This is a genomic window from Paraburkholderia sp. BR10954 (assembly GCF_040965775.1).
GTDB classification, from domain to species: Bacteria; Pseudomonadota; Gammaproteobacteria; order Burkholderiales; family Burkholderiaceae; genus Paraburkholderia; species Paraburkholderia youngii.
In genome coordinates this window covers 456,085-509,824 of sequence record NZ_JBFRCK010000002.1, presented here as the reverse complement: position 1 = coordinate 509,824, position 53,740 = coordinate 456,085, and the positions used below count along the sequence as shown (strand labels likewise).

Here is a 53,740-nt window from a genome sequence, read left to right as displayed (position 1 = left end):
GATGTCATGCGCAACGCCAATCCAGCCATCCGGTCCGCTCGGTCACGTTCCCGAAATAACCGGTCACGTTGCCGAAATCGCCGGTCACGATCCCGAAACGGCCGGTCACGTTCATCCGAAATACGCAGCGAGTGATTCGTCACCGGCGACTCAAGCAGGCCTGTACCTGTTGCGACTGCATCGTGCAGGCGGCTGCGCCCAGCCGGCCAATCGATCGCGGCATGCCGGGTCCCGGGTTGCTCGCGCATGTTCTGGTCGCCAAATTCTGTGACCACCTTCCCCTGTACCGTCAGTCAGTGATTTACGCGCGCGACGGCGTGCAGCTCAGCCGTTCGACACTCGCGGACTGGGTCGGACAGTGCAGTGCGTTGCTCCGGCCACTCGTAGAGGTCGTTCGCCGGTACGTGATGGCCGCCTCGAAGATCCACGCGGATGACACGCCGGTACCTGTACTCGAACCCGGGAACGGCAAGACCCGTACCGCACGGCTCTGGACGTACGTTCGGGATGACCGGCCGGCTGGCTCGAAGGACGCACCGGCGGTCTGGTTCGCGTACAGTCCCACAAGAGCTGGTGGATATCCACAGGTCCATCTGAAGGATTTCAAGGGAACATTGCAGGCCGATGCGTTCGCGGGGTACAACGCGATCTACGAGGGTGGTGATGTGCGCGAGGCTGCGTGCATGGCACACGCGCGCCGCAAATTCCACGATCTGTTCGTCGCACGCAAGAACGAGGTTAACACCGAAGCGTTGCGCCAGATCGGCGAACTGTACGCAATTGAGGCCGCGATTCGCGGCAAGCCACCGGACGAACGAAGACGTGTCAGGCAGGAGCAGGCGCGTCCGTTACTCGATGTGTTCGAGATCTGGCTGCGCTCGACATTGGGTACGGTGTCGCAGAAAGGCGAAACCGCCAAAGCTATCAACTACGCGCTGAATCAGTGGGCGGCGCTCACGCTGTACGTCGATGACGGCGCCGTGGAAATCGACAACAACGCGGCTGAACGCGCTTTACGTGCTGTCGCTCTCGGCCGAAAGAACTATCTGCACTTCGGCTCCGACAGCGGCGGCGAACGCGGGGCCGCAATCTACACTCTGGTTGGTACCGCCAAACTGAATGGCCTTGATCCCGAGGCCTACCTGCGCCACGTCATCGCTCGCATCGCCGAGCATCCTGTCAATCGCGTCGACGAACTGTTGCCATGGGTCGTCGCCGATCAGCTTCGCCACGACGCCGCCTGACTCGACACGCTGTCAAGAACGGTCGCGGTCGGACGGTTACGTGGTTACCTTGCACTCGCCAACGATCAGTCGCTTGGCAATGCCATGACGTCGCGTGGGATGTGACGTCTGACTGGCATCCAGCTCGGCTGTTGCCGTTGCGCATTGCCCTTTCGTTGCGTCCGGCGTCAACCTGACGGTGCCATCCATCGCACATCGCTATCAACCACTGCCTTAAGTTGAATGTACTAACGCTGCTGGCGGGGCCGATCACTTTGACTGGTGCGCCTGAACCCCATCCCACAGTCCCCGCAGCATGCTTTGTAATGCCTTGAACCGTTGAGGATGGAACATGACCATGAACACGAACATTTGCAGCAAACGTACCGCATCGACACGACGCCAAGCCCAACAAGGATAGTTTCGCCTCTGTAGCAGCACGCTGTTGCGGAACATGTAGTAGTATCGAAACGGCTTATGGAGGGGAATTTCCCGCCACCGGCCAAGCCACACCCGCCTACGCTCTTCTCCAAGGGAGTGGCTCATGCTTGCTTCACAGTGCCCCCACACCTGATAACCCTTTGCACGAGCGCGCAACACCCACTCAGTATCGACCTGGTCAATGAATAATTCCTCGTCCATCCCGCCAACGGCATCGAGAACATCGATTGAAATCAATGATCCTGAGGAAATAAGAAGGTCTGTCCGGACAACCGGTTGACCGGGTTTACAGGCGACAGGCGCAAAGCGGATCCTTCCGAAGCGCACATGTGGAGCAAGGTGACCTGTTTGAGGGTCTCTGAATCGTGGTCCGATCGCTGCCACGCTATTGCCGCCTGCAACCAGATCCTCATGTGCCAACTTCAGCGCAGCTACCATCCTTGGCTCCGGCACGCTGTCTTGATCCATCAGCAAGACATATTTTGCACCATGCTCTCGCGCCCAGTGGACGCCGACATTGTGGGCCGCCGCAATTCCGAGATTTTTGCCCTGGGACAAGACATGTATCCTCGAGTCGCCCAGCCCAGCCACGAAACCAGCCACGTCTTCGCCGGATCCGTTGTCCACCACAGCCACACTGTCGGTCTGCGATGCAACAGACTTGAGAAGTTCGCCAAGGCGTGCCAAATCCGGCTGATAACTGACTACGATCGCCGCGACGCCCGCAACCTGAGAGGGTAGAGACTGAAGATTCATAGCTGCGCACGCGATCAGCGCTCAAGATTGGAAGTCGGCGAATCGTCGTTCGCCTTTCACTTGGACTGCGAGACAACCGAAGCGCATTCAGTCCAAAGTGATGTACGTGAAAGGCCATTGGTCGCGAATGCGACCGCTGCGATCGAATTCAGTCGAGTTGCAGCGCGGCGAGGATCGTATCGCGTTGATTAAACCATGCATACTTCGAACGAGCATCCTCACGTGCATTTTCGAGCAATGTCGACCACCCGGAATCGCTTTCGATTGCTCTCTCGATCACAGACAACCATTCATGCGCCTGGGCAAGATAGCCGTTCTCGCCGTCGCGAATCGAATTCGCATATGTATAAGACGGTGACGCGACGCTTATCGCGCCCACGACGGCGGCCTCGAAATACTTGAGCTCTGATTTGCAGTTCGTAAAGTCGTTTGACTGCAGCGGCATCAGATTGAACTCGACAGTACTGATGAGACGCTGCAAGTTCACATAGTCTTGAAAAGGTTGGCGTTTGATCCGATCACCGAATTTACTGAGCGTCGGGCCAGCCTCGATATAACCCACGATCATCAGTTCGATTCTGGGATCTTTCGCGAGCAGCGCCTCGATAGCCGGAATGATGATCGCATAGTCGAGCTTGTGCGAAGGCGAGCCACTAAAGTAGCCTAAGTGAATCCTGTCGTCGCGTGCGAACCCCTTCTCCTGCTTATGCCGAAAGAGCGCATCGGAAAAATCGATTTGCTCCTTGTTCATAAAATTCGGCACCACGCTCACCGGCAATCCAGAAAACGCCGCGATCTTCCCGGCTAGAAAAGCATTCGTCGTGATGGCGCCATCGCACATTTTCAGCGCCGCGCCCAGCCGGCCAATATACGAGAACCAATAGTCCCAACGGCCGGAATCGCCGACGTCTTCGTCAAGCGTGTTCATGATCAGGTGCGCAAAGCTCGAATCGAAAACAAAATCGTCGATGTCAAACAATATGCGCTTGCCTCGCAACCGGAACTTCATCACGAGCTGATTGATGCGATGACAATACCGGGACCGGCAAATCACCAGTACATCTGCGAGATCTGCTATCTCGTCGATTCGTGCCCAGTCCTGAAGAAAGAAAAAACTCGCCGATACATCCCCACTCTCGTCCTCATTCAGTACCTGCACCATGTTATAGGCACGGTAACGAAACGTGCTGTTGTTCGGCTCTTCGTAGAAATAGGCAACCCGCCGCTTACCACGCGTAAGCATTCTCACGCGCTCACTCAGCGGCAAAATCCACGGGTCCGAATAAGCTAAAGGAGCAATATCGACTTTAAACATTAGAGTTCTTCGGACAACTGCTTGATGATCTTGCCGAACGCTTGCTGCCAATCGCCAGCAAGTCCGTTCCTAAGAAAATTTTGCTCTCTCAATAGCTGTTTGGATGCCAGCGTCACTGCCGACCTCAGTGCTTCAACCAATGCATCACGCTCAAGGTCCGCGCAGATCAGGTTATGCGAGTAGCCGGACAGATCGGTCTTGCTGCCAAAGCGGTTGGTTACTACGACCGCCCCGCTGGCCACCAGATCCAACGGCGGATAGCTTGGGTGCGGCGTGCTCATCAAGCTGAGGCCCACATCGATCGTCCCTGCAAGTTCTGCATACTGCGACCATGTGAGATTCTCGAATTTTTTGGGCACGTAGTCACCGTCGAAAACCACGCTTGGTATGTCCTTACCGACCAGACAGATCTCCCATTCCGAGGGGTCCAGCACCTTTTCGGCAATCGCCCGTTCGATGACTTCAATCCCAAGATAGAACAGATTACGCACATTGTTCGGCCTTGCGTAAAAGAAAAATCGCTTCTTTTGCAACGCCTGCTTTTTTCGCGGATGGAAAATGGAGGCCGGGAAAGCCGGCTCAAACCACATTCCCTTGGCGGCAATATTGCTTAGTCCATCCGAAATCAGATGGTCGAACAGCAGCTTTGTATTGATCAGAAAACGGATTTCGCTATTCCGAAGCGTGTCTGCACATTTAACACGATCATCGCCGAACGGATAGAACATCCGTTCATCTTCCTGCAGCAGATAGATAATCGACTCGCGCGGCACGCTGGGCAATGTAGCCGCAGTCGTCCACCACGACGTTGTCACGAAGAGATCGCCTTCCTTGACGTCGAGTTCGTACTTCTGATCGTAGAACGCTGCAAACTTGAATTGCAATTCGTGCTTCAGCTTGATGCCGTACAACGCGAGAATGTGATCGATGTTCTCGGGTTGAGCCCGCTGCGTTCGCGTGACTATCCGAAGCTGCGCATTGAGTTCATTCGCAAGCAGAGCTGAAAAAATCAGCGCAGTCCCCACTCCACCAAACAGGCTGCCACTGGAGACGCTGTCTGTCACGATGCTGACGCGTCGGACGCCGGATGCGGGAATCGAATATGTCAGTAAAGGTGCAAGCGACTCGAAGCGCTGACGATGAAGTTGCGCCACGCTTTTTTGGGACGAGTCGCCGCCGCCCACTAAACTGGGCGAAACATTTAATTTTTTGCCCAACTTTCGGTAGACAAGCTCCCGCAACGCCGACGTTCCATGGGTTTTCCAGTAGCAGTAGACCCTATAAGCCCGATCAATCATTCCAAGTCCTCGTTGCGTGCTGTTAAGCGACACACGTCATATTATTTGACCGACTATCATCAATGTCGACAATTCAACACGCCTGCCTTGAAGACAGGAAAGCGGGCATTGCGCCTGGTTTCGGTCTTCCGCTGCAGGCGCCATTACGCGCTCACACCGAAGCTTCATACTGCGAAAGCACTTCTTCGGTCGGCCCAAACGCTCGTACGCGCCCGCGCTCCATCCACAGCACCTTGTTGCATACTTTGCGGATTTCCGCATTTGAGTGCATTGCCAGCACCACAATCTCCGCACGGCTATGAAGATCCGCGAGGCGCTCTTCGGCCTTATGCATGAAAGACGCATCGCCAACGCCCATCACCTCGTCGAGCAGGAGAATCTCAGCATCGACCGCAGTCGATATGGCGAAGCCCAAGCGCACGCGCATGCCACTCGAATAGGTTCTGAGCGGCAGGTCGAGATAATCGCCTAGCTCACAAAACTGCGCGATCGACTGCTGCTTCTCACGAATTTCCGCATCCGACATACCCAGCAACAAACCTCGCAAGCGGATGTTTTGCATGCCGGTCGAGTTCTCGTCCATTCCGAGACTGGTATCGAGTAGCGGCACAATCTTTCCGTCGCTCTCAACCGTGCCGTACGTGGGCGAGTAGATGCCGGCCATGATTCTGAGCAGTGTCGACTTGCCGGCGCCGTTGTGGCCGACTAGGCCAAACCGGTCGCCGCTTTCCAAACGCAAGTTGACGCTGTCGAGCGCACGCACGATGACTACGCCGTCGTTACCCTCGGCGATTGAATTGCGACGACCCACGCGCATGACCTGCTTCTTGAGCGACCGTCCTTGAACGTCATAGATGGGCAGGTCGAGCGTCGTGTTCTTAAGTTCGATGTACGCCATGATTTGCTCTATCAGACCCAGTATGGAATGCGTTTCAAGTACCGGCCCGTAAGGCCAAGCGCCAAAAGCCAACCGGCCACGGCAAGCCCCACGGAGACTCCCCACGTGGTCGCGCTCGGCCACTCCCCGATCAGCGGCGCGCGAACCAGTTCGATCAGATGCGCGAGAGGATTGAAATCGACGATGAATGAAAAGCGGGTCAACGAATTCGGGTGATAAATGATTGGAGTAACATAAAACGCGATCTGCATTAGCGCGGCGACGATCTGCGGCAAATCGCGAAAACGCGCGGATAGCAGACCCGTGACCATTGCCATCCACATCGCATTGGCCATATACAGCACCAAAGCCGGAATAAAGACAGGGAGCGTCTCCCAGCTCTTGATGCCATAAATTGCCAGCAGCACAACCACAATCACGGAGTTGTGCGCGAGGATGATGAGATTGCGCCAGGCAACCTGCAACATGAAGATCAGCTTCGGCGTCGCCGCCTGCCGGATGTAGTGGCCGCTGTTTATGTAAGCGGTGCTGCCCTCCAGGACAGTGGCCGAAAATGCCGTCCATAGGACAAGGCTGACAGCGAGATATGGAAGATAATCACTCATCTTCATCCCGAAAAGCGTGCCGTACACCGCGCCGATCGAACCGACCATCACACCGGTGCTGATCGTTAGCCAGAACGGTCCTACGCGCGAACGCGCGTAGCGTTGCCGAACCTCTAGCCAGCCGAGAAGTGTCCAAAGCCGCCAGGAAGCGATGCTTCGCTTCAAATCATAAAGTGCCAGGTTGTACATTACAGAGTCTGCTACTTTCGCGTTAAAAATGGACGCGCCGTCGTGTATCGACGCGTACCTTGTCATGGTCGATCGAGCCGGCCCATGCGGCCGGTCAACCCGTGCCAGATTCCCATCAGCGCCATTCGCAAATGGCCCAGACGTGGCTGAAGAAACAACCCATAAATCGCCAATCGAAACGGGAACTTGACGAGTTCCGTAGACTTCCAGGTCCACGGAATATAGCTCCGTTTGATTAGAGCAACTGCATTCCTGAAGAGGTAATAATGACGTAGCGGGCTATGGCTCGGATATTGCCGGCCGAGCACTCGAACCGGTTCGCCGCCCAGTTCATGCGCGAGCCGCAACCCCGGCGCCCCCAGTACTGCGTAACCTCTCGACCTCGCTCTCGCGCACCATTCAAGATCGACGAAGTCAATGAACAACGCGTCATCCATCGGACCAATTTCCTGCCAGATGGCCAGATTGATGCAAGAGCCCGAGCTGATCAGAAAATCGATCTCGAGCGGCTGTGTGCCAACGACCGGAATCCGCTGCAGCTTCAGGTATCCAAAGCGAACGAAGGGCGCAACACCGCCGAGGCGGGCATCCTCGTATGCCGGACCGATCAATGCAACTCGGCCACGCTGGCGCTCTTCGTCGTCGAGCAAACGCGGCAACTCGTCCAGTAGCTGGCTTGACGGCTCGCTATCCTGGTCGAAGATCAGCGCGCAGGTGCATCCTGCCTTCAGGAGCACCTCGACGCCTTGATTGATGCCCGTCGCGATTCCCCGGTTGGCGCCGTTCGCGACGTAGACGATTCGCTTGTCGAGACCAATCTGCGCGGCACTCTGCGTCTGCTCGGTATTGTCGACGACAACGCAAAGGCCCGCGTCTGCATAGCGATTCGCCCGACGGACGCAAGCAGCATCCGGTCGATAAAACACAACGACGATCCCGGAAGATACATTACCGGACAAGACGCCACGATCAGCTGGAGTCATGGAAGGCAATTACCTTTCAACAATGGATCGGCAGCTACCGCGCCACTGGTGGCCACGGCTATGCACATTGACCGGCCATGCAGAGTCGCAACGCATCCCGCCAGTCCGGCATCGAAAGCCCGAAGGTCTCGGTAAGCTTGCGATGCGACATTCGTGAATTTGCCGGACGTTTCGCGGGAACGGGATAATCGATCGTGCCGATCGGTACGACGCGCGGCCCTTCCTCTCCCATTGCAGCATCAAAGATTGCTTGTGCGAAACCGTGCCATGATGTCTCGCCCGCTGCAGTCAGGTGATAGACGCCCGAACGCTCGCGCCACCAGTCAGCATTATTCGCAGCGAGGCCTTGCGCGATGATGTGCGATGTCGATGTCGCAATGGTATTGGACCAGGTAGGCGCTCCGATCTGATCGGCAACCACGCGCAATTCAGGCCGCTCCTTACCCAGCTTCAACATGGTCAGAAAAAAGTTCTTTCCACGCGCTCCATACACCCAGCTAGTACGCAAGATCAGATGCTCGCAGCCGGACGCAGCAATGACCTGCTCTCCCGCGAGCTTGCTCTTGCCGTATACGTTTTGCGGATTGGTCGAATCGTCCTCGACGTAGGGTGCGTTCTTCGTTCCGTCGAAGACATAGTCGGTCGAATAGTGGATCAGCGCGGCGCCGAGCTTTTTTGCTTCCTCGGCGAGCACGCCCGGTGCTTCGCCGTTGATACGCATCGCCAGATCGCGCTCTTCTTCGGCCTTATCGACCGCGGTATAAGCGGCCGGATTGACGATCAGCGCGGGACGCAAGTCGCGCACCACCGCGCGAATCTGATCGAGGTTCGACAGATCGAGCCGCGAGCGGTCGACCGCGACCACGTTGCCGAGCCCTTGCAGCGTGCGCGCGAGCTCATAGCCGACCTGGCCATTTACGCCGGTGACGAGAATCGTCCGTGTCGCGTCGTGTGCGCTCATGCGTTTCCCCTATGCGTAGACTTCGGCGTCGGCGAGACGCTTGCCCGCCGCATCCTTGGCCGCGAGCAGCGGCTCGAAGTCGATCGGCCATTCGATGCCGATCGACGGATCGTTCCATACGATGCTGCGCTCGTGCTCGGGAAACCAGTAATCCGTGGTCTTGTAGAGGAACTGCGCGGACTCCGACAGCACGACGAAGCCGTGTGCGAAACCGGGCGGCACCCACAGCTGCCGGTGGTTTTCGACCGACAGCGTCACGCCGACCCACTTGCCGAAGTTCGGCGAACTCTTGCGGATGTCGACGGCCACGTCGAATACCTCGCCCTCGACCACGCGCACGAGCTTGCCCTGCGCATGCTGGATCTGATAGTGCAGACCGCGCAGCACGCCGCGCGCCGAGCGCGAGTGATTGTCCTGCACGAACTCGACGCCCGGCTCGACCTTCTCAGCGAATTCGAGCGCATTGAAGCTTTCGAAGAAGAAGCCACGCGCATCGCCGAACACCTTCGGCTCGATGATCTTGACTTCGGGCAGCGCGGTAGCGGTTACCTGGATGGCCATGCGACTTGATCCGTGAGAATGTTTTGCAGGTAGTGCCCGTAGGCATTTTTCGCGAGCGGCTTGGCGAGTGCGAGCAGTTGCTCGCCGTCGATCCACTGACGCCGGTACGCGATCTCTTCCGGACACGCGACCACCAGACCCTGGCGCTTCTGCAGCGTCGCGATGAACGTGGCGGCTTCGATCAGCGAATCGTGCGTGCCGGTGTCGAGCCACGCATAACCGCGCCCCATGATCTCGACGTTCAGCGACGCGTTCGCGAGATAGCGCGAGTTGACATCGGTGATTTCGAGCTCGCCGCGCGGCGACGGACGGATGTCGGCGGCGATGTCGCAGACCTGCTTGTCGTAGAAGTAAAGACCGGTGACCGCGTAGTTCGAACGCGGCTTCGCGGGCTTTTCCTCGATCGACAACGCGCGGAACTGCTGGTCGAATTCGACCACGCCGTAGCGCTCCGGGTCCTGCACGTGATACGCGAACACGGTCGCGCCTTCGGTTTGATCGTCGGCGCGCTCGAGTTGCTTCGCGAGATCGTGGCCGTAAAAAATGTTGTCGCCGAGAATCAACGCCGACGGATCGTTGTTCACGAACTCGCGGCCGATGATGAACGCCTGCGCGAGCCCATCCGGCGACGGCTGCACCGCGTACTGGATGTTCATGCCCCACTGGCTGCCGTCACGGAGCATCGCCTCGAAGCGCGGCGTGTCCTGCGGCGTGGAGATGATCAGCACGTCGCGAATCCCCGCCACCATCAGCGTGGACAGCGGGTAGTAGATCATCGGCTTGTCGTACACCGGCAGCAGTTGCTTGGAGACGACGTGCGTGATCGGATACAGGCGAGTGCCCGAACCGCCTGCGAGAATAATGCCTTTGCGCGCCATTGCCGTGCCTTTACGCGCGCTGCGCGTAGTTGGTCTCGACCCACTTCCGGTACTCGCCCGAAGCGACTTCGTCGACCCATTGCTGGTTGTCGAGATACCACTGGACCGTTTTGGCGAGTCCCGTTTCGAACGTTTCCGCCGGCTTCCAGCCGAGTTCGCGCTCGAGCTTGCGGGCGTCGATCGCGTAACGGCGGTCGTGGCCCGGACGATCAGTCACATAGGTGATCTGGTCGCGATAGGAGCCCGCCGCCTTCGGACGCTGCTTGTCGAGCAGGTCGCAAAGTGTGTGCACGACCTCGAGATTCTTCTTCTCGTTCCAGCCGCCGACGTTGTACGTTTCGCCCGGCGTGCCGCGTGCGAGCACTTCACGAATCGCGCTGCAATGGTCGCCGACGTACAGCCAGTCGCGCACGTTCTGCCCGTCGCCATACACCGGCAGCGGCTTGCCGCCGAGCGCGTTGGCGATCATCAGCGGAATCAGCTTCTCGGGGAACTGGTACGGGCCGTAGTTGTTCGAGCAATTGGTGGTCAGCACCGGCAGGCCGTACGTGTGATGGTAGGCGCGCACGAGATGATCCGAGCCGGCCTTGGTTGCCGAATAGGGGCTATTCGGCGCGTACGGCGTGGTTTCGGAGAATTGCGGATCGGTTGCGGACAGCGAGCCGAACACTTCGTCGGTCGATACATGCAGGAAGCGGAACGCGGCGCGCTCCGCCTCACCCCGCGTGTTCCAGTAGCTGCGTGTCGCTTCGAGCAACGTGAAGGTGCCGACCACGTTGGTCTGCACGAAATCGGCCGGACCGTGAATCGAGCGATCCACATGGCTCTCGGCCGCGAAATGCAGCACGGCGCGCGGCTTGTGTTCCGCCAATAGCGCGTCGAGCGCGGCGCGATCGCAGATGTCGACGCGCGCGAAAATGTGTTTGGAATTGCCCTGTAGCGACTTCAGCGTGCCCAGATTACCGGCGTAGGTCAGTTTGTCTACGTTGAGCACCGCTTCGTCCGACGCATTCAGCCAGTCGAGCACGAAATTGGCGCCGATGAAGCCGGCACCGCCCGTTACCAGGATCATTTAATTCCCTTGTCGATGTTAGTGACAGGCAGCGAAGAACTTGCGACCCGTTCACCCCGTGTGGTGTCTGTTTCTCTGGCCGACCGACGCGTCCCGCGGAGAGCGGACACTCAGACGCCAATTTTATGAAGCCCCAATTATAAAGCTGCCCAGTGCAAAAACTAGAACCCTAACAACTTGAAACAGCTTGACAGAATTCGTTGCCGCTGGCACGCAAAATGGAGTCTTTCGGTGCGATTACGCGCATTTTGACGCTTGTAATGATCTGCACGACATACTATGCGGTCCGGCGCGCAAAGACTGGGAAACGAACAGGAAGACGGGCAAAAACGCCGCGAAAGGCCGCGAATGCAGACCATCAGGAGATTGCTCGCGTGAACGCGCTCAGGCCGCGAGCATCCAGCGCAGCGTATCGATGAACGGGATCGACTCGACCGCCGGCACCAGCGAGTGCAATTTGGCGGGCGATCCGGCAAGCATCTTGACGTCCGTTTGCCGGACAAAGGCGGGATTGACCTGGACTTCGATGTCGTGACCGGTGAGTTCGCTCGCGGTCGTCAGGATCTCACGCAACGAATACGGCGTGCCGGTGCAGACGTTGACGATCTCGGCGGCGACATCGGAGTCGAGCAGCGCGTCATACGCGCTCGCCACATAACGCACGTCGGAGAAGTCGCGCGCGATGTCGATATTGCCGAGTTCGATCGAGGCCGCGCGCCGCGCGAAGTGGCTGACGATCTTCGGCACGAGGAAGTTCACCGCCTGGCCGCGGCCGGTGTAGTTGAACGGCCGCACGATCAGGATCGGCAGACGGTCGAACCATGTGCGCACCAGCGCTTCCATCGCGGCCTTGCTGGCCGCGTAATGATTGACCGGCGTCAGCGCAAAGCTCTCGTCGATCGCGGCGCTGCTGACGTTGCCGTACACGTTCGCGCTGCTTGCGATCAGCAGCTTGCGCGGCACGTGGCCGATCGCGGCGCAGGCTTCCAGCAGGTTCAGCGTGCCGATCACGTTGACGCGATAAAAGTCGAGCGGATCGTTGTGTCCCACGAAGCTGATCGCGGCCAGATGCACGATGTAATCGGGCCGCACGGCGTCGAGCACGCGCCGGCAGTCTTCCGGTGAGGTGATATCGAGCTTGACGCGTGTCGGCGTGTCGGGCTCGTCGCGGCCGGACACCGCTTCGATCACGGTGTGCCCACGCCCGATCAGCTTCTCGACCAGATAGCGGCCGGTAAAACCGTTCGCACCGGTGACGAGCGTGCGAAATGATTGCTTCGCGGCGGGAGACGACATGCTGGCTTCGTTCACGAGAGAGTCATCCTGTTGTTGTATTGGAAAAGCGCGCGGTCCATAGCGCGATATCCGAACCGCAAACGGGCTATTATGTCACGCTAGCTTGCTGCTCTGCCCAGCGTGGCACGCGTCGTGCAACACCGCGCGTATCGAATCGATCCGATTTCCTCGATGACACCCCACAACGCTTCCAGTACGTCCGCTCCTCTCGTTCCTCTTGCTTTCGGCGATCTGCAAGGCTGCCGTGCGCCGTTTCAGCAACTGCTCGCCAAGGCCGCGCCGCCGGACGGCACACCGCTGTGGTTCGCCGGCGATCTGATCAACCGCGGCCCCGACTCGCTCGACACTTTGCGCGACGTCATCGCGTTCGGCGAGCGCGCGGTGCCGGTGCTCGGCAATCACGATCTGCATCTGCTGTCGGTGTCGGCGGGGATTCGCAAGTCGAAGAAAGGCGACACGATCGAAGACATCCTCGCCGCGCCCGATGCCGCCGATCTGCTCGAGTGGATTCGCCACCGGCCGCTCGCGCATTTCGACAACGGCATGCTGATGGTGCACGCGGGCGTGCTGCCGCAATGGGATACGACGCTGACGCTGGAACTCGCCGACGAATTGCAGCGCGCGCTGCGTGCGCCGAACTGGAAAGAAACGCTTGCCGGCCTGTACGGCAACGAGCCGAACCGCTGGAAGCCGGGCCTGAAGGGAATCGAGCGTCTGCGCGTTACGTGCAGCGCGTTGACGCGCATGCGCTTTTGCAGCGCCGATGGGGTGATGGATTTCAGCAGCAGCGGCACGCTCGCATCCACGCCGAGCGGTTGCATGCCATGGTTCGACGTGCCGTCGCGCCAGACCGCCGACGTGACCGTCGTGTTCGGTCATTGGGCCGCGCTCGGCCTGATGCTGCGCGACAACCTGATCGGCCTCGACTCGGGTTGCGTGTGGGGGCAGAAGCTGTCGGCGGTACGGCTCGCGCGAAATCCTGCGGAGCGTACGTTGACGCAGGTCGATTGCGGTTCGTGCGGTGTGCCGCGCGGGGGCAATTAAACAGAAGCCGGCGACGCTGCCCGGCAGCGCCGCCGCTCAGGCCGAGCGGCGCGGCTGATCGACGGGCTCGATCAGCGTTTGCGGCGTCTCGGCGGCGTCGCTCGACGACGCGGCAGCTACCACGTCGCCTTCTTGCGCGACCGTCCCCGCCACTGCGTTGCCGGCCTGCATGTCCCGCAACGCGTTCGCCACCACGTTCTGAGCCTGCGCCGCGAGCACCCGCCGGTCGGCGTTCGGTGCGAGCGGCGCGCCGACATAGACGTGAGCGGTTAGCGGACCGCCACGCAACAGCATGTCGAGCGAGTCGGACAACGAGACATCGTCGATATACGCGGGTGCGGTCGACTGCCGGCCCTGCGCATCCTCGTACATGATGCACAGCGGTTGCACCGGCACACCGGCCGACACCGCCGCCTGAAACATGTTCGCGTGAAACGGCAGCAACTCGAGCCCGTTCGACGTCGTGCCTTCGGGGAACACGCACATCAGTTCACCCGCACTGAGGCGATCGGCGAGTTCGTGCATGATCCGCTTCGCGTCGCTGCGCTTCTCCCGCTGGATGAACACCGTGTCGAGCTGCTGCGCGAGCCAGCCGACCACCGGCCATCGACGGATCTCCGCCTTCGACACGAAAGGCGTCGGCCGCCACGCGTTGATCACGTAGATGTCGATCCACGAGATGTGATTGGCGACGACGAGCGCGCCACGATCGAGCCGCACCGCATCGTTATGCACGACAAGGCGCATGCCGCACAGCCGCAGCATCTTCAGCGACCACGCGCGATTGAGCGCGTGACGCCGCTCGGCGCTCGCGTTCGGAAAGCGCGTCGCGACGGTCCACATGCCGTGCAGCAGATGCGTGATGAGACGGATCTTGCGTAACGCGAGCTTCATGGGCGGGGCCTTCCTTGACTGGACCGAGACGATGCCGCTCAGCGCTGCTCGTACGCGAGCTGACCCGACACGACGGTCGCGCGCACCTGCGCCGGCAGCTCGTAGCCGAGGAACGGCGTGTTGTGCCCCTGGCTCTTCAGCGCGCGCGGCTCGACGCGCCAGTGAGCATGACGGTCGAACACGCAGAGGTCGGCCACCGCGCCGACCGCGATACGGCCAGCCGCTTCGAGGCCGAGCACCTGTGCCGGCGCCGCGGTGATGCGATTGAGCGCGCTCGGGAGCGGCACGCCCGCTTCGTCGGCCCACTTGACCGTCAGCGACAGGAACAGTTCGAGGCCGGTTGCGCCGGGCGTCGCTTCGGCGAACGGCAGCAGCTTTTCGTCGTCGTCGACCGGCGTGTGCGCCGAGCAGATCGCGTCGATCGTGCCGTCGACGAGGCCTGCGCGGATCGCTTCGCGATCGCGCTGCTGACGCAGCGGCGGATCGAGCCGGAACTGCGCGTCGAAATAGCCGATGTCGAGATCGATCAGATGCACGTGGTTCACGGTGACGTCGCACGACACCGGCAGGCCTTCGGCCTTTGCCGCGCGCACGAGCGCGACGCCCGCCGCCGACGACACATGCGACACATGCACGCGCGCGCCGGTCACGCGCACGAGTTCGAAGATCGTATGCAGCGCGATCGTTTCGGCAGACACCGGCACGCCCGACAAACCGAGCCGCGACGCCAGCGCGCCACTCGCGGCGACGCCGCCCTTGCCGAGGTACGCATCGACGGGACGCAGCCACACGGTGAAGCCATAGGTCTTCGCGTATTGCAGCGCGCGCATCAGCACCTGGGTATCGACGATCGGCGTATCGGCCTGTGAGAAGCCGACGCAGCCCGCCTCGGTCAGCTGGACCATCTCGGTGATGACCTGCCCCTTCAGACCGACCGTCAGCGCGCCGAGCGGATACACGTGCGCCTTGTTCAGATTGCGCGCGCGGAACTTCAGCATTTCGACGAGGCCCGGTTCGTCGAGCGTCGGATCGGTGTCCGGCGGACATACGAGGCTCGTCACGCCGCCCGCGAGCGCCGCGGCCATTTCCGAGCCGAGCGTCGCCTTGTGCTCGTAGCCCGGCTCGCGCAAACGCGCGCACAGGTCGACGAGACCCGGCGCGATCGACAGACCCTGGGCGTTGAGCGTGCGCTCCGCCTGGAAGCCGGCCAGCGCCTGGCCGAGAGCGGCGATCTTGCCCGCCTCGATAAAAATGTCCTGCTGCTGTTCGGTGCCCGCTACCGGATCGATCAGCGTGCCGCCTTGAATATGAATCTTCATGCGCTGCCTTTGTTAAACCTGTGGTTCAGCCTGTGCTTCGGCTTCCTGATGAGTCGCTGCTTAATCGTTGTTACCCGCGACGATCCCCATCACCGCCATGCGCACCGCGATACCGAACGTCACCTGATTCAGGATCACCGATTGCGGGCCGTCCGCGACCTGCGAGTCGATCTCGACGCCACGGTTCATCGGACCGGGGTGCATCACGATCGCATCCGGGGCGGCGAGCGCGAGACGCTCGGGCGTCAGCCCCCAGCTCTTGAAGTACTCCTGCGACGACGGCAGCAACGCGCCGCTCATGCGTTCGTTCTGCAGGCGCAGCATGATGATGACGTCGACGTCCTTCAGCCCTTCGTCGAGGTTGTGGAACACGCGCACGCCCATCTGTTCGAGGCCGCCCGGCAGCAGCGTGCGCGGACCGATCGCGCGCACTTCGGGCACGCCGAGCGTGGTCAGCGCATGAATGTCCGAACGCGCGACGCGCGAATGCAGGATGTCGCCGACGATCGCCACGCGCAGCTTCGTGAAGTCTTTCTTGTAGTGGCGGATCGTGTACATGTCGAGCAGACCCTGCGTCGGGTGCGCGTGACGGCCGTCGCCGGCGTTGATCACGTGCACGTGCGGCGCGCAATGCTGCGCGATCAGGAACGGCGCGCCGCTCGACGCATGACGCACGACGAACAGATCCGCGTGCATCGCCGACAGGTTGTTGATCGTGTCGAGCAGCGATTCGCCCTTGCTCGTCGACGACGCGTTGATGTTCAGATTCAGCACGTCGGCCGACAGCCGCGTGGCCGCGATCTCGAACGTGGTACGGGTGCGCGTCGAGTTCTCGAAGAACAGGTTGAACACCGACTTGCCGCGCAACAGCGGCACCTTCTTCACTTCGCGATCAGTCACGCTGACGAACTGGTCGGCGGTCTCGAGAATGTGATTGACGATGGCCTTCGGCAAGCCCTCGATCGACAGCAGATGCTTGAGCTCGCCGTTCTTCGTGAGCTGCGGGTTGCCCTTCAGGAAGCCGTAGCGGAAGCGCTCGGATGCGCTAGCGGAGGAATCTTGCGGAGCCTGGGTGGCGGTGTTCATGATGTACCTGCTTCAAATACGGGCTTCAACGTGATCGAGGTCGGCGCGCCGCGCGCGCGAGTTTCAATCGACGCGTGCTTCAGTGTGAAAAGAGAACCGCTGGCCGCCCGCGCCGTCGTCTTCATGGGCCAGCACGAGCGTCGCGTCGGCCGGCACGTCGACCACGCCGCCGACGAAGCGCGCCGCCACCGGCAACTCGCGTCCGCCCCGATCGGCGAGCACCGCGAGTTCGACCGACGCAGGCCGGCCATAGTCGTACAGCTCGTTTACCGCCGCGCGAATCGTGCGGCCGGTGTACAGCACGTCGTCGACCAGCACGATGCGGCTGCCATCGACCGCGAACGGCAGCGAGGTCGGGCTCGCCTGCGCGTGCAGCCCTTTCTTCGCGTAGTCGTCGCGATGCAGCGCGACGTTCACCACGCCGAAGCTCGGCAGGTTCAGGTCGCGCGCGAGCCGCTCGGCGAGCCATGCGCCGCCGCTATGGATACCCGCGAGCACCGCCGCCTGGGCGCCGTCGTGCGCTGCGGCGAGCTGGTCGCCATAGGCCGCGCGAATCTGGTCGAGCAACGCGCGATACAGCGCTTCGGCGTCAATGGGACTCATGATCGTCGGAAAGTCCGTCAAGATATTGCTGGAGGATGATGCTCGCGGCTTCGGCATCGAGCATGTCGGCGCGGGCGTTGCCGGCGCGGATTTGCGCCTCGGCCTCGACCGACGAGTAGCGCTCGTCGACCCACGTGACCGGCAGATTGAAGCGGCCGTTCAGCTGGTTGCCGAAGCGCTTCGCGAGCTGCGTGCGCTCGTGCGGTGTGCCGTCGGGGTGCATCGGCAAACCGACCACCAGCGCATCGGGCTTCCATTCGGCGATCAGCTTGCCGAGCGCTTCCAAACGGTACTCCTTGCTGCGGTTCTGCACGACGACGAGCGGCCGCGCGCGGCGCGTCAGCGAATTGCCGACCGCCACGCCGATACGTTTCACGCCGTAGTCGAACGCAAGCAGCGTCGCCTCACGTCCGGCCGGCGGATTCATGCACGGCCCCTCATGCGTGCCCGGCCTCGCCCGACAGCATCGACAGCGACACGCCGAGCAGCGCGAGCGCCGCTTCGAGACGATCTTCGGCCGGCACGTCGAAGACGATCTTCGGATCGGCCTCGACCGTCAGCCAGCCGTTCTTCGAGATTTCGTCTTCGAGCTGACCGGCGCCCCAGCCGGCGTGGCCGAGCGTCAGCAGGAAACGCTCCGGACCGTTGCCGCTCGCGACGGCCTCGAGCACGTCTTTCGAGGTGGTCATTTCTAGCCCGCCCGGCACCGACATCGACGACGTGTACGCGCTGCCGCCTTTCGGATCGTGCAGCACGAAGCCGCGCTCGGTTTGCACCGGGCCGCCGAAATACACGGGAACATGGAGAAGAGGTTCGATCTCGAGCTTCAGATCGATGCGATTGAAGAGCGCTTCCAGGTCGATATCGGTCGGCCGGTTGATCACGAGGCCGAGCGCGCCGCGCTCACTGTGATCGCAAAGGTAGACCACCGTTCCTGAAAACGTCGGATCGGCCATGTTCGGCATGGCGATCAGGAACTGGTTGGTCAGATTGATGCGATCGGTACTCTTGGACATAGTTCGGATTTTAGCAAAGACGATGCGCGATGGCGGGCTGCTTTGAGCATTGCAACGCGTTGGGTTGCACGCTACGTGCGGCGTCATCGACGCCGGATCAAGTTCCACTCTATCACGCGCGCGACTCGCGCCATGCCGCGATCAGGCGCCGAAACACCGCGTAGAACGGCAGGTTCGACGCGTGTCGCGAAGTAGCGGGGTTGTGACTCGTCAAAATGGGTTTCAGCGGATTCGGCGCGCGTCGGTCGAGGCGTTGCGGACGCAATTCGCGCGCCACGTCGCGCGTTTGGTTCGGCCTGGCTTGCGCTTCACGCGCCGCCCTGCTCGATCGCGCGCGTGAGCGCGGTGAGCGCCGCCTGCGTGAAGCTGCCGCCGGCCGGCCCAACGCCCGCGGCGACCTTGTGCAGCGACGCGCGCAACGCCTCGGCGGCCTGCTCGAGCGTGTCGGCCGCCGGCGCGCCGACGATCACGTGTACGCGCACCGCCGGCGTCGCGACGGCCGCATGCGCCCGACGCCGCCATGCGAGCCCGAGCGCATCGGCGAGCAGCGCCACGTGACCGAGGCCGAGCGCGCAGGCGGCCGAGCCGAGCCGGTAGGCGGCGTCGCCCGCCTGCAGTGCTTCGCTCGGGTCGGCTTTCTCTGGCTGATCGGCCGCGCGGGCATGCGCGGCGAGCGCCTCGATCGACGCTTCGGCGGTCTGCAGGAAATCTTCGTACGCGTTCGCGTTGACACTCAGCACGCCGAGATCGCGCGTGTGCGGCAGCGACTGCGCCTCGAGCGCGCGCGCCTCCCACAGCGCTTCCGACGACTGCGTGCCGGCGACGTGCCAGTCGACGGTCAAGCCGTGATCGTGCAGCACCTCGACCTGGTCGGCGTCCTGGGCGGCCGCGCCGAACAGCGCGTAGTCGCGCCACAGCAGCGCGAGCGTCGCGCGCACCAGCGAACGGGGCGCGCGCTCGATGCCGCGCGCGTGATCGGCGAGCGCCAGGTTGCAGCGCGCGTAAAAGCGCCGTGCCTCGATATCGCGAATGGCGTGGCCGCGCGCGCGCAGCGCCTTCGCGCAGGCGCGCGCGAGCCGCCAGAAGTCGTAGGGATCGGGACCGGCGAGTTCGGTGAACACGGCGTCGAGCTCGTCGAGCGCGGCGTTCGTGACCGCAAGCGCCACCGCGCTACCCGTGTCGGCCTGCGAGCGCAGCACCGGCAGCAGAGCGCGCTCGTAGCGCGCCCGCAGATGTGCCAGCTGATCGGCCGATTGAGCGTGCAGCGACGCCGGGGGCACCGGCCGCGCGCACAGCGCGAGCTCTTCGAACGCGACGGCGGAGCCCGGCGCGGGTTCGACGAGTTGCGCGCACAGCTCGCGGTAATGGTTGAACAGCGTCGGCGAGCAGCTGAGCTCGCGCAGATTGTGACGTTCGAGCGCCGCGCGGAAGTCGCGCAGCGCCGCGCCGAACACCGGCCGGGCGCTTTGCGCTTCGGCCGACTCGTCGCTCGCGAGCGGCGAGAGCCGCACCAGCGCGTCGGCGAAACGCTGCGCGCTGAGCCAGCCCGCCGTGCGCAAGGCATGCGACGCACGCAGCAGCGCGGCACCGCTCTCGTGACGCTGCTCGAACGCGAGCGACGCCTCGGCGAGCGCCAGTTCGGCCGGGCGGACCGCGCCGCCGCGCGGGTTCGGCAGTGCATCGTTGGAAACGGGTGCTGCGGATCGAAGAGTCATGGGCAGGCGACACGAAGCTGACGGCGCCGTCGCTTCGCGCCGCGTGCCGAGTGAGCGGCCACCGCGCGAACCGGCGACAGGACAATGACAGACTACCGTTGCGACACGACGCGTCCGGCGATGTTCCGCGCTAGCGCGCTGAGACAGGCGCCGGGCGCGCCGGACGCATCAAGCGATTGCAGCAATTGTGCGGTGGCGACACCGCTCACTTTCGGGATTGAAGCTCAGGGTTCAGGTTCGGGACCGAACCTCGGGACACCGTTTTGGGGCCGAAGCTTGCGGGGGCTTGCCGTGCTTCAGATCTGGACCATTTCGAAGTCTTCCTTGCGCGCTCCGCACTCGGGACACGTCCAGTTGATGGGCACGTCTTCCCAGCGCGTGCCCGGCGCAATGCCTTCGTCGGGCAAGCCGGCCTCTTCGTCGTAAATCCAGCCGCAAATCAGGCACATCCAGCTTTGATATTCCATTCTTTTGTCGCGTCGTTGAGTCCGTGGAAACGGGAGCCATGATGGTACCGTGTTGGCGCCCCCATGCCTAGCAATCGAAAACGCGCAACCGCAGCGTGGACCGGCCTTCGGCGGGGCGCCCGCGCGCCGTGCCAGCGCCGCTTGCGGCGTCTTGCCACGCGTTGGGCGGGTGCCAGCGACACGGTGGAGCGGGCCCTCGGGCAAGCCGCGCGAAAAAACGCCCTGTCAACGGTTTAGGCCGCATAATTGAGCCAATTGCGCACTGTGCGCCGAAATCCTGCTTTTCTTATCCATTTTCATGCCCAGCGACACGCCTCCGATCGTCCTCACCTTCGGCCTCTCCGATCCCACTGGCGGCTCCGGCCTGCAGGCGGACCTGATGACACTTGCCAGCATGGGCTGCCACGGCGTATCCGTGCTCACGGGCTATACCGTGCGCGACTCGGCGAGCTGCGATGAAGTCACCGGCCTCGACCCTGACATCGTCGCGACGCAGGCGCGCATGCTGCTCGAGGACATGCCGATCGCCGCCTTCAAGGTCGGCGCGTGCACGCGCGCCGAGGTGGTCAGCGCGATCGCGGAAGTGGTCGCCGACTACGACGATGTCCCGCTGATCCTCGCCCCGGACTTCACGCTCGACGACGAACACGTCCTCGCCGCCGACGAACTGCGCGAAGCGATCGCCGATCTGCTCGCCCCGCAAACCACGCTGCTGGTCGCCGACTCGTCAACGCTGCTCGCGCTTGCGCAGCCCGACGGCGACGCGGAGGCGCCGAGCCTCGACGCCGCGATCTCGCATCTGCTGTCGCAGGGCTGCGAGTACATTCTGTCGACCGAAACCGGCACGCACCGGCTCGTCAACACGCTTTTCAGCGAGGACGGCCAGTTGCGTCAGGACTTGTGGGACCGTGCGCCCCATCGGCTGACGGGCCTGACCGATACGCTTGGCGCGGCGATCGCCGCGCTGCTCGCCAACGGCCAGGAGCCCGCGGAAGCGGTGCGCGAAAGCCAGGAGTATCTGTACCAGGCGGTGCGCAATGCGTTCCGGCCCGGCATGGGGGCGTACATGCCCGATCGTTTCTTCTGGGCACGCGGCAGCGACGACGACGAAACCCCGCCGGCCCAAGGCAAGGGCGCAGCGCCCGGGGAAGCGCGACACTGACCTCGTCATTCTTCGGTAATCGAGTAGAAACCCGCTATCAGGCGGGTTTTTTCATTCAGCGCGTCTTCGCGCCAATGTAACCAGACGTGTTCCTGCGTAATTAAACGTTACAACGTCAAGGACACCTTTTGCCTAGACTTTACGCATCACTGACAGCCATATGTCCCCACATGTCTTTTCCGACCTTTTTTATCCATCCACCGAAATGCGGCGGTTCGACCGTTATTTCGTGCTTTGATTTGAACAAAGGTAATGATCAATTCATTAGCTTTGTTTGGGATCAGGATGGGTGGGGAAACTGTCGCGCGAAGCTGCTCGAGACGCAAGTCGGCGGTGGACATCATCCGTTTGGGATTCATCGGGTGATGAAACATCCGGTCAACTACTGCACGATCCTGCGCGATCCGCTCTCGCGCCACATCTCTCACTACCGGTATGCCGCGAACGGCAAGAACGGCCAAATCATGCGCGGGGTCAGCGTGTCGACGCCGGAGGCTATGGCGCTTCAAGGCGTGCTATCGCTCGACGAGTGGGTCAGCGAATCGCTCGGCGGCCGGAACCTGTTCGTGCAGATGCTGAGCGGCGAACCGGCGGTCAACGAAGCATCCCTCGCCGTCGCGCAAATCCATTTGCGCGAACATATCGGTACCGTGGGCGTCTGCGAGGACATGAGCGAATTCTTACTGCGGTTGTGCGGTTCGACCGGAATGAAATTACGGTTCTGCTTCCAAGCGAACCGCATTAATGGCAAACCGAATGGCACAGCCCTGTTAAGCGAAGCAGCAAGACCGAAATTTATCGATGACAATAGTCTTGATTATGAGCTGTTTCGCGATGCCAATCGCATCGTCGAAGCTTATGCGAAAAAATCGGGCAGCGTCTTTTCGAATGCACTCGAATTGGTCCGCGTGATCCAGGCAGAAATAGATCAGCTCGAGAATCCGCACATTTATAGCGCAACCGTTCTAGGCATCGACGGCTCATTCCTGTCGCGCGTGCATCAGGTGATCCGCCGCTTCGATCTGACGCCGATCGATACTTATCTGGAGTTCGCGCAAAGCCAGCGGCGTCCGCTAGCCGACCTGTTCGACGGCTTCGTCGACACGGTGGGGGACGGTGTAGTGCGCGGCTGGGCCGTCAACTTGAGCAGGCCAGAGCGGCAAGTGCCGCTCGAAGTGCGGATCGGCGCGCAGATCGTCGCAACCGGCCTCAGCGGCGAACCGCGGCCCGATGTGGCAAGCGCCGGCTATCCGAGTTCGAACAGCGGATTTTCAATTGCGCTGCCAGACGGCATCCCAGAAGGCTTTTGCGTTACGATCGCGGATTCCACGGAACGCCTGCACAACGCTGGCACGTGGCGACAAGGCTGGCACTGCGAGTGAGCCAAAGGAGACAGGAGAACTTATACATGAAAGAGCCGCCCATCTTCGTGCAACGCTTCACCGGCAAGATCGCGGCGCAGGACCGCATGCGCATATTCGATCAGACGCCCGCCACGATATGGCTGACCGGCCTGTCCGGCGTCGGTAAATCCACACTGGCGTTCGCGCTCGAAGAGCGGCTAATCGCGCTCGGTCATGCCTGCTATGTGCTCGACGGCGATAACATCCGCCACGGTCTGGCGAGCGACCTGGGCTTCGAGCGCGACGACCGGCGCGAAAACATCCGCCGCGTCGCGCACGTCGCCCAGTTGATGAACGATGCGGGTTTGATCGTGATTACCGCGCTGATTTCACCGCTACGCGAAGACCGCGCAATGGCGCGCGAGATCATCGGAGCCGACAAGTTCGTCGAAACCTACGTGTCCGCCTCGCTCGCCATCTGCGCAAGCCGCGATCCCAAAGGTCTTTACGCGAAAGCGAGGTCTGGCGAGATCAGCTCGTTCACCGGCGTATCAGCGCCCTATGAAGCACCGATCGATCCTGACCTGCACGTCGAAACCGGAACGCTGAGCCCCGCGCAAAGCGTCGCGCAGATTTTCCACTACCTGCACGAAAAGTGTCTCGGAAGATCGGCTCAGCGTACGGCTCACGTCGCGGGCGCCTGATCCGGACAAAGGGCGTCCGGAAGCGCTTGCTGGCCGCCACATCAACGCCGGCTCCAAACGAAAAAACCCGCCTGAGCGGGTTTTTTCGTTTGAGGAAACGCCTCGCGGCGCCCCCCCACATGATCTTCCAAGCGAGCCTCGTCCGTGATCCAGACGCGCGGCAGTTCAACCACGCGGCCGGACCACGAGGCCCGAGCGGAATTACATGTCCATGCCCATGCCGCCCATGCCGCCGGGCATGCCGCCAGGCATCGGAGCTTCTTCCTTCGGCAGTTCGCAGACAGCTGCGTCGGTCGTCAGCAGCAGGCCAGCAACCGAAGCTGCGTTTTGCAGCGCCGTGCGCGTCACCTTCGTCGGGTCCACGACACCTGCGTCAACCAGGTCGACGTACTCGCCGGTCGCTGCGTTGTAGCCGTAGTTGCCCTTGCCAGCAGCAACCGCTGCCACGACGACGCTCGCTTCTTCGCCACCGTTGGTGACGATCTGGCGCAGCGGCTCTTCCATTGCACGCAGAACGATCTTGATACCTGCGTCCTGATCGGCGTTTGCGCCCTTCAGGCCAGCGATCGCCGTACGCGCACGGATCAGCGCGACGCCGCCACCAGCGACGATGCCTTCTTCCACAGCTGCGCGCGTTGCGTGCAGTGCGTCTTCGACACGTGCCTTCTTTTCCTTCATTTCGACTTCGGTCGCAGCACCGACCTTGATCACTGCAACGCCGCCTGCCAGCTTGGCAACGCGTTCTTGCAGCTTTTCACGGTCATAGTCCGAGGTCGCTTCTTCGATCTGCTTGCGCACTTGCTTGACGCGAGCTTCGATGTTCGCTGCTTCGCCAGCGCCGTCGATGATCGTGGTGTTTTCCTTGCCCACTTCGATACGCTTCGCCTGGCCCAGTTCAGCCAGCGTTGCCTTCTCGAGCGTGAGGCCGGTTTCTTCTGCGATGACCTGGCCGCCGGTCAGGATCGCGATGTCTTCCAGCATCGCCTTACGACGATCGCCGAAGCCCGGTGCCTTCACAGCAACGGTCTTCAGGATGCCGCGGATGTTGTTGACGACCAGCGTTGCGAGCGCTTCGCCTTCGACATCTTCAGCGATGATCAAGAGCGGACGGCCAGCCTTCGCGACTTGTTCCAGAACCGGCAGCAGATCACGGATGTTCGACACCTTCTTGTCGTGCAGCAGCACGAACGGGTTGTCGAGCACGGCAACTTGCTTGTCCGGGTTGTTGATGAAGTACGGCGACAGGTAGCCGCGGTCGAATTGCATACCTTCGACGACGTCCAGCTCGTCTTGCAGCGACTTGCCGTCTTCGACGGTGATCACGCCTTCCTTGCCGACCTTGTCCATTGCTTCAGCGATGCGCTCGCCGATCGACGAATCGCTGTTCGCCGAGATCGCGCCAACCTGGGCGATTTCCTTGTTGGTCGTGCACGGCTTGCTGATCTTGCGCAGTTCTTCGATTGCGGCTGCAACAGCCTTGTCGATGCCGCGCTTCAGGTCCATCGGGTTCATGCCCGATGCGACGTACTTCATGCCTTCGCGGACGATCGATTGCGCGAGAACCGTAGCGGTCGTCGTGCCGTCGCCTGCGTTGTCGCTGGTCTTGGAAGCGACTTCCTTGACCATTTGCGCGCCCATGTTCTGGAGCTTGTCTTTCAGTTCGATCTCTTTTGCGACCGACACACCGTCCTTGGTGACCGTCGGGCCGCCGAAGCTGCGCTCGAGGACCACGTTGCGGCCCTTCGGACCCAGCGTGACCTTCACGGCGTTGGCGAGAATGTTCACGCCTTCGACCATCTTGGCACGGGCGGAATCACCGAATACGACGTCTTTAGCTGCCATCTTCTAACTCCTTGAATACTTTGGATATCACCGGGGAAGTAGCGACTTTGCGCTTACTTCTGCACCACGGCCATGATGTCTTCTTCGCGCATCACCAGCAGTTCGTTGCCGTCGACCTTGACGGTCTGGCCTGCGTACTTGCCGAACAGGACGCGGTCGCCGACCTTCACGTCGAGGGCGATCGCTGCGCCCTTGTCGTCGCGCTTGCCCGGGCCGACTGCGAGGATTTCACCTTGATCCGGCTTTTCCGCTGCGGCTTCGGGAATCACGATGCCCGACGCGGTCTTGGTTTCCTGATCCAGACGCTTGACGATCACGCGATCATGCAAAGGACGAAGGTTCATACATACTCCTCTCTGATTGAGACTGAAGAACGCTGAGAAAACCCGGCTGGACGAGCCAACCGGAGATGTTGTTAGCACTCTCGTGCAGCGAGTGCTAATTATATGGACGGGTAGTGACAAATTCAAGAAGTGGGGAGCAGCTGTCGAGGTTCATTCAACTTTGAACTTTGGTCATCTAAGTTGGAACTCCCCGTCCCCTCACACGCCTGGGATGTTCAACAAATTTCCCACGTAAAAACAACTATATAGCGCCAGTCCATAGAGGTAGGTGCACCGACTGACGGAACCCCGACGCCACCGCACTCTATGATGAAGCGACCATTGCACCTTGCGGCTGGGTGTACCCAGGGAATTCCCGCCCCCAGACGGGACGCGGTCAGAAATAGGAAAGATGTAGCCAGCGAAGTTGCCGGGTCTTGATCGAACCCCCTTTATTGATGGCGCTGTTTGGGGGCGTCCGTGTGGATAGCACTCCGTGCTACACATGAAATATCACGCTTAACCGCGTTCGAATCGGAGACGCCTGCCGGACAATCAGTGGTAGCGGTCACCCAGCACCATACCTTGGTCGTTTAGGTGGAGTCCTAGCGGCACCGAGCAATTCACCGCGGGGGTCTAGCGATGCTGCAGGTGCTAAGGGTTCTCGCCGAGTCGATGTCCACTTAGGGGCAGGCCGAGTCAGGGGCTGTGGGACTCAGTGCGGCGAGGGACAGTCATTCGGGGTTGCACGGCGATCGTCAGACCGGAGCAGTCTACGGTCGAATGGCTGCTCGCCGAGTTGACCTACTGTGACCGGCTGGCTGCATATCCGTCCGTCGAACCGGGTCACCTTCATTCCAGGGCCCGCCGCAGGAAATCAGGATGAATCTTGTCGTCGCCATCAAGCGGCACAAAGAGATCGCCATTTGCCTGGGCGAAGCCGAAATTTCGCGCTGCAGCGACCCCTGCGTTTTTCTTGGCGAACGACCGGAACCGATGATCCTTTTTTGCGTATCGCTGAAAGACGGCCTCCGAGTCGTCCGTCGAACCATCGTTGACAACGATACATTCCCAATCGGTAAACGACTGATGCAACACTGATTCGAGCGTTTCAGCGATGAATTCCTGCTGGTTAAAGCATGGAACAACGATAGATATTTTTGCCGTGACTCAATGTAATGCTTCTGTTGCCGCGTTTGGCCTCGGCAGTGCCCTGAACTGCGAACTCGCTGGTCTCGACGAACTGCTGCGATGGGTCGTGGCTGACCGACTGCACATCGACGCCAGTTGAGCCCCAGGGCGGTTCTTCAATCGTTCAACGCTAAGACGCGCGACAAGAGCGGTTGGGATCCAGCGCTGACTTTTGATCCGGTATACAAAGGTCCAGAGATGAACCCCGCGAACACGAGTTTAGCCTGGCTGATTGCGCTGCACTGAGACGACTGGCACGGAATTCCCAGATTGCCTATGGGCCTCCGCCTCTATTTCATCGCGCGCCCGAGTAATTGCTGTTTTCATCAATGGCTGCACATACGCCAGGCCGGCCTTGTTCAAATGGTCAGTGTCCATAAAAAGTGCACGGTTTCCCTTCACGCTGTAGCAGAAGTCATCCGAACAAAGCGATTTAAACGGTTCGACTACGGTCCCATTTCCGACCTTCAATGCGGGACCGACAATTCTCTCGACCTTGTCGATCAGTTCGGTTTGCGAAGCACGCGGAACAGTCAGCTCATCGATTGCGCGCCCTGCCTGAAACTGCGCACGGGCCCATAGGTGGGGAACATCTCCTTGAGGGTCCGGGACTGCGCCGAAGATGACCATGCGCCCGCCCCGCGTTGCCAGAATCTCAGCGATCTTCTTGAGCACACGCCCTTCGTAGTCAGCGTTGTAGCGCTTCCAGTCTCCGGCGACGATCACGAGAGAAATGGATGGCGTACGGTCGAAGTATTTGAACGTGAAGTTCGCATAGTTCTCGCATCCCGGGAATATTTCTGCACCGGAGCCCTTGAAAGTCGGTCCTATGAAGGGCGGGCATCCTCCCTCTGAGGCCACAATTCCAGGAACGCCCAAATCGCTCAAGATTGACGAGACGGTGGGCTGCAAGCCGCTGGCAAAGGAGTCACCCCAAAGCATTACTATGGGCGGCCGCGTATCACCCGCGTCACCGAGCCGGCAAAAGTCGCCAGGCGACCGCTTGGTTCCATCGGCTTGGCGCATGCACTGGGCCGCGAGGGGGTTCGGCTGTTCCCGGGCGGCAACGGCTTGCTGAAGGTACGCAGGCAACCTTTGGGGCCAACCCTGGTTCCACGAGAGAACGCCTGAGAAAATGAAGCCTGCCGCGATTGTTGTCACCAACGCGACCGCAAGGTGCGAATTCCGCGCCCGTCGACGTGTAGGCTGCTCTACGAATTGAAACGACATCCAGCCAACAGCAACAGTTGCGACGAGGAGCAGAACGATCTGGAGCGGGGACGGGTCGACACCGGTACGTTCGCGAAATGCTACCAGCAACGGCCAATGCCATAGGTACACGGAATACGAAATGCGGCCGACGAACTGGAAAGGAGTCGTGCCCAGAATTTGCGCGACATAGCCTCGCTTTGCGTAGATGATCAGCATCGTCCCCATCACGGGAAACATGGCCCGCCACCCCGGATAGGGCATCGCGGAATCGAGACCTACAATACTGGCTGTCAGCAAGATTGCCCCGAGGCTGGCAAGCGTGTTCGCGTGAGCAATGCGAAGGTTTCGAGAGCCGTAAATGGACACCATCGAGCCTGCCATGAATTCCCACGCACGACTCCAGAGCAGGTAGAACGAGGCCGGCTGATTGATAGTCGTGTGCACAAGACACCACCCCAGCGACGCCATACCCAAAGCCGAGAAAAGTGCGAAACCGACTTTCCGCGCGAACTGCCCGAATCTCGGCCAAAAGACACTGCAAAGCAGTGCGAAGACGAGATAAAACTGGGACTCGACTGACAGCGACCATGTATGCAGCACGATGTTCTGTCTGGCGTCCGGTGCAAAGTAGCCGGCATTGTCGACAAATGCATAATTTGAGCGGAGCACCAATGCCGACGTGGCATCGCGGACGATCCGCTTATAGTCCCCCGGCAGATAGGAATACGTCGCCCAGAGGACGCAGGCTGCCAAAACCGCACAAAGGGCTGGAAAGATTCGGCGCAGTCGGTTCGAGAGAAACCTGACGACTGAATAGCGACCGAATTCGAGATCCCGGCGCGCAATACCCGTTAACAGGTAGCCGGAAATAACGAAAAAAATATCAACCCCTATGAATCCGCCGCCAAATGCAGGCACGCCGAAGTGGTAAAGGACAACCGACAGTACAGCGATGGCTCGCAGGCCATTTATATCTTCTCTGAATTCCACAATCTCTAGGGCCCCGATACGCTGACCCCAGATCGAAAGGACTCTCGCCGGGGTTGCGTATTTTTTACTTAATTGTTGAGTATTTTGAGACTGATCATCTCGCTGCGGCGAAGTCACCGGACATAATTGAGCATGATGCGGTGCATTATCCCACAATCCGGAAATCATCTGACACTACGAAGCAGGCATGGTTATAATCGCCCGCCGCACACGATTTCGAACGAGCGCTGAGCTCCGCGACCAATACCGCGCATAACAGTAGCCGATTAGCAAGGAATGCTCGCCCGATGGTCTTCCCCCCCAGTTTGCTTTGGTTTGTCTCCGCACTTCTATTTTTTGCACCTGCTCTCAACCTCGTTTGGCGGGGTGGTACCGGATATTGCTTCTTCGTGCTCCTGGCGCTAGCGCTTTGCATCACGGTACGCTTCCACCGAGCCGACGGCTTCTTCTCGCCTTTGCACCGATACCGTTGGTACACCGTCGGCATGGTGACCGCCCTTATAGCGATCATCGTCCAACAACCGTTACTTGGGTATTGGATGCCACGGGAATTCGACTCGATCTCGCGCTTCGCGCTAGCGCTGCCGGTGTTCCTGCTTTTGCGTCAATTGCCCTCGCGGAATTTGCGAGCGATCGGCTGGGGTTGTGCGGTGGGCGCCATCGTCGTCGGAGGCTGGGCGTTGATCATGCGCTCGCAGGGCGGGTGGACCGACAACAGCCGGCTCGACAACTACTACACGAATGCCATCCCGTTCGGAGATACGGCCCTGTTGCTCGCGTTTCTGTCGATATTTACGCTCGGCTGGGATGGTCCGCGCAATTGGCGCATGCTGATAGTCAAGATGTCGGCGTTTCTGTGCGGTGGCTATGCGTCGTACCTTTCCGGAACCCGTGGCGGATGGCTTGCCATCCCAGTCTTCGTCGTGCTGCTCGGCGCCCAATATCAATGGTTCGCAAACAGAAAGAGCCTGCTCGTATCAACCATCATGATCGTGGTGGTCGCCGGTGCGCTTTGGTCAAACGAGCGCGTCGCGCATCGCATAAAGGATATTGCAACCGACTATGTATTGATGCATCAAGGTAAAGACCACACGTCTGTCGGGATACGTATCCAGTTGTGGCTGGCCTCATACCGATTGTTTATGGAGCACCCGGTGTACGGAGTGGGTAAGGGACACTTGGAGGGTGCACTTGGCGAGCTGGCACAACGGGGTATAGCAGATGCTGGAATCGTCAACGAGCGCGCTCATAGTGACTTCTTCTCGACGCTCGCCGAACAGGGCTCGATCGGCGTACTGTCTCTTATGCTGTTCTACTTCGGCCTGTCAGTCTATTTCTGGCGCAGCCGCCGCGCGGCCGACGCCACCATTCGGGCAGCAGCCTATTCTGGACTGGCCGTCTCGTTCAGCACCATCATATTTGGCCTCACCATCGACGTACTGGTACCGACTATGGTCGCGGTGCTTATTGCATTGCTTAGTGCCACATTTTTGGCCGTAATTGACGCGAGGAAGCGCGAGCTAACGATAGACTCGGGCGACGGAGCGCCATCGGGATGGACACGGATTTAAGGAAGTTGCACCGCTCGTGGCCGACTACGGAATTACCACGTAGGCTGATCGCCCATGCGGCTACCGTGAGTCAGCAAGTTCAAGGTTAAATGAACCAAACCCAGGAAAGTTCAAAGTTAATTGAATCTTCGGTTCAACCTTGGCTGAGCGACCGTCCCGAAGAGCCTCGCAGCGTCGAGACCAGCAGTTCAACCTTGGCTGAACCTCGACAAAACCGTGGGCGGAGGGTTGGCGCGACCGGCGCCGTGCGGGCGCGTCGGCGCAGTCATGCGCGTGAGCTGCGAACCCACGCAAAAACAAATACTTGCGGCGAGATTTAGGGCTTGTCGCCGAACGGCGAAGGGGCGGTATCGCAGACAAACTGCAGTCGCGCACCGTACTCGGTACCGTCGGATCTCCTATTTCCAGGGAAAACCCCGGTCCGATCGAGCATAAGGTCACAGGGCCCGTACGGCCCGCGTCACCGACCGGCTCGTCCGGTTCGACCCACTTCTGCGCAGGTGGGTGCAACGCATTTCCCGCCATCCACTTGAGCCGCTCGCAATCGACCTTGATGCGCGCCGCGAATTCCTTCGGATCCCGCTCGCGTAGTGCGTTCATCTGGCTATTGGTGTCGTCGGCGCGATGCCAGCCCGCGTCCCAGTGCTGATCGAAATCGGTCGCTCCGGTCTGCATCTTTCGGAGCCGCTCCTTATAGGCGCCGATGCGCTCGGGCGGAACGCCGCAAAACGCGTGCGCGAATCTCGCCCGCTCGCCCGCCGTCTCCGCGCTCATGTTGGCGTCGCTCGCGCCGCTCGCGAGCGGCGCGGCGAGCGACTGCATCGACAAACAAAGCGCAGCGCAAAGCGATCGATAGCGATACGATGGATTCTTCATCTTCGACTCCTGACGATCCTTCGTGGCGACCAGGGATTGTCCCGATCTTCAACGCCGCCTCGCCGATTGTGTCCTGATTGCACTGCACGATGGCGTTTTCGCGCGCTATTCGATGCATCGCGCGGCCAAGCCGCGGTGCTACGCTCGTTAAAGCGGCATTTGCGACGTGCCCTTCCGGGAGCCGTGGCACGAGCACCGCAACGCCACGGCTTATCGGCAGGCCGGGACAGAAACACGAGCGCCAGGCATCGACAACAAGCTCGAACACGACACGACATCAAACACAAAAAGGCGAGACATCGCTGCGGGAGTGACTGCGATGGCATTCAAAACATATACCGTACTGACGCTATTGGTGACGAGCACTGCCGCGTTCGCGTGGCGGCCAGTCACCTATCCGATCCGAAGTCAGAGCCCTTACGAGCGCAGCATCGATAACGCGATGTGCTACGCCGAGGCGAACCGCGTGACCGGGGTCAACATGGCCCACGAGTCGCAGATTCCGCCGCGTCATCCGCCGGCGGCCAAAGGTGCGTCGACCGGCGTAGCGTCGAAACCCCCGCTTCCCCCGAGTTCCTTCTCGGCCACGCCGCTGCCGTGGAACGCGAGCGCGCCCGAAGCCGCGAGCGCGCCGCTCGCCGGCGCGCAAGCGCCTGGCGGCGCAGCGTCGGCGAAGCACGTGAACGAAGCCGCGAACGGCGCCAGTGCGCCAGGGGCACCGGCCACCGCGACGGCGAACGCACCGCTGAGCACATCGTCGGCGACACCGGGCGCGAGCGCGGCAGCCGGCGCGTCGGATGGAGCGGGCGCTTCGATGCAGGCCAACGCGGCGTCCAACGTGAAGCTGCCGCCGCTGCCCGCGCCCGAGCCTCCGATGACCCGCTATTGGGCCGCCTACGGCGCGTGCATGCAGGCGCGCGGTTACGTCGTCCAGTAGTTCGGCCGACGCCGCCTGCGAGCGTCGTCGCATTCATTCTTTTTAATGGCGCCGACCTTCGGCGCCAGTGGAGCGACACGGCCATGCCGCGCGACTCGACTTCCGACCAGCCATTTTTCCATCACTGCGCATACTGCGGCGTGCCGCTGCCGGGCCGCTTTTCGCCGTGTCCCGCATGCCATGCGCTGCCGATCGATTCGTTCGATACGGACGACAAGCCCGGCGAGCGCACCGCGCGATCCCGGGCGCTGAGTACATCGCACGCGCAACTCGACCCGCTGCCAGCGGCCGCGGGCTTGCCCGCGGACCGTGCCTCGCGGCGCTCCGCGCAAACGAAGATGAGCCCCTACGAATTGCTCGACGAGGCCACGTTCGAGCCGGGCGGACGTCGACGGCGGCACCCACTTGCGCTAACCGCGGCCGCGCTCGCGACGCTCGGCGCCGTGTATATCGGCTTCGTTCTTCTCGACGACGATGCGACCGTCGACACGCCCGTGACGTTCTTCGGCACAGTGCACCCGGATACGCCTGGGCAAGTCCCTGCGCAGAGCGTTGCGCGGAATGCGGCGCCGGCGCCCGCGTCGATCGTCGCGCAAGCGCCGCGTCCCGTGATCGTCGCGCGGCAGCAACCGGCGAATGTGAGCGCGCCTGTCGCGTCATCGGCGTCGCAGGTCGTGGCGACCGCGCCTGCCGTGGCGCGCTCGTCACCGCCCGTCGTCGCGTCCGCGCCCACCGTAACGCGATCGTCACCGCCGGCCGTGGCGGCCACGCCGAACGTCGCGCCGTCCTCGTCGCCCGTCGTTGCGACCGCGCCCACCTTGGCGCGGTCGTCACCGCCAGTCGTGGCCACCACCTCGACCGTCGCACCATCGTCATCGCCCGTCGTGGCGACCGCGCCAACCGTAGCGCGCTCGGCGCCGACCGCCGCGGCGACCACGCCGACCGTAGCTCGCGCGGCACCGCCCGTCGTCGCGTCCGCGCTAACCGTAACGCGATCGGCACCGCCAGCCGTAGCGACCACGCCGACCGTAGCTCGCGCAGCACCGCCCGTTGTCGCGTCCGCGCTAATCGTAACGCGATCGGCACCGCCAGCCGTGGCGACCACGCCGACCGTAGCTCGCACAGCACCGCCCGTCGTCGCGTCCGCGCTAACCGTAACGCGCTCGGCACCGCCGGCCGTGGCGACCACGCCGACCGTAGCTCGCGCAGCACCGCCCGTCGTGGCGTCCGCGTCTACCGTGACGCGATCGTCACCGCCAGCCGGGGCGACTGCACCCATCCCGGCCCGACCGTCACCGTCAGTCGTTGCGACCACGCCGGCCGTCGTGCCATCGTCTCCACTCATCGTCACGACCGCACCCACCGCAGCGCCAACCACGAAATCGGGCGCGGGCGTCGCCACGACCACGCCGCGCGGTACGGCGGTCGCGTCGATCAACACCAACCACAGCAGCAACACCGACACGTTGGCCGCCCCGCTCACGCTTGCCCACAAACAGCGCGCCGACGCCGAGCGCAATCTGAAAGCCGCGCGCGGCTATCTGCAACGAGGCAATCTGTCGGCGACCAAAGCGCGCCTCGCCGCGGCCATCACCGCGCAGCCCAACAATCGCGACGCGCGCGGCATGCGCGCCCAGGTCAGCACGCTAGAGCAGCAACGGGACGCGTTGCTCAGTCTCGCGCGCGGCTGTAGCAACGTCGGACGTTGGGAGTGCGCGTCGCACAACGCCAACGAAGCGTTGCGGATCGATTCGAGCAGCAAGGACGCGCAGCGCCTCGTCTCGCTCGCGTCGCACGAATCGGCGTGGCAGACCATCCCGCCGTCGGCGTGGCAGACCGTGGAGCCGCCGGCGGAAGAGTCGCACGCATTGCGCGATCTGCTGCGCCACCACTGAGCTAAGGATTGCTAGGGATCTCGCGAGATGGCGGCACGAGCATGCCGCCAATCACGCCTGCCCGCGCGGCGCCCCCCAAAGACGCGCCGCGCGGGCAGCCGTGTCAACCGACGATGCTGTCGTAGCCGTAATAGCCGCCCTGATACCCCGAGCCGAGGAACGCGGCTTCCTGCGGCACGTCGGTGAGCAGCACGCCGCGCAGGCCGACACCACCGTTACGCAAGCGTTTCGCGGTTTCGATGATCTCGTGCAGCGGCTGACGCCCATGCCGCACGACCAGCAGCGACGTCGCCGCGTATTTGCCGATCAGCGTCGAATCGGTCACGGCGAGCACCGGCGGTGTATCGATGATCACGACGTCGTATTGCGGCTTCAGCAGCTCGAGCATCGCCTCGAAGCGTCGGCTCATCAACAGCTCGGCCGGGTGCGAAGGGAGCGTGCCTTTCGCGAGCACGTCGAGGCCTGGCAGCACGTCGCGCTGGATCATCGCGTTGAGATCGCCACCGCACAGCACGTCGGACAGTCCCGGCCGATGACTGACGCCGAAATGCGAATGCACGTCGCCGCGCCGCATGTCACCGTCGATGATCAGCACGCGCTTGTTTGCCGACGCGACCAGCGTCGCCAGATTCACCGACAGAAACGACTTGCCCGCATCGGGCCGCGACCCGGTGATCATCACGACGTTGTTGGCCGCATGATCGAGCGACAACTGCAGCGACGTGCGCAGATTGCGCACGCCCTCCACCGCGAGATCCTCGGGCGCCTGCTGCGCGAGCACATGCTGCCCGCGCTGACGCAATGACACCTTTTCCTGCAGACGCAATTGCGTCTGGCTGCGCGGCACCACCGCGAATACCGGCACGCCGAGCATCCCCTCGAGTTCGTCCGGGCGCTCCACGCCGCCGCGCATCGCGCGCTCCAGGAACACCAGCAGCAAGCCGAGCACGAGGCCGCCGCCGAGCGACATCAAAATCACCAGCATCCGCTTGGGCCGCACCGGATCGTCGGGCGTTTCGGCGAAGTCCACCACGCGCACGCCGCCCACCTGCCCGGCCTGCGCCACCCGCAGCCGCTGCACGCTGTTGAGCAGGTTCGTGTAGAGATCGGTGTTCACGTGCACGTCGCGCTGCAGACGCAACGCGGTCTGCTCGGTGTCGGGCATCGTCGAGACGCTGCGGTTCATCGTGCTCTGCGCGCCCTGCAATGCGGCGATCTGCGCATCGAGCGCGGCGACCGTCGGATGGTTCGGCGTGAACTTCTGCAATAGCTCCGCGCGCTGCTGCTGCAGATCGAGCAGCTTCGTCTTGTTGTCGACGATCTGCTGCAGCAGCAGCTTGCTTTCTTCGCCGAGATCGATAGTGCCATGGGTATTGCGGAACTTGCCGTAGCGTTCTTCCGCATCGTCGAGCGCCTTGCGCGCGGCGGGCAGTTGCTGCTCGAGATACGCGAGCGTGTGATCGGACTCGCTCGAACGGCTCGCCAGATCCTGGCGCACGAACTGGCGCGCCACGTTGTTGACGATCGCCGCGGTCAGCGCCGGGTCGGCGCCTTCGAGGCTCACGCGGATCACGCCGGAGTCCTCGGCCGTCTCCTGCACGACCATCGTCTTCGCCAGACGCTCCACCGTGCCGAGCGTCGAAGCGCGCGTCAGTTCGAAACGCGAGCCCGGCGCCCCGACCAGTGTGTCGACGTGCAGCGTGATCGGCCCGACCGCGGTATCGGTCTGCACGGTCTCGCCGACGCGCCCCGACAGAATCGCGCTGCCGTGAGGATCGCGCAGCATGAAGGTGTTGCCGGCGCCCGCAACCAGCGTGAAGGTCTCGCCGTACAGGTCCTTCGACACGTCGAAGCGCGACACCGCGATGCTCTCGTTGCCCCACGCGAATCCGCGCAGGTTGATGAACGACGGCAGCCGGAACCACCAGTGCCCGTTCACGAGTCCCGCGATCCTGCTGCCGATCACCGGCAGATAACGCGGCTTCGCCGTGATGTCGAGGTGCAGCGCGCGGACCGCTTCCTCGGTGACGAGACGCGACTTCAAAAGCTCGATCTGCGCCGCGGTCGACGGCTTCGAATCGTACGCGCCGGGAAGCGGCGATGCCGCATCCCGGCCGTTCGCATTGACGTTCGCCGCATTCGCCGTCCTGTCCTGAACGTGAAACAGCACGTCCGAACGATAGACCGGCGGCGTGAGGAACGCGTACGCGCTACCGAGCGCGAGCGCGATCAGCGTCACGATGAGGATCGTGCGCCAACCGCGCACGATCGTGCGCACGTAGTCCGACAGATGCAACTGCCCCGGTTCATACACGCCGGCGTAGCGATTTTCGTAATTGATTGCCATGTTTTCACCCAACAAGGCCTGCCGGTTCAGATATCGCGTCACGCCTGCGTTACTTCGACACGACGACTCCCGTCACCGCCGCGTTGATCGCCGGCAACAGCAGGTTCAGCACGCGGTTGAAGCGAACGAGACCGCCCTGGCCGACGTACACGATGTCCTTCGGCTGCAGCTCGAACTGGTTCGCGAGCAGCATCGCCACCGGCGAGGTCGCATCGAGGTGATAGATCTGCGGCGACTCGCTGGTCGAATTGCGGATCACGAACAGTTGCTGCCCCGAGGCCGTGTTCGAGTCGAAGCTGCCGCCGTCGGAGATCGCCTGCGACAGCGTCAGCGAGCCGTTGCGCAGCGGCAGCACCGTGGCCGGCTTGTTGACTTCGCCCATCACGTAGACGCCGCTGTCTTCGCGCGCGTTCACGCGCACGGTATCGCCCGGCTGCAGATAGATTTCCGACGGATTGCGGCCGCGTTTGACGAGGTCGTCGATGTTCAGCCTATAGGTCGTGCCGTTGCGGATCAGATCGACGCGGCTGCGATCCGCGGTCGTGGTGAAGCCGCCGCCCAGACCGATCGCGTTCGTCAGCGACATCGGGACGTCGTTGATCGATTGCGTGCCCGGCGTGCGCACTTCGCCATCGACATACACCGTCGCGTTACGGAACGACGCGACGCGCACCGTTATCTCAGGCTTCTGGTACACCTTGCTCAAACGCTGATTCAATTCGCGCTGGATCTGCGAGACGGTCTTGCCCACGACGTGCAGTGTGCCCGCATACGGAAACTGGATGTCGCCGGTTTCATCGATCAGGAAGCCCGGCATCGCATCGCTAGGGCGCGAATTGCTCGGCGGCTGGCCAAGAGCGGCCGCGAGTTCCGGGTGATCCCACACGACGATCTGCAGCACGTCGCCAGGGCCCAGCTTGTACGGCGCCGGCTTGCCGAACAGCCCCGCCGTCTCCGGCGGCAGTTGGGAAGCCTTCTGATCGGCGCCAATCTTCCTCAGCAGTTCCAGATTGATATCGGTGATCGGAATCTGCTTCTGCTGCGAAGCTTCGGTACTGAATTCGCCACCCGTGTCCTGAATCCCGGCCGGCGTGATCATCCGTTGTCCCGGCACGATCTGGCATCCGGAAAGCAATACTGCTGCACTAGCGAAAACCACAAGACTTCCTGTGCGAAAACCAAGTGAGCTCATGATCTTTACTCCTTCGCCCCGAGGCGTTGTTATGACTTTCTAATAAGCGTTTCGATGCACCAGTCCGGCGACAATCGTCGCGCCGATGATCCGCATATCGAGTGCGAACGACCAGTGACCCAGGTAGTACAGGTCATGTTCGACGCGACGCTCCATCTTCTCGATGCGGTCGGTTTCGCCACGGAAGCCGTTGATCTGCGCCCAGCCCGTGATTCCCGGTTTGATCCGGTAGCGATGGATATAGCCCGCGACCACCTTCTGATAGAGGTCGTCGTGCTCGAGCGCATGGGGACGCGGTCCTACGACCGACATGTCGCCACGCAACACGTTGAAAAATTGCGGCAGCTCGTCGAGGCTCGTGCGGCGCAAAAACGCGCCCACTTTCGTCACGCGCTTGTCGTTGCGCGTCGCCTGGCTCAAGGTGCCCTTCGCTTCGGTATGCACGCGCATCGAGCGGAACTTGTAGATCGTAAACACGCGGCCGTCCGCGCCCTTGCGCTTCTGTTTGAACAGCACCGGTCCGCGCGACGAGAGCTTCACCGCGATCGCGATGCAAACGAGCAGCGGCGCGAGGGCCACGATCGCGGCCGCCGCGAACAGCCGGTCGAAAATTTCCTTCTTCAGCATCGCGTTGGCCGACAGCGGCGAGGCGACCAGATTGATCGCCGGCATGCCGAGCAGATCGACCACGCCGCTGCCTTCGAACAGCGCATGACTGCGCACGTCCGGCATGAAGCGGATATTCACGAGGTCGTCGCGGAACTCGTCGATCAGCGCGCAGATCAGCGGCTCTTCGGACAGCGACAGCATCAGCCATAGCTCGTGCACGTCGTTGCTGCGGATGTAGTCGGCCAGCAGATCGACGCGATCGAACACCGGCACGCGCGGATTCGTCACGCCAGAGTCGTCCGGGCGCGTGTTGTAGACGGCGGTCGCGCGAAAGCCCGCGCTCGGCGCCGACTCGATGCGGCGCAGGATCGCATCGCACTGCGAGCCGCTGCCGACGATCGCGACCTGATGCAGGTTCATGCCCGCGCCGCGCGCCCGCGCGAGCACCGCGTGCGTAATCACCCGATTCGCGATCAGCAGGCCGCCCGTCGTCGCCGTCCAGTACGAGAACCACAGCCGCGACACGATATCGATGCGATGCAGCGAGTACATCAGCACGAGCGCGCAGGCCTGCACGATCAGCCACGCGAGCGACACCTGCCCGGCGAGCCCGAGCTTCGAGCGTCCGCGCCATGATTCATATACCCCGAACGCGGGGAAGATCGCGAGCGCGAACGCAGCCGAAAACATCACCAGCGCCCAGTAGAAACCCGACTGGCCGAGATAGTCGAAGCGAATCCGTGACGCCACGGTCGCGCCCACCAATACCAAAGCGACATCGAAAATCTGCGCGAGCAGATCCTGAAACTTGCGCATTTTCCTTCCCTCGTTCTGCCTTCCTGTACGCAAAAAGGGTGTGCATGGGCTGCCTACGGGCAGCGGCCGTAGTTGTCGTCAAACCGCACGATGTCGTCTTCGCCGAGATAGGTACCCGACTGAATTTCGATGATTTCAAGCGGCACTCTGCCCGGGTTTTCGAGCCGGTGACGCGTGCCGAGCGGAATATAGGTCGATTCGTTTTCGCTGAGCAGGAACTGCTCTTCGCCGCGCGTGACGAGCGCGGTGCCTCGCACGACCACCCAATGCTCGGCGCGGTGATGATGCAGTTGCAATGACAGCTTCGCGCCGGGCGTCACGACGATGCGCTTGACCTGGAAGCGCTCGCCGTGATCGATCGAATCGTAGAAGCCCCAAGGGCGCCGCACCTTGCGATGCGCGTCGGCCTCCGGCGCGTGCTGCGCCTTGATGCGCGACACGAGCCCCTTGACGTCCTGCACATGCGAGCGGTCCACCACGAGCACCGCGTCGGCGGTCTCGACCACGACGACGTTGGCGGTGCCGACGCACGCGACGAGCCGCCCTTCCGAATGCGCATAGCAGGACACCGCGCCTTCGAACGTCACGCGCCCGCGCCCGGCGTTGCCGTTCGGGTCCTTCTCCATCGCGGCCCATACCGCGTCCCACGAGCCGAGGTCGGACCAGCCGGCTTCGAGCGGGATCACGACGCCGGGCGGCATGTCCGCGGCCGGGTTTCGAGCTTGCGTCTCGCTCGGCGCCGCGCCTTGCGTGTCGGCGTTGCTCGCGCTGTCGCCTTCTGCCGGCGGTGGTTCGGTCAGACGCTCCATCACCGCGTAGTCGATCGAATCGGCGGGCACGTCGAGGAACGTGTCGTGCGACGGCCGGAACACGTCGCCGTCCTGCTTGCCGCTCGCGAACGCGCTCGTGCACGGCGCATGCATGTCGGGCCGCAGCGACGCGAGCGTGTCGAGCCACACGCGCGCACGCACGATGAAGATGCCGCTATTCCACCAATAGGTGCCCGCGCTCACGTATTGCCGCGCGATTTCCTCGGCGGGCTTCTCGACGAAACCGTCGATCGCGTGGCCGCCGGCGGCCAATGCCGCGCCGATGCGGATATAGCCGAAGCCGGTGTCGGGACGCGTCGGCGGCACGCCGAGCGTCGCGATCGCGCCCTCGCTCGCGTGGTGCGCCGCGCACGCCAGCGCGCGCTGCAGCGCGGGCACGTCCGCGATCGCGTGATCGGCCGGCATCACGATCAGGATCGCGTCGTCGCCGGCGGCGCACGCGAGCGATGCCGCGAGTGTCAGCGCCGGCGCCGTGTCGCGGCGCGCAGGTTCGACGATCAGACGCGCGTCGACGCCGTTTTCATGCAACTGTTCGGCGATCACGAAGCGATGCTCTTCGCCGCACACGACGATCGGCGATGCGTCGACGCTCCAGCCCGCCGGGAAGCCCTCGAGCCGCCGCGCGGTCGCCTGCAGCAGCGAGTCGGAGCCGACCACGTCGATCAGCTGCTTCGGAAAGCTTTCGCGCGACACCGGCCAAAGCCGCGTGCCCGAGCCGCCCGCGAGAATGACCGGGACGATGCGCGCGCAGCGCGCGCCAGCAACCCCGGCGCTTGCGCCGTTCGGCTCGACGGATGGGGCGCTCACACCTGCCTGCGTCAACATGTCTGGAATCCTCATCGGTCTGCAAGGTACAACGAACAACGGACCGGTCCCCGCCTGCACTGCGCGGTGACCGGGCTGGCTCCGTCGGCGCTACTCGCCCGCCATGCGGCGGCTTTGAATCCTGAACTCGGTCGGCGAAATCCTCATCCGCTTGCGAAACACTTTCGCGAGCCGATCGCCGTTGCCCATCCCGGTTCGACGGGCGATCTTGTCGACCGGCAATTCCGATTCGGTCAACAGGCTGCACGTCACCGCGAGGCGCTCGTGCAACAGGAAACTCGACGGCGTAATACCCATTTCCATCTTGAAGCGGCGCAGAAAGTTGCGCTCGCTCATCGCCGCGAACTGCGCGGCATCCGCAATCGAAATCGCCTCCTGGCAGTTTTCCTGCAGCCAGCGCGCCGCCGCGCGAACCTTGTCGCCGGGACTCATGCCGCCGTCCTCGCCGAGCAGCGGCGCGAGGTTCGTGCACGAGTCCGACAGCAGCCGTTCGGCTGCCGAGCGTGCGGTCGCGTTGCCCAGATCGCGCTTGATCATCGCAAGCGCGCTGCGCATCGATTCCAGCCGGTCGCTCAGTTCGACGGCACCCTGCTCTGCCGAACCCGTACCATTCCTGGCCATAGTTGGCTGGCGCAGGTCGCTCGCATCCTTGTCCTCGGGCAGCGCCGCCGCGTCGAGCACCGCGCGCCCTTCGGCGATGGAGCGGATCATCGCGGTGTTGCGACGCACCCGCCGCAGCCATCCGAGCACACGCTCATCGCGCGCTGCGGACGCCGCGCCCTTGCCGCCCGCCACATAGAGCGCATCGAAGCCGACGTAATGGCGCGCATCGAGTCCGTCGGTCCATACGCGCAACCCCGACGACGAACTCACCATGCCGCCGTCGGCGGATAAAAACGATACGTCGTACAGCCACGCGCCCGAACCGGAAGTGGAGAGTTCGTTGGCAGCCTGGAACACCTCGGCGATAACTCCCGCTCCTTGCAGCGAGCAGTCGTTGAACAACAGAATCGCGATACGACGCACGCCCTTGTTCGGCGCACGCACCCAGCGCAGCATTGCAGACTCGAGACTCGCGCAGGTCATAGTCATCCTCTCGACAGAAAACGATCAACTACACCTTTGACGATCACGCGCAGTGCGAACTCCGCGCAGTGCATCATAGCGACGACCTCCGGCGCTCTGCCGCCATGTCCGAAAGTGCGGACATATTGGCGCTATGACTACATGATCGGCCAGTGCAATTCGGCTCAATACCGAAGCGACCGTCTTTTCAATGGATTAATCATCTATCCGCATATGGTTGAATATGCACTCGTGAAGCTTAAAGCAATTTGAAAAATGAATGCGTACGCCAGCGCACACTGTCGGGCTACTCGAAAAGCGACGCACCTCCGCTTTATTCACCCCCCGGCGCGTATTTTAAAAGCGATTTTTTGCTGGAACTCGCCGACGATGAGTAGAAGGTACCCCACCCTCCCTGGCGAGCCCGGCTTCATCGGCAAGCTCCCCTCACCATCGGCGCAAGCGCCGCGCGACCGCCGATTCCCCCGTCCAATACAAACACTCAACGCGCCAGAAAAGATTATTTAAATCATTTTTATTGACGGCCGGAATATAAACATGGCGATTAACGTTTCAGACTTGAAACATGGATATCGGACAACTTTAGCGTCACTGCAATAGGCGGGCCAATGGCGGAATACATCGGGTGCGACCGGGTGCATTTCCGCCAACCGATTGCGGAAAGGCACTATGAGGTTCTTCGCAAGGATGGTCGCGGACAGCGAACGAAACCCGCTTCCCGGTACGCAACGAAGGTGACAGCCATCCAGAACGCGCCGCGTAATGGCACGTCGCGACGATAGTTCGGCGTCGCCTGACAGGCTTACGGCGGGCAAGCGCACATAGAAATGATGTTGAACGGGCTACGATGCCCCCGACAAACGCGCTGGAACCGCACACATGAACGGCATTTCATGGATCACGCTGATACTTGCCACGATGATCGGCGGATTCCTGTTCGCCATGATCGGCGTCTTGCTGCTAGCGCTGCTGCTCGGCAACGTGTCGGACCGGCTGTCGAGCAACGACGAGACTCGCCAGGACTCCTAGCTACTTCGAAATATCCTCGAGCGCGACATCGCGCGTCTTCGGCCCGAGCGTACCGATCGCGACCATGACGATCGCCATCGCTCCCGAGATGAACACGAACACTCCGTTCACGCCGAAGCGGCCGAGGCAAGCGGCGATCACGAACGCCGAGAACATCGCCGAAATCCGGCTCCACGAATAAACGAAGCCGACCGCGCGCGCGCGGATGCCGGTCGGAAACAGCTCGGCCTGATACGCGTGATAGCTGTACGAAATGATGTTGCCCGCGAGCACGAGGCACACGCCGAGACTCACGAGCAGCACCGTCTCGCGCGCCTGGCTGAACGCGAGTCCGCACACGACGTTGATCGCCGCCATGCAGATGATGACGCTCTTGCGCTCGAAGCGATCGGCGATCAGCAATCCCAGCAACGGACCGAGCGGCGCCGCGATCGCGATGATGCTCGCGTACATCAGACTCGTCGTCACCGTGACGCCCTGCTTGATCAGCAGCGTCGGAATCCAGTTCGCGAAGCCGTAGTAGCCCATCGTCTGGAACACGTGAAAGATGACCAGCATCAGCGTGCGCTTGCGATATGGCGGCACCAGCAGATCGCGAAACGCCGCCCGCGCGCGCACCGGTTCGGGCAGCGCGGGCTCGGGCAACGGCAGGCCGCATTGGCGCTGGTACTCGCGCGCGACGCGTGCTTCGAGACGCGTCATCACCGCGTCGGCTTCTTCGAGGCGGCCCTTTTGCGCGAGCCAGCGCGGGCTCTCCGGCAAACCTCTGCGAATCCACCACACGACGATCGCGCCAATCGCGCCGATCAGCACGACCACGCGCCAACCGTCGAAACCGAACACCCGTTGCGGCACCAGCAGATACGACAGGAACGCGACGATCGGCACCGCGCAGAAGCCGACCGCCTGCGAACACGCCGAAGCTCGCCCGCGAATGTGCTTCGGCACGAGCTCGGAGATATACGTGCCGATCGTGACGATCTCGACGCCGATGCCGATCCCCGCGATAAAGCGCCAGCAGTTCAAGCCGAGCGCCGTGTGCTGGAACGCCATCACGACGTTGGCCGCCGTGTACCACAGCAGCGACCACGTGAAGATTGCGCGGCGGCCGAAGCGGTCGGCGAGAAAGCCGCACGCCGCGGTGCCGATGAACAGGCCCGCGAACAGCGCGGCGATGAAACTCGCGACGCCGCTCGTGCCGAACAGCCCGCGCGTCGTGGCCGTGAGCAGCCCGTTATGCACAAGCCCCGGCGCGATATAGCCGGAGTACATCAGATCGTACAGTTCGAAGAACATGCCGAAGCTCAGCAGCATCACGAGCTGCCAGATCGTGCGGGTCGCGGGCAGCCGGTCGAGCCGCGCGGAAATCCGCGCGCCATCAAGCGCGATCGCGCCGGCGCGGCCCGCCGCTGCCGCACCGGCGCCCGCGTCCGTAGGTGAGCCATCGAGCGCACCGGCCGCTTCGCCGAGCGCAGTGGCGTACATCGCCTGATTCGACGATTTCATCGTCTGTCTCCAGAGTTTTTGGTCTATTGCCCGTTGCAACGGGTGCGGCGCGACACAGCGCTCGTGCAGCCGCTCAGGCAGCCGCTCAGGCAGCCGCGCGCGGCTTCCGCGATTGCACGCCACCGCTCAGCTCCGCGATCCGCGCGTCGTCGAAGCCGAGTTCGCGCAGCACGTCGACGGTGTGCTCGCCGATCTTCGCGATCGGCTGGCGCGGCCCGAGACGCGCACCATCGAGCGAAATCGGCAGCAAGGGCATCGCGGTTTCGCTACCGTCGTCGAGCGTCAACGGCACGAGGCCGCCGCTCGCGTTCAGGTGCGGATCGTCGAACAGTTCTTCGGGCTTCGTGATCGACGCGAACGGAATGTGATTGCGCTCGAACAGCGGCACGAGCGTCGCGCCGTCGAAACGGCTCAGGCTTTCGCCGAGCGTCGGCAGCAGCCAGCCGCGCGCGAGCACGCGGTCGTTGTTGGTCGCGAGGCGCGCATCGGCGAGCAGATCGTCGCGCTCGAGAATCGCGCACAGCGCGCGCCACTGCGCGTCGCCGGTCGCGGCGATGAACATCTGCTCGCCGTGCGCGAGCGTGAACACGTCGTAGACGGCCCAGGCGCTGATGCGCTCGGGCATCGGCGCTGCGGCCACGCCGGTGGCCGCGAACTGCTGCATGTGCTGCGCACTCAGCAGCACGCAGTTCTCGAACAGCGCGCTCTGCACCTCCTTGCCGCGGCCGCTCGCGTGCCGCTCGTGCAGCGCGGCCAGCACGCCGATCGCGCCGAACATGCCGCCCATGATGTCGTTGACCGAGCTGCCCGCGCGCAGCGGACGGCCCACCGGCCCGGTCATGTACGCGAGGCCCGCCATCATCTGCACGACTTCGTCGAGCGCCAGACGATGTTCGTACGGACCACTGAGAAAGCCCTTGTGCGACACGTAGATCAGCTTCGGATTGCGCTCGCGCAGCGTCGCGTAATCGAGGCCGAGACTCGCCATGCGGCCGGGTTTGAAGTTTTCGACGAAGACGTCGGCGCTATCGACCAGTTGCTTCAGCGCGGCGAGACCGGCTTCGCTGTCGAGATCGAGCGCGACGCTCTTCTTGTTGCGATTGAAGGTACGGAAAAATCCCGCGCCGGTGCCGAGCAGCCGGCGTGTGCTGTCGCCACGCGGCGGCTCGACCTTGATCACTTCGGCGCCGAGGTCGCCGAGGATCATGCCGCAGGTCGGGCCCATCACCATATGCGACAACTCGATCACGCGGATGCCTGCGAGCGGCAACGTGCCGGGCTGCGGCGAAGACGTCGAAGACGGAGCTGAGGTAGCGGAGGAAAGCGGAGTCATTGCGGCACCTGCGGAGCGGAAGAGTGGGAGTAACGCAAAGATTCGGAAGGCTCAGCGGATTCGCGCACGGCCGGTTGCCCATGCGCGAACTGCTTCGGCAATCCCGCTCGCGCGAGATAGCCATACAGCGGCTCGCCCGGCAGCGCTTGCGCGAGCACTGCGCGCGAGGCGAGCAGCCGCGTGATGTCGATGCCGGTGTCGTAGCCCATGCTGTCGAGCATGAACACGAGGTCTTCGGTATTGACGTTGCCGGTCGCGCCCGGCGCATGCGGACAGCCGCCGAGACCGGCCAGCGACGCATCGAATTCGCGAATCCCGTGCTGCAGCGCGACCAGCGTGTTGGCAAGACCGAGGCCGCGCGTGTCGTGGAAGTGCAGCGAGCGGAGCCTGTCGCCCGCGACGTCGCGCAGCAGCTCGATCACCTTGCCGACCTGGCGCGGCGTCGCCTCGCCGGTCGTGTCACCGAGCGCGATCACGTCGGCGCCGGCCTGCACCGCGGCGCGCGTGATCGCGGCGATATCCGCGTACGGCACCGCGCCTTGCAGCGTGCAGCCGAACACCGTCGACAAACCGGCGATCAACTCGACGCGGCCCCCACCCGCCGAAGTCGCGCGGTCGATCAGTTCACGCATCGCGGCGAACGCGTCGATCATCTCGGCGGGCGTCTTGCGCACGTTCGCGACGCTATGCGCGACGCTCACCGATATCGGCGCGACGATGCGCTCTACGCCGGCATCGAGCGCGTGCTGCGCGCCCTTCAGGTTCGGCACGAGCGCCGTGACGCTCAGATCGTCATAGCTACGGGCGTGGGCCACTACTGCGGCCGCGTCGGCCATTTGCGGCAGCAGCTTCGCCGGCACGAATGACGCGACTTCCATATGACGCACGCCGGCCGCGTAGGCGGCGTCGATCCAGCGGCGTTTGTCGTCGGTGGACATGATGCGGGCAATGCTTTGCAGACCGTCGCGCAGACCGACTTCGGTCACGACGACGCGCTCGCGGGTGTCATTCATCGGTTTGAATCCTGATCGTGGACGCGGGCTTCGGACGCCCGTTGGACAGAAGTGATGCGCTAACTGGATCACAGCGTGCTCGCGCGCAGACGCGCGGCAAAGTCTGCATTGACGACGCCCGCCATCGCCGCTCGCGATGGCCGCTCAGGCCGATGGGGCGGCCTTTGACGCTCGCCTGGGTGAAATGCTTAAGGGTTTGTCTGGAGAGGTGGCGAACGGCGTCGCCGGGGGAGCTGCCAGGGACTGCCGGTGCGAGAGACCCGGTGCGTCTCCCGTCTTACCTGGCGTCCAACAGATGCTCGAGCAAGCGCGCGGCCGCCAGCGTCAACGCCGCGCGATCGCGCATGCAAATAACGAAGCGCCGCTCGGCCCACGCGTCGCGCAATGGCACGGCGACGATGCCGTACTCGTTGGCGGCATGGCGCGGCAATGCCTCGCGCGGCAGGATCGCGACCGCGAGACCCGCCTGGATGAAGCGATAGGCGGCATCGAACGTCGAGACATAGGTGCGGTAGTTCAACTCGCTGCCTTTCTCCAGCGCGATGCGCTGCATCAGCGCGTTGACCGACGCATTGGAGGCGAGCCCCAGATGATCGAATCCGAGCGTCTGTTCGAAGCCGACCTGCGTCTCGCCCGCGAGCGGATGCGCGCGCGGCACGATCAGCGCCAGATGATCGGCGCGATACGGCAGCGTGTCGAGACTGCCGAGCGGCACCGTGTCGCGACAGATGCCCAGATCGGCGACGCCCTCTTCGAGCCCGCGCACGATGTCCGCGCTGACGCGCTCCTCGACATCGACGCGAATCGCCGGATTCGCCTGCAAAAACGCGGACAACGCCTCGGGCAAGAACTCCACCATCGACGACACGTTCGCCAGCACCCGCACATGGCCGCGCGCGCCGGCCGCGTATTCACTGAGCTCGGCCTGCAAGCGTTCGTGGCCGCGCATGATGAGCCGCGCGTGGCGCAACAGCGCTTCGCCCGCGGCGGTCGCGCGCACGCCGCGCTGGCTGCGCGACAGCAGTGCAACATCGACGAGCGCTTCGAGATCGGCGAGCCGCTTGCTGACCGCCGACGGTGCGATGAACTCGCGCTCGGCGGCGCGCGCGATCGTGCCTTCCTCGCACACGGCGATGAACAAGCGCAGCGTGACCTGATCGATTTGCCACATCGGCGAAGCGGATTTGGGAGTTCGGAGTGGGGAATTATGCCCTGACGACGGCGGGCGCTGACGAGCAGTCACCCAGCCACGCGTTTCGCCTTGCCCGAGCTTGCCCGCGATTTGCGGTCTGGATATGCTGGCGGGTGCATTGGCTACCCGCGGACGACCGGGCCGCGCCTGCACCGCGCACTCCAACCAGAACAACCGCTCGAGAACCTGCTCATGTCCACCACCAGTCTGTTTTTCACCGCCGCCGGCGTCGGCCTCGCGATCGCCGCGCCGGTCGGCCCGATGGGCATGCTGTGCATCCGCCGCACGCTGACGGGCGGCCCGCGCGCGGGACTTGCGATCGGCTTCGGCATCGCGAGCGGCGACGCGGCCTACGGGCTGATCGCCGCGCTCGGCCTCGTCGGCATTTCGCAGTTCATGCTCGCGTACGACCGCCCGCTGCATCTGTTCGCCGGCCTGTTCCTGCTGTATCTCGGCGTGCGCGCGCTGCTGCAGAAGCCGCCCGCTGAAAGCGCCGACGGCAACGGCAACGGCAAGCTCGCGCAGATCGGCCGCGCCGGCGCGCTGCGTGCGTACGCGAGCGCGCTGCTGCTGACGCTGACCAATCCGCAGACCATCATCATGTTCGCGGCGCTGTTCACGACGCTCGCACCGCGCGGCGCGTTCTCGCCGGCCATCGCGCTGACGACGGTCGGCGGCGTGTTCGCCGGCTCGATCGCGTGGTGGTGCTGTCTGGTGACGATCGTGTCGCTCGCGCGTCATGCGATCGGCAGCAGGCTGCGCCACGTGATCGATCGCGTGGTCGGCCTGATGCTCGCGGCGTTCGGCGTCGTCGAAATCCGCCGCGCGCTCTGAGCGGCGCCTCGCACGCGATGCGGCGCACCCGCGCCGTACCCGCCGAATGCGGCCCGCCGCCAGCCGCGACGAACTCCCCCTGAGTAAGTGCCGCACGCGGGCGCGGCAGTTTTGCGACAATAGCGCCTTTCGCCGGTCAGCCGCCGGCCGACGCGGCCGTGCAGCACACCGCACACCGCCGCCGCCAGCCGCCCCGGCGCGTCCGCCGGCCTTGCCGCCCAACCTTTCACCCGCGCTGCGTCAGCTGTCCGTTCAATGGCACTCCCCCACATCAATCTGCTGTACTCCGTCTCCGGCCTGTTCGTCGGCTTTCTGGTCGGGCTGACGGGCGTCGGCGGCGGCTCGCTGATGACGCCGATCCTCGTCCTGCTATTCAACGTGCACCCTGCCACCGCGGTCGGCACCGACCTGCTGTACGCGGCCGCCACCAAGGCGACCGGCACGCTGTTGCACAGCCTGAAGGGCTCGGTCGACTGGCAGATCACGCTGCGCCTCGCGGCCGGCAGCGTGCCCGCGGCCACCATCACGCTGATCCTGTTGCATCGCTACGGGATGGACACGCCGGGCGCGGGCCGGCTGATCCAGGTCGTGCTCGGCGCGGCGCTGCTGGTTACCGCGATCGCGCTGGTGTTCCGTCCGCAGCTTGCGGCGCTCGGCGCGCGCAAGCTGCGCGCGCCGAGCCTGGGGCGCACGCTCGCGCTGACGATGCTGACCGGCGCGATCCTCGGTACGCTGGTGTCGCTGACGTCGGTGGGTGCGGGCGCGATCGGCGTGACGGTGTTGCTGCTGCTGTATCCGCTGCTGCCGACGACACGCATCGTCGGCTCCGACATCGCGCACGCGGTGCCGCTGACCTTGCTCGCGGGCGCCGGACATTGGCTGCTCGGCTCGATCGACTGGTCGATGCTGCTGTCGCTGTTGGTGGGATCGCTGCCCGGCATCGCAATCGGCAGCTATCTGGCGTCGCGCGCGCCGGAAGTACTGCTGCGCAATCTGCTCGCGGCGACGCTGACGCTGGTCGGCGTGCGGCTGGTGTTGTCGTGAGCCGCCCGCTGAAGACGCGTCAAGCGCACACGCCGCGACCGCTGTCTATTTGAAAAACCGGCTGGTCAGATCCACCTCGAACTGCCGGACCCACTGACCGTGGCCGTCGCGATACGACCGTGACCAGTCGACACGCCGCACGGTGACGACGCGTTCGTGCGCCGGCTCACCGGGTGCCGCGCTCGCGCTGATCTCGAAATGCGCGGGCGCGAAACCGTGTCTTGCGCACACCAGTTCGAATGCCGCGCGATCGCCGATCGGCAGATCGATGTAGCGAAACTGCGTGGTTTGCATGAGCTTGGCTCCCCGTTCCCTCTTCGTCACAGTACCCCGCGCGATGCATCGGTAATGTGCCGCAGCGCACGAAGCAGGGACAGCCGCGCCTCGATCAGCACCTGTGCGTTCGGCAAGCCTCATTGCTGCGGTCCCGCAAACCTCGCCCGTCTCGCGCCCAAAACCGGCGGCGAAAAAAAAGCTCCGGCGAAAATGCCGGAGCCTCCGAATCGATTGATAGACCTCGCGACGCGGGCCTTGCGGCGCCGCGCGCACGCGCACCGCTTACTGTTGCTTCGCCGTCAGCTTGTTGGTCACCGACGTCACGCCCTCGACGCCCTTGGCGGCCTCGCCGGCCTTATCGGCCTGGCCCTGGTCCGGCACCGTGCCGGTCAGCGTCACAGCACCGCCACGCGCGCGCACGGCGATGTGCGACACGTCGAGACCCTGGGTCTTGGTCAGCGCGTGGCGCACCTTACGGCCAAGTTCGTGATTCGCTGCCTTGCCGGCCTTGACGGTGGCTGCCGCCGACGCCGTATCTGGAGCGTTCTGGGCGTAGACGCTGCACGCCGCCACCATCGCCACGACCGCACCCAGTGTTTTCAGAAAACCGACCGTTTTCATAGCTCTCTTCTCCTTGGTTTCACATTGGACCGCATCAACAAGCGGCTTCGTTACGACTACGGGCGGCCGTCATCGCGCGAACGCGCGCGTGCGCGACGGCCATCAACGTCTGACACGATGTGCAAGAGGCGAGAGAGGCTGATTACCGGTAATCGGTAACCGGCAAACCGCGAAGTCCGCCGACGTGCCCGGTTCTTGTCCGTCTTGCCGGGATATCGCCGCAAACGTTGGATCGCGGTAGCGATGCACAATTTAATCTAGCCGGCACAGAAGCGCAAAGGGTTTAGCGCGCGGCGTGGCGCACCGACAGCGGCTGCGTCATGCTTGCCGGATAAATACGGACACGCTCCGTGGTCGCGCAAAAATTGCTTGGGCGTCGTGCTGGCGGGCACCCGCGACGCTCACCATTTGTTACGCGTTTGTCGGCGCGACGGGCAGCTACGCGATTCGCGGCCGTGCCAATCTCAGGTACCATCGGCGCGACGCGTGCTGGCGCGCCGCCCAAGCCGCCTGCGCGCATTCGAGCCCGACCGACCGCCGTTTTCAGAAGATCCGATGAAGCCTGACACCGGCCGCAGCCGCCCTACCCGTCTCGTCGCCCGTTTTGTCGCGATCTCGTGGCGCGACCTGGCGGTCTCGTTCGGCCCGCTCGTGCTGCTCGTGATCGTCGCGATCTGGGCCGCCGTGCGGCTGATCCAGCCCGCCCCGCCAAATACGCTGACGATTAGCGCCGGCCCGGTCGGCAGCACTTTCTGGATCGCCGCGCAGAAGTACAAGGCGATCCTCGCGCGCAACCGCATCACGCTCAACGTGCTGGCCTCGCAGGGCTCGCAGGAAAATCTGAAGCGGCTGTTGGACCCCAACGCCAACGTCGATGTCGGCTTTGTGCAGAGCGGCATCGCGCCCGCCGCGGCCGACAAGGACAAAAGCCTGATGTCGCTCGGCAGCGTCGCTTACGTGCCGCTCGCGATCTTCTATCGCGGCGCGCCGGTCGACTGGCTGTCCGGCTTCAAGGGCGAGCGCCTCGCGATCGGCCCCGAGGGCAGCGGCACGCGCGAGCTCGCGCTCGCGCTGCTGAAGGCCAACGGCATCGTGCCGGGCGGCCCGACCCAACTGCTGCCGCTGACGGGCGACGCAGCCGCCGACGCGCTGATCGACGGCACGATCGACGCGACCTTCCTCGCCGGCGACTCGGCGCAGCCGGCCGTGATGGGCAAGCTCTACCGCACGCAGAACGTGCGCTTCTACGATTTCTCGCAGGCCGACGCGTACACGCGTCGCTTTCCGTACCTGACGCAGCTGAAGGTGCCGATGGGCGCGTTCGACCTCGGCAAGAACCTGCCTGCGAACTCGATCAGCATCGTCGCGCCGACCGCCGAGCTGAACGCGCGCGATTCGCTGCATCCGGCGCTGTCGGATCTGCTGATCGAAGCCGCGCGCGAGGTGCACGGCGGCGCGACGACGATGCAGCGCGCCGGTGAATTTCCCGCGCCGCTCGCGCACGACTTCCCGCTGTCCGACGATGCCGCGCGCTACTACAAGTCGGGCAAGAGCTTCCTGTACCGGACGCTGCCGTTCTGGATCGCGAGCCTCGCGGACCGCCTGCTGGTGATCGTCGTGCCCCTGATCGTGCTGCTGGTGCCGGCGCTGCGCGTCGTGCCGGGCTTGTACGCGTGGCGCGTCAAGTCGCGCATCTATCGCTGGTACGGCGCGCTGATCGCGATCGAGCGCAGCGCGCTCAGCGAACACTCGTCGGCCGAACGCGCGTCGCTGATCGAGCGGCTCGACGCGATCGAAGACTCGGTCAACGGCATGAAGATGCCGCTCGCATACGCGGACCAGTTCTACGTGCTGCGCGAGCACATCGGCTTCGTGCGGCGGCGGCTCATGGCAAGCCGCGACACGTCGGGCGGGCTGGACGAAGCCGACGAGCAGGCGGCCGATCAAGTCAAAGGCTGAGCGCGCGCCGGCGACACCGCCTGACCCCGCACCCGCCGCCCTCCACCAGGGGATATCGACCGGTGCAAGCCGGGAGCGCACCGCGTAAGATCGCTACAATTTTGATGAGATAACGGACGCACCCTCCGCTCCGTCCGACCCAGGCAAACCGGGAGACCTTTATGACCGTTGGCATCGACGCCCAACAGCCGCTGTGGTTTTACGATTTCGTCTCGCCGTTCACCTACCTGTTGCTCGAGCAACACGACAAATGGCCCGGCATGGACTTCGCATTCACGCCGGTCGTGCTGAACGATCTGTATCGCCACTGGGGCCAGCGCTCCGCGTACAGCGTGCCCGCCAAGCGCACCTTCATGTACCGGCATGCGCTGTTTCGCGCGGAGCAGCTCGGCATTCCGTACAAGATGCCGCCCGCTCATCCGTTCGATTCGATGAAACCGCTGCTGCTCGCGACCGCCGCGAACGGCGACGTGCAATTCGTGCGCGAGGTTTTCCGCTTCATCTGGCGCGACGGGCGCGACCCGTCGAGCGACGAAGCGTTCGCCGAACTGTGCGAACGCGT

48 protein-coding genes and 1 pseudogene (1 of these 49 cut by a window edge) are annotated in these 53,740 nt (G+C 63.0%); 13 read left to right on the top strand and 36 right to left on the bottom strand.

The window, feature by feature from the left end; all coding sequences use genetic code 11:
• Nucleotides 1-113: 113 nt before the first annotated feature.
• Nucleotides 114-1,244, top strand: a pseudogene (locus AB4Y34_RS05045) (IS66 family transposase); the annotation flags it as partial.
• A 249-nt stretch (nucleotides 1,245-1,493) separates the two neighbouring features.
• On the opposite strand, the gene AB4Y34_RS05040 reads toward AB4Y34_RS05045, so the two are convergent.
• The 11 genes from AB4Y34_RS05040 to AB4Y34_RS04990 all read right to left on the bottom strand — a co-directional run bounded on the left by AB4Y34_RS05040 (nucleotide 1,494) and on the right by AB4Y34_RS04990 (nucleotide 12,476).
• Nucleotides 1,494-2,420, bottom strand: a complete 927-nt coding sequence (locus AB4Y34_RS05040; RefSeq protein WP_368715418.1) for a glycosyltransferase family 2 protein — start codon at nucleotides 2,418-2,420, stop codon at nucleotides 1,494-1,496.
• Nucleotides 2,421-2,568: 148 nt separating this feature from the next.
• Nucleotides 2,569-3,735, bottom strand: a complete 1,167-nt coding sequence (locus AB4Y34_RS05035; protein WP_368715417.1) for a glycosyltransferase family 1 protein — start codon at nucleotides 3,733-3,735, stop codon at nucleotides 2,569-2,571.
• Nucleotides 3,735-5,033 carry a hypothetical protein gene (locus AB4Y34_RS05030; protein WP_368715416.1) on the bottom strand — a complete coding sequence of 433 codons (1,299 nt, stop codon included), beginning with the start codon at nucleotides 5,031-5,033 and terminating at the stop codon, nucleotides 3,735-3,737. Before AB4Y34_RS05030 ends, AB4Y34_RS05035 begins: the two co-directional genes overlap by 1 nt.
• 151 nt (nucleotides 5,034-5,184) lie before the next feature.
• The gene (locus tag AB4Y34_RS05025) at nucleotides 5,185-5,931 is read right to left on the bottom strand and encodes an ABC transporter ATP-binding protein (RefSeq protein WP_368715415.1); all 747 of its coding nucleotides are present in this window, start codon (nucleotides 5,929-5,931) and stop codon (nucleotides 5,185-5,187) included.
• A gap of 11 nt (nucleotides 5,932-5,942) precedes the next feature.
• Entirely contained in the window at nucleotides 5,943-6,725 is a 783-nt protein-coding gene (locus AB4Y34_RS05020; RefSeq protein ID WP_368715414.1) for an ABC transporter permease, read from the bottom strand.
• A gap of 62 nt (nucleotides 6,726-6,787) precedes the next feature.
• Complete coding sequence (locus AB4Y34_RS05015) at nucleotides 6,788-7,708, bottom strand: glycosyltransferase family 2 protein (RefSeq protein WP_368715413.1); 921 nt, start codon at nucleotides 7,706-7,708, stop codon at nucleotides 6,788-6,790.
• Between the two features lie 58 nt (nucleotides 7,709-7,766).
• Nucleotides 7,767-8,669, bottom strand: a complete 903-nt coding sequence (gene rfbD, locus AB4Y34_RS05010; RefSeq protein WP_368715412.1) for a dTDP-4-dehydrorhamnose reductase — start codon at nucleotides 8,667-8,669, stop codon at nucleotides 7,767-7,769.
• A 9-nt stretch (nucleotides 8,670-8,678) separates the two neighbouring features.
• Entirely contained in the window at nucleotides 8,679-9,230 is a 552-nt protein-coding gene (gene rfbC / locus AB4Y34_RS05005) for a dTDP-4-dehydrorhamnose 3,5-epimerase (RefSeq protein ID WP_368715411.1), read from the bottom strand.
• Nucleotides 9,215-10,108, bottom strand: coding sequence for a glucose-1-phosphate thymidylyltransferase RfbA (gene rfbA / locus AB4Y34_RS05000; RefSeq protein WP_368715410.1), 894 nt, complete (start codon nucleotides 10,106-10,108; stop codon nucleotides 9,215-9,217). Before rfbA ends, rfbC begins: the two co-directional genes overlap by 16 nt.
• Nucleotides 10,109-10,118: 10 nt before the next feature.
• Nucleotides 10,119-11,180, bottom strand: coding sequence for a dTDP-glucose 4,6-dehydratase (gene rfbB, locus AB4Y34_RS04995; RefSeq protein WP_368715409.1), 1,062 nt, complete (start codon nucleotides 11,178-11,180; stop codon nucleotides 10,119-10,121).
• A 384-nt stretch (nucleotides 11,181-11,564) separates the two neighbouring features.
• Complete coding sequence (locus tag AB4Y34_RS04990) at nucleotides 11,565-12,476, bottom strand: GDP-mannose 4,6-dehydratase (protein WP_368715433.1); 912 nt, start codon at nucleotides 12,474-12,476, stop codon at nucleotides 11,565-11,567.
• A gap of 171 nt (nucleotides 12,477-12,647) precedes the next feature.
• On the opposite strand from AB4Y34_RS04990, the gene AB4Y34_RS04985 reads away from it, so the two are divergent.
• The gene (locus AB4Y34_RS04985) at nucleotides 12,648-13,520 is read left to right on the top strand and encodes a symmetrical bis(5'-nucleosyl)-tetraphosphatase (protein WP_368715408.1); all 873 of its coding nucleotides are present in this window, start codon (nucleotides 12,648-12,650) and stop codon (nucleotides 13,518-13,520) included.
• A 36-nt stretch (nucleotides 13,521-13,556) separates the two neighbouring features.
• On the opposite strand, the gene AB4Y34_RS04980 is transcribed toward AB4Y34_RS04985, so the two are convergent.
• The 8 genes from AB4Y34_RS04980 to AB4Y34_RS04945 all read right to left on the bottom strand — a co-directional run bounded on the left by AB4Y34_RS04980 (nucleotide 13,557) and on the right by AB4Y34_RS04945 (nucleotide 20,620).
• Complete coding sequence (locus tag AB4Y34_RS04980; protein ID WP_368715407.1) at nucleotides 13,557-14,414, bottom strand: lysophospholipid acyltransferase family protein; 858 nt, start codon at nucleotides 14,412-14,414, stop codon at nucleotides 13,557-13,559.
• A 38-nt stretch (nucleotides 14,415-14,452) separates the two neighbouring features.
• Nucleotides 14,453-15,733 (bottom strand): dihydroorotase, encoded by a 1,281-nt coding sequence (locus AB4Y34_RS04975; protein ID WP_368715406.1) that lies wholly within the window; start codon nucleotides 15,731-15,733, stop codon nucleotides 14,453-14,455.
• 60 nt (nucleotides 15,734-15,793) lie between these two features.
• Complete coding sequence (locus tag AB4Y34_RS04970; RefSeq protein WP_008920711.1) at nucleotides 15,794-16,819, bottom strand: aspartate carbamoyltransferase catalytic subunit; 1,026 nt, start codon at nucleotides 16,817-16,819, stop codon at nucleotides 15,794-15,796.
• A 63-nt stretch (nucleotides 16,820-16,882) separates the two neighbouring features.
• Complete coding sequence (gene pyrR, locus AB4Y34_RS04965; protein WP_368715405.1) at nucleotides 16,883-17,422, bottom strand: bifunctional pyr operon transcriptional regulator/uracil phosphoribosyltransferase PyrR; 540 nt, start codon at nucleotides 17,420-17,422, stop codon at nucleotides 16,883-16,885.
• On the bottom strand, nucleotides 17,409-17,849 hold the full coding sequence (ruvX, locus tag AB4Y34_RS04960; protein WP_368715404.1) for a Holliday junction resolvase RuvX: 441 nt from the start codon (nucleotides 17,847-17,849) through the stop codon (nucleotides 17,409-17,411). The genes pyrR and ruvX overlap by 14 nt, the downstream gene beginning before the upstream one ends.
• Before the next feature lie 10 nt (nucleotides 17,850-17,859).
• Nucleotides 17,860-18,438 (bottom strand): YqgE/AlgH family protein, encoded by a 579-nt coding sequence (locus tag AB4Y34_RS04955; RefSeq protein WP_013088593.1) that lies wholly within the window; start codon nucleotides 18,436-18,438, stop codon nucleotides 17,860-17,862.
• 308 nt (nucleotides 18,439-18,746) lie between these two features.
• A complete protein-coding gene (locus AB4Y34_RS04950; RefSeq protein ID WP_368715403.1) occupies nucleotides 18,747-20,153 on the bottom strand; it encodes a hypothetical protein in 1,407 nt (468 codons plus the stop codon).
• 296 nt (nucleotides 20,154-20,449) lie between these two features.
• A complete protein-coding gene (locus AB4Y34_RS04945) occupies nucleotides 20,450-20,620 on the bottom strand; it encodes a rubredoxin (protein WP_006047743.1) in 171 nt (56 codons plus the stop codon).
• Nucleotides 20,621-20,918: 298 nt separating this feature from the next.
• On the opposite strand from AB4Y34_RS04945, the gene AB4Y34_RS04940 reads away from it, so the two are divergent.
• The 3 genes from AB4Y34_RS04940 to cysC all read left to right on the top strand — a co-directional run bounded on the left by AB4Y34_RS04940 (nucleotide 20,919) and on the right by cysC (nucleotide 23,829).
• Entirely contained in the window at nucleotides 20,919-21,782 is an 864-nt protein-coding gene (locus AB4Y34_RS04940; RefSeq protein ID WP_368594610.1) for a hydroxymethylpyrimidine/phosphomethylpyrimidine kinase, read from the top strand.
• A gap of 170 nt (nucleotides 21,783-21,952) precedes the next feature.
• A complete protein-coding gene (locus AB4Y34_RS04935; protein ID WP_368715402.1) occupies nucleotides 21,953-23,164 on the top strand; it encodes a chondroitin 4-O-sulfotransferase in 1,212 nt (403 codons plus the stop codon).
• 26 nt (nucleotides 23,165-23,190) lie between these two features.
• Nucleotides 23,191-23,829 carry an adenylyl-sulfate kinase gene (gene cysC, locus AB4Y34_RS04930; protein WP_368715401.1) on the top strand — a complete coding sequence of 213 codons (639 nt, stop codon included), beginning with the start codon at nucleotides 23,191-23,193 and terminating at the stop codon, nucleotides 23,827-23,829.
• A 201-nt stretch (nucleotides 23,830-24,030) separates the two neighbouring features.
• Here the strand turns inward: cysC and groL are convergent, their stop codons facing one another.
• From groL to AB4Y34_RS04910, 4 genes are all read right to left on the bottom strand, one after another.
• Entirely contained in the window at nucleotides 24,031-25,671 is a 1,641-nt protein-coding gene (groL, locus tag AB4Y34_RS04925; RefSeq protein ID WP_176109409.1) for a chaperonin GroEL, read from the bottom strand.
• A gap of 53 nt (nucleotides 25,672-25,724) precedes the next feature.
• Entirely contained in the window at nucleotides 25,725-26,015 is a 291-nt protein-coding gene (gene groES / locus AB4Y34_RS04920; RefSeq protein ID WP_008923887.1) for a co-chaperone GroES, read from the bottom strand.
• An 831-nt stretch (nucleotides 26,016-26,846) separates the two neighbouring features.
• Nucleotides 26,847-27,146, bottom strand: a complete 300-nt coding sequence (locus tag AB4Y34_RS04915; protein ID WP_368715432.1) for a glycosyltransferase family 2 protein — start codon at nucleotides 27,144-27,146, stop codon at nucleotides 26,847-26,849.
• Between the two features lie 258 nt (nucleotides 27,147-27,404).
• The gene (locus AB4Y34_RS04910) at nucleotides 27,405-29,555 is read right to left on the bottom strand and encodes an acyltransferase family protein (RefSeq protein ID WP_368715400.1); all 2,151 of its coding nucleotides are present in this window, start codon (nucleotides 29,553-29,555) and stop codon (nucleotides 27,405-27,407) included.
• A 119-nt stretch (nucleotides 29,556-29,674) separates the two neighbouring features.
• On the opposite strand from AB4Y34_RS04910, the gene AB4Y34_RS04905 reads away from it, so the two are divergent.
• On the top strand, nucleotides 29,675-30,958 hold the full coding sequence (locus AB4Y34_RS04905; protein WP_368715399.1) for an O-antigen ligase family protein: 1,284 nt from the start codon (nucleotides 29,675-29,677) through the stop codon (nucleotides 30,956-30,958).
• Nucleotides 30,959-31,018: 60 nt separating this feature from the next.
• Here the strand turns inward: AB4Y34_RS04905 and AB4Y34_RS04900 are convergent, their stop codons facing one another.
• Nucleotides 31,019-31,834, bottom strand: a complete 816-nt coding sequence (locus tag AB4Y34_RS04900; protein WP_368715398.1) for a hypothetical protein — start codon at nucleotides 31,832-31,834, stop codon at nucleotides 31,019-31,021.
• A gap of 319 nt (nucleotides 31,835-32,153) precedes the next feature.
• On the opposite strand from AB4Y34_RS04900, the gene AB4Y34_RS04895 reads away from it, so the two are divergent.
• Nucleotides 32,154-32,771 (top strand): hypothetical protein, encoded by a 618-nt coding sequence (locus AB4Y34_RS04895; RefSeq protein ID WP_368715397.1) that lies wholly within the window; start codon nucleotides 32,154-32,156, stop codon nucleotides 32,769-32,771.
• Between the two features lie 346 nt (nucleotides 32,772-33,117).
• Here AB4Y34_RS04895 and AB4Y34_RS04890 read toward each other — a convergent pair whose 3' ends face one another.
• Nucleotides 33,118-34,050, bottom strand: a complete 933-nt coding sequence (locus tag AB4Y34_RS04890; protein WP_368715396.1) for a hypothetical protein — start codon at nucleotides 34,048-34,050, stop codon at nucleotides 33,118-33,120.
• A 46-nt stretch (nucleotides 34,051-34,096) separates the two neighbouring features.
• On the opposite strand from AB4Y34_RS04890, the gene AB4Y34_RS04885 reads away from it, so the two are divergent.
• Nucleotides 34,097-34,666 (top strand): hypothetical protein, encoded by a 570-nt coding sequence (locus tag AB4Y34_RS04885; protein WP_368715395.1) that lies wholly within the window; start codon nucleotides 34,097-34,099, stop codon nucleotides 34,664-34,666.
• 103 nt (nucleotides 34,667-34,769) lie between these two features.
• Here the strand turns inward: AB4Y34_RS04885 and AB4Y34_RS04880 are convergent, their stop codons facing one another.
• The 5 genes from AB4Y34_RS04880 to AB4Y34_RS04860 all read right to left on the bottom strand — a co-directional run bounded on the left by AB4Y34_RS04880 (nucleotide 34,770) and on the right by AB4Y34_RS04860 (nucleotide 42,371).
• Entirely contained in the window at nucleotides 34,770-37,013 is a 2,244-nt protein-coding gene (locus AB4Y34_RS04880; RefSeq protein ID WP_368715394.1) for a polysaccharide biosynthesis tyrosine autokinase, read from the bottom strand.
• 49 nt (nucleotides 37,014-37,062) lie between these two features.
• The gene (locus tag AB4Y34_RS04875; RefSeq protein WP_368587666.1) at nucleotides 37,063-38,205 is read right to left on the bottom strand and encodes a polysaccharide biosynthesis/export family protein; all 1,143 of its coding nucleotides are present in this window, start codon (nucleotides 38,203-38,205) and stop codon (nucleotides 37,063-37,065) included.
• A 39-nt stretch (nucleotides 38,206-38,244) separates the two neighbouring features.
• Nucleotides 38,245-39,630 carry an undecaprenyl-phosphate glucose phosphotransferase gene (locus tag AB4Y34_RS04870; protein WP_368715393.1) on the bottom strand — a complete coding sequence of 462 codons (1,386 nt, stop codon included), beginning with the start codon at nucleotides 39,628-39,630 and terminating at the stop codon, nucleotides 38,245-38,247.
• A gap of 53 nt (nucleotides 39,631-39,683) precedes the next feature.
• Nucleotides 39,684-41,285: a sugar phosphate nucleotidyltransferase gene (locus tag AB4Y34_RS04865; protein WP_368715392.1), complete on the bottom strand. Its 1,602-nt coding sequence runs from the start codon at nucleotides 41,283-41,285 to the stop codon at nucleotides 39,684-39,686.
• A 90-nt stretch (nucleotides 41,286-41,375) separates the two neighbouring features.
• Complete coding sequence (locus AB4Y34_RS04860; RefSeq protein WP_368715431.1) at nucleotides 41,376-42,371, bottom strand: GlxA family transcriptional regulator; 996 nt, start codon at nucleotides 42,369-42,371, stop codon at nucleotides 41,376-41,378.
• An 879-nt stretch (nucleotides 42,372-43,250) separates the two neighbouring features.
• Between AB4Y34_RS04860 and AB4Y34_RS04855 the strand changes: the two genes are divergently transcribed.
• Nucleotides 43,251-43,400, top strand: coding sequence for a hypothetical protein (locus AB4Y34_RS04855; protein ID WP_176122562.1), 150 nt, complete (start codon nucleotides 43,251-43,253; stop codon nucleotides 43,398-43,400).
• Here AB4Y34_RS04855 and AB4Y34_RS04850 read toward each other — a convergent pair whose 3' ends face one another.
• The 4 genes from AB4Y34_RS04850 to AB4Y34_RS04835 form a co-directional block, all read right to left on the bottom strand.
• Entirely contained in the window at nucleotides 43,401-44,906 is a 1,506-nt protein-coding gene (locus tag AB4Y34_RS04850; protein WP_368715391.1) for an MFS transporter, read from the bottom strand.
• Between the two features lie 85 nt (nucleotides 44,907-44,991).
• Nucleotides 44,992-46,239, bottom strand: a complete 1,248-nt coding sequence (locus tag AB4Y34_RS04845; protein WP_368715390.1) for a CaiB/BaiF CoA transferase family protein — start codon at nucleotides 46,237-46,239, stop codon at nucleotides 44,992-44,994.
• Entirely contained in the window at nucleotides 46,236-47,252 is a 1,017-nt protein-coding gene (locus AB4Y34_RS04840; RefSeq protein WP_368715389.1) for a hydroxymethylglutaryl-CoA lyase, read from the bottom strand. Before AB4Y34_RS04840 ends, AB4Y34_RS04845 begins: the two co-directional genes overlap by 4 nt.
• A gap of 277 nt (nucleotides 47,253-47,529) precedes the next feature.
• Nucleotides 47,530-48,423 carry a LysR family transcriptional regulator gene (locus AB4Y34_RS04835; protein ID WP_176109422.1) on the bottom strand — a complete coding sequence of 298 codons (894 nt, stop codon included), beginning with the start codon at nucleotides 48,421-48,423 and terminating at the stop codon, nucleotides 47,530-47,532.
• Between the two features lie 213 nt (nucleotides 48,424-48,636).
• Here AB4Y34_RS04835 and AB4Y34_RS04830 point away from each other — a divergent pair, with 213 nt between their 5' ends.
• Nucleotides 48,637-49,278, top strand: coding sequence for a LysE family translocator (locus AB4Y34_RS04830; protein ID WP_176122557.1), 642 nt, complete (start codon nucleotides 48,637-48,639; stop codon nucleotides 49,276-49,278).
• Between the two features lie 255 nt (nucleotides 49,279-49,533).
• Nucleotides 49,534-50,322, top strand: coding sequence for a sulfite exporter TauE/SafE family protein (locus AB4Y34_RS04825; protein WP_368715388.1), 789 nt, complete (start codon nucleotides 49,534-49,536; stop codon nucleotides 50,320-50,322).
• A 45-nt stretch (nucleotides 50,323-50,367) separates the two neighbouring features.
• On the opposite strand, the gene AB4Y34_RS04820 is transcribed toward AB4Y34_RS04825, so the two are convergent.
• Both AB4Y34_RS04820 and AB4Y34_RS04815 read right to left on the bottom strand, forming a co-directional pair.
• Nucleotides 50,368-50,616, bottom strand: coding sequence for a hypothetical protein (locus tag AB4Y34_RS04820; protein WP_368715387.1), 249 nt, complete (start codon nucleotides 50,614-50,616; stop codon nucleotides 50,368-50,370).
• A 264-nt stretch (nucleotides 50,617-50,880) separates the two neighbouring features.
• Nucleotides 50,881-51,219 carry a BON domain-containing protein gene (locus AB4Y34_RS04815; RefSeq protein ID WP_176122554.1) on the bottom strand — a complete coding sequence of 113 codons (339 nt, stop codon included), beginning with the start codon at nucleotides 51,217-51,219 and terminating at the stop codon, nucleotides 50,881-50,883.
• 555 nt (nucleotides 51,220-51,774) lie between these two features.
• Between AB4Y34_RS04815 and AB4Y34_RS04810 the strand changes: the two genes are divergently transcribed.
• Both AB4Y34_RS04810 and AB4Y34_RS04805 read left to right on the top strand, forming a co-directional pair.
• A complete protein-coding gene (locus AB4Y34_RS04810; protein WP_368715386.1) occupies nucleotides 51,775-53,178 on the top strand; it encodes a TAXI family TRAP transporter solute-binding subunit in 1,404 nt (467 codons plus the stop codon).
• A 161-nt stretch (nucleotides 53,179-53,339) separates the two neighbouring features.
• Nucleotides 53,340-53,740: the 5' portion of a 2-hydroxychromene-2-carboxylate isomerase gene (locus tag AB4Y34_RS04805; RefSeq protein WP_368715385.1), read on the top strand. It continues 259 nt past the right edge of the window; only the first 401 of its 660 coding nucleotides appear in the window; the start codon lies at nucleotides 53,340-53,342; its stop codon lies off the right edge, out of view.

What these genes read in the sequence shown, in the direction of transcription:
- AB4Y34_RS04905 (WP_368715399.1), top strand. Translation starts at nt 29,675, where the DNA reads ATGGTCTTCCCCCCCAGTTTGCTTTGGTTTGTCTCCGCACTTCTATTT.
- rfbD (WP_368715412.1), bottom strand. Translation starts at nt 8,669, where the DNA reads ATGAGCGCACACGACGCGACACGGACGATTCTCGTCACCGGCGTAAAT.
- groES (WP_008923887.1), bottom strand. Translation starts at nt 26,015, where the DNA reads ATGAACCTTCGTCCTTTGCATGATCGCGTGATCGTCAAGCGTCTGGAT.
- AB4Y34_RS05040 (WP_368715418.1), bottom strand. Translation starts at nt 2,420, where the DNA reads ATGAATCTTCAGTCTCTACCCTCTCAGGTTGCGGGCGTCGCGGCGATC.
- AB4Y34_RS05025 (WP_368715415.1), bottom strand. Translation starts at nt 5,931, where the DNA reads ATGGCGTACATCGAACTTAAGAACACGACGCTCGACCTGCCCATCTAT.
- AB4Y34_RS04870 (WP_368715393.1), bottom strand. Translation starts at nt 39,630, where the DNA reads ATGCGCAAGTTTCAGGATCTGCTCGCGCAGATTTTCGATGTCGCTTTG.
- AB4Y34_RS04910 (WP_368715400.1), bottom strand. Translation starts at nt 29,555, where the DNA reads ATGATTTCCGGATTGTGGGATAATGCACCGCATCATGCTCAATTATGT.
- AB4Y34_RS04880 (WP_368715394.1), bottom strand. Translation starts at nt 37,013, where the DNA reads ATGGCAATCAATTACGAAAATCGCTACGCCGGCGTGTATGAACCGGGG.
- AB4Y34_RS04940 (WP_368594610.1), top strand. Translation starts at nt 20,919, where the DNA reads ATGCCCAGCGACACGCCTCCGATCGTCCTCACCTTCGGCCTCTCCGAT.
- AB4Y34_RS04945 (WP_006047743.1), bottom strand. Translation starts at nt 20,620, where the DNA reads ATGGAATATCAAAGCTGGATGTGCCTGATTTGCGGCTGGATTTACGAC.
- AB4Y34_RS04900 (WP_368715398.1), bottom strand. Translation starts at nt 31,834, where the DNA reads ATGAAGAATCCATCGTATCGCTATCGATCGCTTTGCGCTGCGCTTTGT.
- AB4Y34_RS04950 (WP_368715403.1), bottom strand. Translation starts at nt 20,153, where the DNA reads ATGACTCTTCGATCCGCAGCACCCGTTTCCAACGATGCACTGCCGAAC.
- AB4Y34_RS04875 (WP_368587666.1), bottom strand. Translation starts at nt 38,205, where the DNA reads ATGAGCTCACTTGGTTTTCGCACAGGAAGTCTTGTGGTTTTCGCTAGT.
- ruvX (WP_368715404.1), bottom strand. Translation starts at nt 17,849, where the DNA reads ATGAATCCGCCGGCCGGACGTGAGGCGACGCTGCTTGCGTTCGACTAC.
- rfbA (WP_368715410.1), bottom strand. Translation starts at nt 10,108, where the DNA reads ATGGCGCGCAAAGGCATTATTCTCGCAGGCGGTTCGGGCACTCGCCTG.
- AB4Y34_RS05020 (WP_368715414.1), bottom strand. Translation starts at nt 6,725, where the DNA reads ATGTACAACCTGGCACTTTATGATTTGAAGCGAAGCATCGCTTCCTGG.
- AB4Y34_RS04810 (WP_368715386.1), top strand. Translation starts at nt 51,775, where the DNA reads ATGAAGCCTGACACCGGCCGCAGCCGCCCTACCCGTCTCGTCGCCCGT.
- pyrR (WP_368715405.1), bottom strand. Translation starts at nt 17,422, where the DNA reads ATGAGTCCCATTGACGCCGAAGCGCTGTATCGCGCGTTGCTCGACCAG.
- AB4Y34_RS04955 (WP_013088593.1), bottom strand. Translation starts at nt 18,438, where the DNA reads ATGTCCAAGAGTACCGATCGCATCAATCTGACCAACCAGTTCCTGATC.
- AB4Y34_RS04980 (WP_368715407.1), bottom strand. Translation starts at nt 14,414, where the DNA reads ATGAAGCTCGCGTTACGCAAGATCCGTCTCATCACGCATCTGCTGCAC.
- AB4Y34_RS05035 (WP_368715417.1), bottom strand. Translation starts at nt 3,735, where the DNA reads ATGTTTAAAGTCGATATTGCTCCTTTAGCTTATTCGGACCCGTGGATT.
- AB4Y34_RS04985 (WP_368715408.1), top strand. Translation starts at nt 12,648, where the DNA reads ATGACACCCCACAACGCTTCCAGTACGTCCGCTCCTCTCGTTCCTCTT.
- AB4Y34_RS04860 (WP_368715431.1), bottom strand. Translation starts at nt 42,371, where the DNA reads ATGACCTGCGCGAGTCTCGAGTCTGCAATGCTGCGCTGGGTGCGTGCG.
- AB4Y34_RS04970 (WP_008920711.1), bottom strand. Translation starts at nt 16,819, where the DNA reads ATGAACACCGCCACCCAGGCTCCGCAAGATTCCTCCGCTAGCGCATCC.
- AB4Y34_RS04830 (WP_176122557.1), top strand. Translation starts at nt 48,637, where the DNA reads ATGTCCACCACCAGTCTGTTTTTCACCGCCGCCGGCGTCGGCCTCGCG.
- rfbB (WP_368715409.1), bottom strand. Translation starts at nt 11,180, where the DNA reads ATGATCCTGGTAACGGGCGGTGCCGGCTTCATCGGCGCCAATTTCGTG.
- AB4Y34_RS04895 (WP_368715397.1), top strand. Translation starts at nt 32,154, where the DNA reads ATGGCATTCAAAACATATACCGTACTGACGCTATTGGTGACGAGCACT.
- rfbC (WP_368715411.1), bottom strand. Translation starts at nt 9,230, where the DNA reads ATGGCCATCCAGGTAACCGCTACCGCGCTGCCCGAAGTCAAGATCATC.
- AB4Y34_RS04825 (WP_368715388.1), top strand. Translation starts at nt 49,534, where the DNA reads ATGGCACTCCCCCACATCAATCTGCTGTACTCCGTCTCCGGCCTGTTC.
- AB4Y34_RS04990 (WP_368715433.1), bottom strand. Translation starts at nt 12,476, where the DNA reads ATGTCGTCTCCCGCCGCGAAGCAATCATTTCGCACGCTCGTCACCGGT.
- AB4Y34_RS04820 (WP_368715387.1), bottom strand. Translation starts at nt 50,616, where the DNA reads ATGCAAACCACGCAGTTTCGCTACATCGATCTGCCGATCGGCGATCGC.
- AB4Y34_RS04845 (WP_368715390.1), bottom strand. Translation starts at nt 46,239, where the DNA reads ATGACTCCGCTTTCCTCCGCTACCTCAGCTCCGTCTTCGACGTCTTCG.
- AB4Y34_RS04865 (WP_368715392.1), bottom strand. Translation starts at nt 41,285, where the DNA reads ATGTTGACGCAGGCAGGTGTGAGCGCCCCATCCGTCGAGCCGAACGGC.
- AB4Y34_RS04975 (WP_368715406.1), bottom strand. Translation starts at nt 15,733, where the DNA reads ATGAAGATTCATATTCAAGGCGGCACGCTGATCGATCCGGTAGCGGGC.
- AB4Y34_RS04850 (WP_368715391.1), bottom strand. Translation starts at nt 44,906, where the DNA reads ATGAAATCGTCGAATCAGGCGATGTACGCCACTGCGCTCGGCGAAGCG.
- AB4Y34_RS05015 (WP_368715413.1), bottom strand. Translation starts at nt 7,708, where the DNA reads ATGACTCCAGCTGATCGTGGCGTCTTGTCCGGTAATGTATCTTCCGGG.
- AB4Y34_RS04935 (WP_368715402.1), top strand. Translation starts at nt 21,953, where the DNA reads ATGTCTTTTCCGACCTTTTTTATCCATCCACCGAAATGCGGCGGTTCG.
- cysC (WP_368715401.1), top strand. Translation starts at nt 23,191, where the DNA reads ATGAAAGAGCCGCCCATCTTCGTGCAACGCTTCACCGGCAAGATCGCG.
- AB4Y34_RS04840 (WP_368715389.1), bottom strand. Translation starts at nt 47,252, where the DNA reads ATGAATGACACCCGCGAGCGCGTCGTCGTGACCGAAGTCGGTCTGCGC.
- AB4Y34_RS04855 (WP_176122562.1), top strand. Translation starts at nt 43,251, where the DNA reads ATGAACGGCATTTCATGGATCACGCTGATACTTGCCACGATGATCGGC.
- AB4Y34_RS04890 (WP_368715396.1), bottom strand. Translation starts at nt 34,050, where the DNA reads ATGGGTGCAGTCGCCCCGGCTGGCGGTGACGATCGCGTCACGGTAGAC.
- groL (WP_176109409.1), bottom strand. Translation starts at nt 25,671, where the DNA reads ATGGCAGCTAAAGACGTCGTATTCGGTGATTCCGCCCGTGCCAAGATG.
- AB4Y34_RS05030 (WP_368715416.1), bottom strand. Translation starts at nt 5,033, where the DNA reads ATGATTGATCGGGCTTATAGGGTCTACTGCTACTGGAAAACCCATGGA.
- AB4Y34_RS04835 (WP_176109422.1), bottom strand. Translation starts at nt 48,423, where the DNA reads ATGTGGCAAATCGATCAGGTCACGCTGCGCTTGTTCATCGCCGTGTGC.
- AB4Y34_RS04815 (WP_176122554.1), bottom strand. Translation starts at nt 51,219, where the DNA reads ATGAAAACGGTCGGTTTTCTGAAAACACTGGGTGCGGTCGTGGCGATG.